The organism is Salmonella sp. 741265055_HSA (genome assembly GCF_046569525.1).
Taxonomy (GTDB): Bacteria; Pseudomonadota; Gammaproteobacteria; order Enterobacterales; family Enterobacteriaceae; genus Salmonella; species Salmonella enterica.
In genome coordinates this window covers 1-56,841 of record NZ_JBKFSQ010000012.1, presented here as the reverse complement: position 1 = coordinate 56,841, position 56,841 = coordinate 1, and the positions used below count along the sequence as shown (strand labels likewise).

Annotated in this window: 57 protein-coding genes, 2 pseudogenes and 1 CRISPR repeat array (1 of these 60 only partly in view); of the genes and pseudogenes, 14 read left to right on the top strand and 45 right to left on the bottom strand. The window is 50.7% G+C overall.

Annotated elements, in window-relative coordinates:
* Positions 1-338, top strand: partial view of an SPI-1 type III secretion system invasion protein IagB gene (gene iagB / locus ACLD4K_RS09075; RefSeq protein ID WP_411011729.1) — the 3' portion only. Its footprint begins 145 nt before the window's first position; 338 of the gene's 483 nt are visible here — the last part of the coding sequence; its start codon lies off the left edge, out of view; its stop codon occupies positions 336-338.
* Between the two features lie 53 nt (positions 339-391).
* On the opposite strand, the gene sptP is transcribed toward iagB, so the two are convergent.
* The 22 genes from sptP to invF form a co-directional block, all read right to left on the bottom strand.
* The gene (gene sptP / locus ACLD4K_RS09070) at positions 392-2,023 is read right to left on the bottom strand and encodes an SPI-1 type III secretion system effector GTPase-activating protein SptP (protein WP_411011728.1); all 1,632 of its coding nucleotides are present in this window, start codon (positions 2,021-2,023) and stop codon (positions 392-394) included.
* Entirely contained in the window at positions 2,010-2,402 is a 393-nt protein-coding gene (sicP, locus tag ACLD4K_RS09065) for a chaperone SicP (protein ID WP_183058843.1), read from the bottom strand. The genes sptP and sicP overlap by 14 nt, the downstream gene beginning before the upstream one ends.
* Positions 2,403-2,428: 26 nt before the next feature.
* On the bottom strand, positions 2,429-2,689 hold the full coding sequence (locus ACLD4K_RS09060; RefSeq protein ID WP_183058842.1) for a hypothetical protein: 261 nt from the start codon (positions 2,687-2,689) through the stop codon (positions 2,429-2,431).
* Between the two features lie 43 nt (positions 2,690-2,732).
* Positions 2,733-2,981, bottom strand: a complete 249-nt coding sequence (locus ACLD4K_RS09055; protein ID WP_001055579.1) for an acyl carrier protein — start codon at positions 2,979-2,981, stop codon at positions 2,733-2,735.
* 18 nt (positions 2,982-2,999) lie between these two features.
* Positions 3,000-5,045, bottom strand: coding sequence for an SPI-1 type III secretion system effector SipA (gene sipA / locus ACLD4K_RS09050; protein ID WP_411011727.1), 2,046 nt, complete (start codon positions 5,043-5,045; stop codon positions 3,000-3,002).
* An 18-nt stretch (positions 5,046-5,063) separates the two neighbouring features.
* The gene (gene sipD / locus ACLD4K_RS09045) at positions 5,064-6,095 is read right to left on the bottom strand and encodes an SPI-1 type III secretion system needle tip complex protein SipD (protein ID WP_411011726.1); all 1,032 of its coding nucleotides are present in this window, start codon (positions 6,093-6,095) and stop codon (positions 5,064-5,066) included.
* A gap of 70 nt (positions 6,096-6,165) precedes the next feature.
* Entirely contained in the window at positions 6,166-7,395 is a 1,230-nt protein-coding gene (gene sipC, locus ACLD4K_RS09040; RefSeq protein WP_000909019.1) for an SPI-1 type III secretion system needle tip complex protein SipC, read from the bottom strand.
* Positions 7,396-7,422: 27 nt separating this feature from the next.
* The gene (gene sipB, locus ACLD4K_RS09035) at positions 7,423-9,204 is read right to left on the bottom strand and encodes an SPI-1 type III secretion system needle tip complex protein SipB (RefSeq protein WP_411011725.1); all 1,782 of its coding nucleotides are present in this window, start codon (positions 9,202-9,204) and stop codon (positions 7,423-7,425) included.
* 2 nt (positions 9,205-9,206) lie between these two features.
* Positions 9,207-9,704, bottom strand: coding sequence for a SycD/LcrH family type III secretion system chaperone SicA (sicA, locus tag ACLD4K_RS09030; protein WP_000386309.1), 498 nt, complete (start codon positions 9,702-9,704; stop codon positions 9,207-9,209).
* Positions 9,705-9,841: 137 nt separating this feature from the next.
* On the bottom strand, positions 9,842-10,912 hold the full coding sequence (gene spaS / locus ACLD4K_RS09025) for an SPI-1 type III secretion system export apparatus protein SpaS (RefSeq protein WP_080087148.1): 1,071 nt from the start codon (positions 10,910-10,912) through the stop codon (positions 9,842-9,844).
* Positions 10,899-11,690, bottom strand: a complete 792-nt coding sequence (gene spaR, locus ACLD4K_RS09020) for an SPI-1 type III secretion system export apparatus protein SpaR (protein WP_183058836.1) — start codon at positions 11,688-11,690, stop codon at positions 10,899-10,901. Before spaR ends, spaS begins: the two co-directional genes overlap by 14 nt.
* A 3-nt stretch (positions 11,691-11,693) precedes the next feature.
* Positions 11,694-11,954, bottom strand: a complete 261-nt coding sequence (gene spaQ, locus ACLD4K_RS09015) for an SPI-1 type III secretion system export apparatus protein SpaQ (protein WP_000342503.1) — start codon at positions 11,952-11,954, stop codon at positions 11,694-11,696.
* 25 nt (positions 11,955-11,979) lie between these two features.
* On the bottom strand, positions 11,980-12,654 hold the full coding sequence (gene spaP, locus ACLD4K_RS09010) for an SPI-1 type III secretion system export apparatus protein SpaP (protein WP_000526016.1): 675 nt from the start codon (positions 12,652-12,654) through the stop codon (positions 11,980-11,982).
* The gene (gene spaO / locus ACLD4K_RS09005; RefSeq protein WP_411011724.1) at positions 12,644-13,555 is read right to left on the bottom strand and encodes an SPI-1 type III secretion system protein SpaO; all 912 of its coding nucleotides are present in this window, start codon (positions 13,553-13,555) and stop codon (positions 12,644-12,646) included. The genes spaP and spaO overlap by 11 nt, the downstream gene beginning before the upstream one ends.
* Positions 13,555-14,565: an SPI-1 type III secretion system protein SpaN gene (spaN, locus tag ACLD4K_RS09000; RefSeq protein ID WP_411011723.1), complete on the bottom strand. Its 1,011-nt coding sequence runs from the start codon at positions 14,563-14,565 to the stop codon at positions 13,555-13,557. The genes spaO and spaN overlap by 1 nt, the downstream gene beginning before the upstream one ends.
* The gene (gene spaM / locus ACLD4K_RS08995; RefSeq protein WP_411011722.1) at positions 14,565-15,008 is read right to left on the bottom strand and encodes an SPI-1 type III secretion system protein SpaM; all 444 of its coding nucleotides are present in this window, start codon (positions 15,006-15,008) and stop codon (positions 14,565-14,567) included. The genes spaN and spaM overlap by 1 nt, the downstream gene beginning before the upstream one ends.
* Complete coding sequence (gene invC, locus ACLD4K_RS08990) at positions 14,986-16,281, bottom strand: SctN family type III secretion system ATPase InvC (protein ID WP_000856766.1); 1,296 nt, start codon at positions 16,279-16,281, stop codon at positions 14,986-14,988. Before invC ends, spaM begins: the two co-directional genes overlap by 23 nt.
* Positions 16,278-16,685, bottom strand: a complete 408-nt coding sequence (spaK, locus tag ACLD4K_RS08985) for an SPI-1 type III secretion system chaperone SpaK (RefSeq protein WP_001164070.1) — start codon at positions 16,683-16,685, stop codon at positions 16,278-16,280. The genes invC and spaK overlap by 4 nt, the downstream gene beginning before the upstream one ends.
* A gap of 23 nt (positions 16,686-16,708) precedes the next feature.
* The gene (invA, locus tag ACLD4K_RS08980) at positions 16,709-18,766 is read right to left on the bottom strand and encodes a type III secretion system export apparatus protein InvA (protein ID WP_000927219.1); all 2,058 of its coding nucleotides are present in this window, start codon (positions 18,764-18,766) and stop codon (positions 16,709-16,711) included.
* A gap of 24 nt (positions 18,767-18,790) precedes the next feature.
* Positions 18,791-19,909 (bottom strand): type III secretion system gatekeeper InvE, encoded by a 1,119-nt coding sequence (gene invE, locus ACLD4K_RS08975; protein WP_000612171.1) that lies wholly within the window; start codon positions 19,907-19,909, stop codon positions 18,791-18,793.
* Positions 19,906-21,594, bottom strand: a complete 1,689-nt coding sequence (invG, locus tag ACLD4K_RS08970) for a type III secretion system outer membrane ring protein InvG (protein ID WP_411011721.1) — start codon at positions 21,592-21,594, stop codon at positions 19,906-19,908. Before invG ends, invE begins: the two co-directional genes overlap by 4 nt.
* A complete protein-coding gene (gene invF / locus ACLD4K_RS08965; RefSeq protein ID WP_001747511.1) occupies positions 21,591-22,241 on the bottom strand; it encodes a type III secretion system transcriptional activator InvF in 651 nt (216 codons plus the stop codon). Before invF ends, invG begins: the two co-directional genes overlap by 4 nt.
* A 456-nt stretch (positions 22,242-22,697) precedes the next feature.
* Here invF and invH point away from each other — a divergent pair, with 456 nt between their 5' ends.
* The 4 genes and pseudogenes from invH to ACLD4K_RS08945 all read left to right on the top strand — a co-directional run.
* Complete coding sequence (gene invH / locus ACLD4K_RS08960; RefSeq protein ID WP_411011720.1) at positions 22,698-23,141, top strand: SPI-1 type III secretion system invasion lipoprotein InvH; 444 nt, start codon at positions 22,698-22,700, stop codon at positions 23,139-23,141.
* A 431-nt stretch (positions 23,142-23,572) separates the two neighbouring features.
* The gene (locus ACLD4K_RS08955; protein WP_000381612.1) at positions 23,573-24,022 is read left to right on the top strand and encodes an STM2901 family protein; all 450 of its coding nucleotides are present in this window, start codon (positions 23,573-23,575) and stop codon (positions 24,020-24,022) included.
* Positions 24,007-24,354, top strand: coding sequence for a DUF1493 family protein (locus tag ACLD4K_RS08950; protein ID WP_411011719.1), 348 nt, complete (start codon positions 24,007-24,009; stop codon positions 24,352-24,354). The genes ACLD4K_RS08955 and ACLD4K_RS08950 overlap by 16 nt, the downstream gene beginning before the upstream one ends.
* Positions 24,355-24,403: 49 nt before the next feature.
* Positions 24,404-24,496, top strand: a pseudogene (locus ACLD4K_RS08945) (GNAT family N-acetyltransferase); the annotation flags it as partial.
* A 72-nt stretch (positions 24,497-24,568) separates the two neighbouring features.
* Here ACLD4K_RS08945 and ACLD4K_RS08940 read toward each other — a convergent pair.
* Positions 24,569-24,993: pseudogene (locus ACLD4K_RS08940) on the bottom strand (transposase); the annotation flags it as partial.
* Between the two features lie 226 nt (positions 24,994-25,219).
* Here ACLD4K_RS08940 and pphB point away from each other — a divergent pair.
* Positions 25,220-25,876, top strand: a complete 657-nt coding sequence (pphB, locus tag ACLD4K_RS08935) for a protein-serine/threonine phosphatase (RefSeq protein ID WP_411011718.1) — start codon at positions 25,220-25,222, stop codon at positions 25,874-25,876.
* A gap of 171 nt (positions 25,877-26,047) precedes the next feature.
* Here pphB and ACLD4K_RS08930 read toward each other — a convergent pair whose 3' ends face one another.
* A complete protein-coding gene (locus ACLD4K_RS08930; RefSeq protein ID WP_411011717.1) occupies positions 26,048-26,569 on the bottom strand; it encodes a cytoplasmic protein in 522 nt (173 codons plus the stop codon).
* 158 nt (positions 26,570-26,727) lie between these two features.
* On the opposite strand from ACLD4K_RS08930, the gene mutS reads away from it, so the two are divergent.
* Complete coding sequence (mutS, locus tag ACLD4K_RS08925; RefSeq protein WP_023195210.1) at positions 26,728-29,295, top strand: DNA mismatch repair protein MutS; 2,568 nt, start codon at positions 26,728-26,730, stop codon at positions 29,293-29,295.
* Positions 29,296-29,350: 55 nt separating this feature from the next.
* On the opposite strand, the gene ACLD4K_RS08920 is transcribed toward mutS, so the two are convergent.
* Both ACLD4K_RS08920 and ACLD4K_RS08915 read right to left on the bottom strand, forming a co-directional pair.
* On the bottom strand, positions 29,351-29,731 hold the full coding sequence (locus ACLD4K_RS08920) for a DUF4440 domain-containing protein (protein WP_411011716.1): 381 nt from the start codon (positions 29,729-29,731) through the stop codon (positions 29,351-29,353).
* Positions 29,728-30,936 (bottom strand): MFS transporter, encoded by a 1,209-nt coding sequence (locus ACLD4K_RS08915; protein ID WP_000222391.1) that lies wholly within the window; start codon positions 30,934-30,936, stop codon positions 29,728-29,730. Before ACLD4K_RS08915 ends, ACLD4K_RS08920 begins: the two co-directional genes overlap by 4 nt.
* An 87-nt stretch (positions 30,937-31,023) precedes the next feature.
* On the opposite strand from ACLD4K_RS08915, the gene ACLD4K_RS08910 reads away from it, so the two are divergent.
* Positions 31,024-31,956: a LysR substrate-binding domain-containing protein gene (locus ACLD4K_RS08910; protein WP_411011715.1), complete on the top strand. Its 933-nt coding sequence runs from the start codon at positions 31,024-31,026 to the stop codon at positions 31,954-31,956.
* A 41-nt stretch (positions 31,957-31,997) separates the two neighbouring features.
* Here the strand turns inward: ACLD4K_RS08910 and ACLD4K_RS08905 are convergent, their stop codons facing one another.
* Genes ACLD4K_RS08905 through ltnD form a run of 6 tightly spaced genes read right to left on the bottom strand, consistent with a single transcriptional unit; the run spans position 31,998 to position 38,076 of the window.
* On the bottom strand, positions 31,998-33,494 hold the full coding sequence (locus ACLD4K_RS08905) for a GntP family permease (protein WP_000202725.1): 1,497 nt from the start codon (positions 33,492-33,494) through the stop codon (positions 31,998-32,000).
* Entirely contained in the window at positions 33,491-34,441 is a 951-nt protein-coding gene (denD, locus tag ACLD4K_RS08900) for a D-erythronate dehydrogenase (protein ID WP_001165727.1), read from the bottom strand. The genes ACLD4K_RS08905 and denD overlap by 4 nt, the downstream gene beginning before the upstream one ends.
* 39 nt (positions 34,442-34,480) lie before the next feature.
* Positions 34,481-35,257: an HPr family phosphocarrier protein gene (locus tag ACLD4K_RS08895; RefSeq protein WP_079944910.1), complete on the bottom strand. Its 777-nt coding sequence runs from the start codon at positions 35,255-35,257 to the stop codon at positions 34,481-34,483.
* Positions 35,258-35,261: 4 nt separating this feature from the next.
* Positions 35,262-35,900 carry an aldolase gene (locus ACLD4K_RS08890; RefSeq protein ID WP_392480676.1) on the bottom strand — a complete coding sequence of 213 codons (639 nt, stop codon included), beginning with the start codon at positions 35,898-35,900 and terminating at the stop codon, positions 35,262-35,264.
* Positions 35,897-37,159, bottom strand: a complete 1,263-nt coding sequence (otnK, locus tag ACLD4K_RS08885) for a 3-oxo-tetronate kinase (protein ID WP_411011714.1) — start codon at positions 37,157-37,159, stop codon at positions 35,897-35,899. The genes ACLD4K_RS08890 and otnK overlap by 4 nt, the downstream gene beginning before the upstream one ends.
* Positions 37,153-38,076 (bottom strand): L-threonate dehydrogenase, encoded by a 924-nt coding sequence (gene ltnD / locus ACLD4K_RS08880; RefSeq protein ID WP_094897829.1) that lies wholly within the window; start codon positions 38,074-38,076, stop codon positions 37,153-37,155. The genes otnK and ltnD overlap by 7 nt, the downstream gene beginning before the upstream one ends.
* A gap of 196 nt (positions 38,077-38,272) precedes the next feature.
* Here ltnD and ygbI point away from each other — a divergent pair, with 196 nt between their 5' ends.
* A complete protein-coding gene (ygbI, locus tag ACLD4K_RS08875) occupies positions 38,273-39,037 on the top strand; it encodes a DNA-binding transcriptional repressor YgbI (protein ID WP_411011713.1) in 765 nt (254 codons plus the stop codon).
* An 18-nt stretch (positions 39,038-39,055) separates the two neighbouring features.
* Here the strand turns inward: ygbI and ACLD4K_RS08870 are convergent, their stop codons facing one another.
* A complete protein-coding gene (locus tag ACLD4K_RS08870) occupies positions 39,056-39,460 on the bottom strand; it encodes a MarR family winged helix-turn-helix transcriptional regulator (RefSeq protein WP_000423338.1) in 405 nt (134 codons plus the stop codon).
* A 170-nt stretch (positions 39,461-39,630) separates the two neighbouring features.
* On the opposite strand from ACLD4K_RS08870, the gene ACLD4K_RS08865 reads away from it, so the two are divergent.
* The 3 genes from ACLD4K_RS08865 to ACLD4K_RS08855 are packed head-to-tail and all read left to right on the top strand — an operon-like array spanning position 39,631 to position 41,898.
* Positions 39,631-40,224: a non-oxidative hydroxyarylic acid decarboxylases subunit B gene (locus ACLD4K_RS08865; protein ID WP_001237180.1), complete on the top strand. Its 594-nt coding sequence runs from the start codon at positions 39,631-39,633 to the stop codon at positions 40,222-40,224.
* Positions 40,224-41,651 (top strand): non-oxidative hydroxyarylic acid decarboxylases subunit C, encoded by a 1,428-nt coding sequence (locus ACLD4K_RS08860; RefSeq protein ID WP_000863168.1) that lies wholly within the window; start codon positions 40,224-40,226, stop codon positions 41,649-41,651. Before ACLD4K_RS08865 ends, ACLD4K_RS08860 begins: the two co-directional genes overlap by 1 nt.
* A gap of 10 nt (positions 41,652-41,661) precedes the next feature.
* Positions 41,662-41,898: a non-oxidative hydroxyarylic acid decarboxylases subunit D gene (locus ACLD4K_RS08855; RefSeq protein WP_000562964.1), complete on the top strand. Its 237-nt coding sequence runs from the start codon at positions 41,662-41,664 to the stop codon at positions 41,896-41,898.
* Positions 41,899-41,942: 44 nt separating this feature from the next.
* Here ACLD4K_RS08855 and rpoS read toward each other — a convergent pair whose 3' ends face one another.
* Together rpoS and nlpD are read right to left on the bottom strand one after the other, a co-directional pair.
* Positions 41,943-42,935, bottom strand: a complete 993-nt coding sequence (gene rpoS, locus ACLD4K_RS08850) for an RNA polymerase sigma factor RpoS (RefSeq protein WP_000081498.1) — start codon at positions 42,933-42,935, stop codon at positions 41,943-41,945.
* A 62-nt stretch (positions 42,936-42,997) separates the two neighbouring features.
* Positions 42,998-44,080 (bottom strand): murein hydrolase activator NlpD, encoded by a 1,083-nt coding sequence (gene nlpD, locus ACLD4K_RS08845; protein WP_411011745.1) that lies wholly within the window; start codon positions 44,078-44,080, stop codon positions 42,998-43,000.
* Here nlpD and ACLD4K_RS08840 point away from each other — a divergent pair.
* A complete protein-coding gene (locus ACLD4K_RS08840; RefSeq protein WP_223148970.1) occupies positions 44,010-44,168 on the top strand; it encodes a peptidase in 159 nt (52 codons plus the stop codon). The two genes, nlpD and ACLD4K_RS08840, sit on opposite strands and share 71 nt — an antisense overlap.
* Positions 44,169-44,306: 138 nt before the next feature.
* Here ACLD4K_RS08840 and ACLD4K_RS08835 read toward each other — a convergent pair whose 3' ends face one another.
* From ACLD4K_RS08835 to cysD, 10 genes are all read right to left on the bottom strand, one after another.
* A complete protein-coding gene (locus ACLD4K_RS08835) occupies positions 44,307-44,933 on the bottom strand; it encodes a protein-L-isoaspartate(D-aspartate) O-methyltransferase (RefSeq protein ID WP_000253545.1) in 627 nt (208 codons plus the stop codon).
* Positions 44,927-45,688 carry a 5'/3'-nucleotidase SurE gene (gene surE, locus ACLD4K_RS08830; RefSeq protein ID WP_001221538.1) on the bottom strand — a complete coding sequence of 254 codons (762 nt, stop codon included), beginning with the start codon at positions 45,686-45,688 and terminating at the stop codon, positions 44,927-44,929. Before surE ends, ACLD4K_RS08835 begins: the two co-directional genes overlap by 7 nt.
* The gene (gene truD / locus ACLD4K_RS08825; protein ID WP_000134246.1) at positions 45,669-46,718 is read right to left on the bottom strand and encodes a tRNA pseudouridine(13) synthase TruD; all 1,050 of its coding nucleotides are present in this window, start codon (positions 46,716-46,718) and stop codon (positions 45,669-45,671) included. Before truD ends, surE begins: the two co-directional genes overlap by 20 nt.
* A complete protein-coding gene (ispF, locus tag ACLD4K_RS08820; RefSeq protein ID WP_001219244.1) occupies positions 46,715-47,194 on the bottom strand; it encodes a 2-C-methyl-D-erythritol 2,4-cyclodiphosphate synthase in 480 nt (159 codons plus the stop codon). Before ispF ends, truD begins: the two co-directional genes overlap by 4 nt.
* Positions 47,194-47,904: a 2-C-methyl-D-erythritol 4-phosphate cytidylyltransferase gene (gene ispD / locus ACLD4K_RS08815; protein WP_000741653.1), complete on the bottom strand. Its 711-nt coding sequence runs from the start codon at positions 47,902-47,904 to the stop codon at positions 47,194-47,196. Before ispD ends, ispF begins: the two co-directional genes overlap by 1 nt.
* An 18-nt stretch (positions 47,905-47,922) precedes the next feature.
* Positions 47,923-48,234, bottom strand: a complete 312-nt coding sequence (ftsB, locus tag ACLD4K_RS08810; protein WP_000517480.1) for a cell division protein FtsB — start codon at positions 48,232-48,234, stop codon at positions 47,923-47,925.
* Positions 48,235-48,424: 190 nt separating this feature from the next.
* Positions 48,425-48,748 (bottom strand): DUF3561 family protein, encoded by a 324-nt coding sequence (locus ACLD4K_RS08805; protein ID WP_183058656.1) that lies wholly within the window; start codon positions 48,746-48,748, stop codon positions 48,425-48,427.
* A gap of 50 nt (positions 48,749-48,798) precedes the next feature.
* Positions 48,799-49,404, bottom strand: coding sequence for an adenylyl-sulfate kinase (gene cysC, locus ACLD4K_RS08800; protein ID WP_183058658.1), 606 nt, complete (start codon positions 49,402-49,404; stop codon positions 48,799-48,801).
* Positions 49,391-50,830, bottom strand: a complete 1,440-nt coding sequence (gene cysN / locus ACLD4K_RS08795; protein ID WP_001092269.1) for a sulfate adenylyltransferase subunit CysN — start codon at positions 50,828-50,830, stop codon at positions 49,391-49,393. The genes cysC and cysN overlap by 14 nt, the downstream gene beginning before the upstream one ends.
* A 9-nt stretch (positions 50,831-50,839) precedes the next feature.
* Positions 50,840-51,748 carry a sulfate adenylyltransferase subunit CysD gene (gene cysD, locus ACLD4K_RS08790; protein ID WP_000372384.1) on the bottom strand — a complete coding sequence of 303 codons (909 nt, stop codon included), beginning with the start codon at positions 51,746-51,748 and terminating at the stop codon, positions 50,840-50,842.
* Between the two features lie 250 nt (positions 51,749-51,998).
* Between cysD and ACLD4K_RS08785 the strand changes: the two genes are divergently transcribed.
* Entirely contained in the window at positions 51,999-53,045 is a 1,047-nt protein-coding gene (locus tag ACLD4K_RS08785) for an aminopeptidase (RefSeq protein WP_000490473.1), read from the top strand.
* A 14-nt stretch (positions 53,046-53,059) separates the two neighbouring features.
* Positions 53,060-56,810: direct repeats of the CRISPR family, unit length 29 nt; unit sequence CGGTTTATCCCCGCTGGCGCGGGGAACAC.
* Positions 56,811-56,841: the final 31 nt, after the last annotated feature.

Sequence of the window (56,841 nt, the reverse complement as noted above, 5' to 3'; positions counted from 1 at the left end):
GCGCCATTGGTCATAACCGAGATGGTTCAACCGATCTTGGCCTGATGCAAATTAACAGCTTCCATATGAAAAGGCTGAAAAAAATGGGGATTAGTGAAAAACAGTTGTTACAGGACCCCTGCATTTCTGTCATTGTTGGCGCATCCATTTTATCAGATATGATGAAAATCTACGGTTATAGCTGGGAGGCCGTTGGCGCTTATAATGCCGGGACGTCGCCGAAACGATCGGATATAAGGAAACGTTATGCTAAAAAAATTTGGGAGAATTACAGAAAATTAAAAGGGATGTCAGCAGAAGAGAAAAACAAAAGACTTTCTATCGCGGTAAACAAATAATGAGACAGGAATAGCTTACTTTCAGATAGTTCTAAAAGTAAGCTATATTTTTATCAGCTTGCCGTCGTCATAAGCAACTGGGCTTGCATTGCTTTTAATTGTACAAACTGTGAGGCGTCTTCCAGCATTCTATTGTTCCGTGAATTCCGGAAATCTGCACGTACCTGCTCCAGATTACTATGAGGATTATCCTTAAGTACAAGGGCCGCCGCCATCGTTCCGGTTCTTCCCACTCCGCCCAGACAATGAATCATCGGTAAATGCTTATCTGATGAACTACGCCCCGGCGCGCCATTTTGGTTGCTATTTTTCACCTTATCCGCAAGGTATTTTAACTGAGCAATAGACGGTAACGGCTGGTGATCTGGCCAATTTTTCACATGCAATACCGGGATTGTATACTGCTTTTCACCACAGGACAGTTGCATATTGTATTGGTCTATCGCTTCTCCCTGACTGGCTGAGCTCACTTTTTGGCTGTTGGTATGCACCTCGCCAAAGGTGTAGCTCCCTCTGAAATAGGCTGGTAATTGTTTTGCCTGCATCTGATCTTCCGGCGTTAACACCACCAGGCATGAGCATTCTTTTTCAAGAAGCATTTTCATATGCGCTTCCAGCGCATCCGGCGTATTTTTAGGGTACGAACCGGCTAATGCCACAGGCTTACCATCAAAAGTTAACGCATTCACTGGCACAGGCATTCCATCGCTCAGTTTCACCTGGGTTTGCTGATTAATTGGAATGCTGCTGACCGCAAACCGTGCCAGGCCCAGTGTCGGTCCGCTCATCGTCTGTGGCATTGACGCGCCGGCTTCTATTTTCTCAAGTTCAGCTGTAACGTTTTTCAGTTCTTTAGCAATAACGTGCATTTTTTTTACAGCCTGGGTTAATTCATGAGTAGAGGCTTTATCAATCCACCTCTCAACCTCTCCCCCACAGGTTCCCCATTGTGAGAACCGGGCTACACCTACCTGAATATTTGTTAACGTTACAGCATAATCATTAAGTTGTTTAGCCTCTGGAATTTTATTTAAATTCTGTAAATTCGTCATTAATGAACGCAGCGGGCCGTTACCTGAAGCCATCTCCTGGAAGTTTTCTCGCAGGCTATTTCCATCCATTTGTTCCAGCTGCGGTAATGTTCTTTTAAGTCCCTTTAGCGCGATATCGAGTAAAGGTTGCTTCCTTTCTGCACCAACATCGTTATTTTGTTCTGTCGCTTTTGTATCGCCGCCTTTTATGACTAAAGCGGCATTCATGACTCCAACATTATCCTTGCTCTTAATAAGGTTTATAAATCCTTCGTCAGCAGCTTTTACACACTCCGTGATCTGCACTGCTAAACGTTGGGTAAGGGGTTTGTTCATATTTATACGGGTCATTAACAGTGCGTCATTAACTGCTGTTTCCCCATATTTTTCCGTTAGTGCCTGGAGAAATGTCTGTAAAATCTTTTGATCCTGTACTCTGATATTTTCCGTATGTTTTTGCACCACTTCAGTGTTTTTAAATAACGGCATTTTTCCAAGCCAGGTTAATACTTTTGACGAAAATTTTTCAGGCGCAACATATGCCTTATCAGTATTTTCCTTAGCAATATAAAGTCGGGCATCATTCGACACACCAACTTTTGAAAACGAAGACAACGTTAAATTATTCAATTTTCTCTCCTCATACTTTAGCATATTCCTGCAGTATGTTTTTGAGCGCTTCCTGCTGATTCACAAATGACTCAAGCTGCGATATAATATGGTAAGTATTTGTCAGATCGGTAATTGCATGTATAAACAACAACGTCTCTGCGGCATCAATATACGCTAACGTACCTTCATTATTCGCAGCCAGTTCACCATTAATCACCATAATCTGCCGCCAGATAGAATCGCCACAAAAAGGCGATAACGGTATAATCATACCGTTCAATAACCAGATATCATCTTTAGCTTCAATAGACGTAAAAATATCGCTATCGAGTAGTAATAAGCACTGATTGTTGTCGTCAAAAGTGAGTGGTAAACCTAATTTTTCACCAATATTAGCGATAATATCCTGGTGTGTTTGCAATTTACTTTCCTCTTGAATAATATCTTTTATAATATTATTTCTTCAACTTTAATCTGGTTACATGATGTTTTGATGCTTTTTTGCGCCCATCGCCGGGCGCAATATTTCTCTCCTTTAATCCAGTAGAATAGCCATTCACTACGCGTCGGAACACATATCAGCAGCTCCTTCGGATCATTTTCAACATGACGTAACTTGCCTTTAATAACAAAACGCGAACTGTCAGCAATATCATCATATATTGCAGCCATATCTGAACCTGGTACTACATGTGTGATGATTTTCATAACAATTAATCTTGTTCAATTGTTGTCGAGCGAGAGAAAAATACTACACCCTGGACTCAAGACTTTTTTTAACAACACGGCATATATCCGCAAAGGTCGTCATATCCGGAAGATCGTTTTCATTACAACTAATGTCAAACTCCTCACTAAGACCAAATACAATATCAATTAAATCCAATGAGTCAGCGTAAAGATCCTCAACCAGATGGGTCTGACCATTGATACTATCAACATCAACGGCAATACAGGAGGTGATCACTTTTTTGACTCTTGCTTCAATATCCATATTCATCGTATCTTTTCCAATTAATTAACGCTGCATGTGCAAGCCATCAACGGTAGTAATAACCGGGTTATACGAGTATGACTCTGAAACCTGGTTCTCACGCCAGCTGGTATTGCCGAGAATACTATCCAGTACGCTACTTAGTAAATAGTCGGTATCCTCTTTTAGTTTTGTCAAACCCGCTTCTCTGACAAACCGTTGCGCAACCTCAGCCAATTTCCCTTTTTGTGGATGCTGATTAATGACCCCTTTAAGCTTATCAATGTCCTTTTTCAATTCCTGGTTATTGTTAATCTCGCTGCATTGCGCTTTCAATGTAGCACTCTTTATAGAGTCATTGGGTAATATTTTCGCACGCAACTCGTCAAACTTCACGCGTGATGAAAACGGTGTGGAGGTATCCGGCTCCAGAGCTTTACGTACTACCCCCAAAAATGTGTCACGAGCGTTAAAACTCACTGAACGCATACTCATATTACTCGGAATTGCTGAGAGGAAACTATTTTGCTTAAACTTAAGACCGGGATATTCGTCAGCGCTATCTATCTGGCTATTATCATTATCAATCGTATCCGCTTTATTACCTGTAATTACCGAGTTTTCTGCCTGCAACGTATTAATTTTATTCTGCTCGCCGCCAACGAATTGGCTGGTAAGCGGCTTATCACCCACAATTTCTGTCGTCTGCTTGTGCTCTTTACTACCATTAACGCTATGCACCGTATTCTGTATCGGTTTATCGATAATGACCTTGCTGGTTACGCCATCGACTTTATCAAAAGAGCTCCTTTCTCCCGTAGTGCCCTTTTCAGACGTGACCACCTTTCCATCTTTACTTTCGGATGAAGCGTTAGTCACAGCCTCTGCCGTCGCATGAGCCGCGACGTCAATTTTACCTGCGATGCCATGGTCAATTGCCCCTGTGCTGGCGCTGTGTGCCGTCTCCGTTTGATGCGTAGTCGAATCCACACGCGAATGACTATGACTTACGTTGCTGCTGTTAGTCGAATGGTTTGACTCGTCATGGCGTTGGCTGTTATCAATAAATGTTCGGCTATTATCAATCGACTTCCGGCTATTATCATGGTTGCTATTATCGATATGGCGCTGGCTATTATCGACATGGCTTCGGCTATTGTTAATATGCTTACTGTTATCCACGCTACGGTTACTGCTATCAATATTAATATTGATATTAATACCCGCAGGTTCTGCTTTTTTCCCACCATCTGGTACCGGTCCAGCCGCAGGTTCCGGGATTTTAGGGTCGGGCAGCCTTTCTGCCGGAATTTGCGTAAAGACATTACGTAGCAACAGGGGTATCAACGCTTTCAGCTCAAGGTGCCTTGCTTCCTTTCCTAAGCTGACACCCTGTTCTTGCGTTAATTTTTGATGGCACATCTCCAGCGCATCAACGGCTTTCGCCGCCGCTCTGTCAATAAGCTGTGTAAGATTGCTGCGGGTTAACGGATCTAACGTACAGCCAAATTGATGTTCAATACAGCTGGCAACATACGGTATCACTTCCTGCATAACAAAATTCGTCGATAATTTACCTAAATCGCCGCCAGTATTATCTGTGATAATGCTTAACAATTTCTGGTTCAGGGTCTTAAGCTTTGCTTCCGCTTTCTCTGTTGCTGGTATCCACGGTCCAAAAGCCGATTTTTCTTTCAGACCATCTTTCACTATCTGTGCAGTATATTCTTCCCCCACCTTGATCAGTAGGTCTGTCGCCGCCGGCGAGTCACTGGTGGCACTCAGCGCTGTACGAAAAAGCCCCGCAAACTCCGTTACCGCCCTCCTGGCAGCAACGTTATCTGAATTGGTGAAAATCGCCTTTAACGCTTCAGCGTCCTCCCCACATTTGAATAACGTCTCCAGACTCGCATTTTTGACCAGCGCCGGAAAATCTTCCGCTTTAGGGCCTTTAATGTCCCCTAAAGGAGAAGTAAGAGCGCTTTCTCTGATTCCTGAGATATTCGCCGCAAGCTTCGTCGCTTGCATTTTCACCTCATTTTGCATACCCGCCATCGTGACCGGAGACTGAGGTCTTACACTTGTTAACATTATTAATATCCTCTTCTGTTATCCTTGCAGGAAGCTTTTGGCGGTTTCCAGGCTGCTACTTATCGTACTGCTCAGCACTTTTACCAGGTTGTCGTACAATGAATTGGCATTGCTATATTTTTGCGTCAGCGTCTGTAATGTGGTTTTCAGATTTTCTTCCTGCGCTTTAAAACCCGACTGCCAGGCTTGATATTTGGCGTTATCCATTTCGAGTTTTGAATCTTTTCCCGGCGCGCCTAAGCCACCAATATCCTGAACCATTTTTTGTAATGGCGTCAGATCAACGGTGACGACATAACCGGATCCATAAGATTTCAGGCAGCTATTCGGTAAATTCAATTCACTGAGCCACTGTCTCGCTTCCGCTTCAGTGGCTACTTTAACGCCGCTGCCTGACTGCGTTGGAAATAAAACAGTATTACTGTTTATTTGATTATATTTACTGACTAAACTGTTTAAATCATTTTTGAGTGAGGTAACATCTAGCTTAACGGTATTACCGTCCTTACCTGGTAATAACCAGCCTCCCATTTTGGAAAGAATATCACTGAAGGCCTGATAAAAATCGGTATAGACTGCGACAACGTTTTCATAAACGCCCAGATAGCTGTCACCTATCGCCGATATATTTTGGGAAACCATATCCCAAATCTCAGCATCAGAAATGGTTGTTCTCGGCTGCGCCATAGGCGAAGCGCTAAATAAGGCCGACGTCGGCGCAGAAAACGCGCTCCGCAGGTTCTCATTTTGTTCTGCGGATAATGACACGCCAGACTTCGCCAGCGCATTCAGGCTGCTGGTCAACTGTTGGCGCGCCAGCGTGCGCTCGTCATTATTCTCTTCAGAGATCGGTGGCGTTGACTGCAGCGTCTGCTGTGCCTGCTGGATTTTAGTAGCCGCCTGCGATAATGAAATGATCTCTGTACCGCGATGTTCTGTGGTAGACGGTACCACGGCAGTCTCGACGTGCTCGCTCGCCGAGGGAGTCTGCGGCCGTTCGGCAACAATCCCCGGATGAGGAGAAGCGGAATAATTTTGAATATTAAGCATAATATCCCCAGTTCGCCATCAGGAGCGCGATTAAATCACACCCCTGATGGCGTATAGATGACCTTTCAGATTAAGCGCGAATATTGCCTGCGATAGCAGCGAGTGCGGATGCTTTCGACTGGTTAATGCTCTCCATTGTTTTCAGCATTTCCTGAATCAGGCTGGTCGATTTACGTGAACTTTCACGGGCTTCGTCCGATGCGGTGCTGGCAACCCGGTTGTTCACCTGGCTAATTTGCTGCTCGGAACGTTCCTGAGTAGCGGCGTACTGCCCGGACGCCCCTGCAATACCACCGACCGTGACTGAGTTCTTCATAATCAGATCGCCCGTCATCTGCATCTTGCGCGCATCGATTCGAGTCATATCCATGGTATTCTGCTCAAGACGAATATCGGATTCGACAGACTCAAGACGTTTCGACAGAATAGCCTGATGTTCAGGGGAGATTTGTTTATTACTGTCTTTAATACCCAGACTTTCCGTGGCGCTGGTTCCGGCATTAGATTTAAGCGTCGCATCATTAAGATTTTTCGTCGCATCGGTACCGGTTTTCTTCATATTTAACGATTTCAGAGAATCGACGCCTTCAGCACCGAGTTTGACGCTATTCTGCCCGTTCAGCACGTTTTTAATACTGTGGCTTTCGGTGGTCAGTTTATCGATCTTCGCGGCATTATGTTTAAGCGCGCCTCTTTCATTCTGCAGCCCCTTATATTCCAGTTTTGCGCCCACGCCAGTGATCCCCAACTGAAGCGCGCTCTGGGAAATACTACCGGACAACGCATTCATCCCTTCGCGCATCATGGAGCTTGCCGTCGTTTTAGCTGCATCAAAACTGACTAATGACAACTTACCAGACAGTTTGCTATCAGCCTGGTTCAACGTCAGCATTAACGTATTCGCGGCAGCCAACAGCGCAACGGCACTGGAAGACATCCCGCTAATATCAAAAAACTTTCCGACTTCTGCCTGCTGCTCGCGTAACTGGGTTTGCACAACCTCATTCGCTTTAGTCGTGACATTATTTGCCAGGGCATTCAAATCCTGATTCATGTCGGTATTTTGAATACTGGCTTTTAAAAAGGACGTGATCGTTCCGGGGGTTTGCGTTAATACCCCTGGCGCAGGCGCGCTCAGTGTAGGACTCAACCCCAGGTCACTGACTTTACTGCTGCTAATACCAATACTATTCAGAATATCTTTAGCGCTAACGGATTGCGAAGCTGTCTGTGAACTATTCTCAACAGAATGATTATTTAAATAAGCGGCGGGATTTATTCCCACATTACTAATTAACATATTTTTCTCCCTTTATTTTGGCAGTTTTTATGCGCGACTCTGGCGCAGAATAAAACGCGAAGCATCCGCATTTTGCTGTACCGCAGAAGACATGACTTTTTGTAGTTCCGCCGTTACCTTCTGGTTTTCACCAAATATTTCTACGGATTGTTTAAGCCACTGCTGAATCTGATCCATGGCAAAACGGGCGAGCATAAAATCAGCAAGCGCCTCGCTGGCATTTTTAATAAATACGCCCTCGGCAACACCACCGGCTGACTGGGCTGCGGTATTCGTGACTTCCATGCCCAACGCCACTTTATTTAGGGTATTACCTACCAGCTCTTTACTTAAGGTATTCGTTTGCAGGCCCATCTTGCTACCCACATTACCCAGACCGCTAGTAATACGTTGCATCCCCTGGGTAAAGAGTTTGCTGCCGTTTTGCGCCATCTGTTTCAGCACGTTAGGCACCAACTTCTTAATCGTTTCGCCCATCATTTTGCTCAACGCGTTACCCAGTTTCGCCGCTGCGCCTTTCCCGACAACTGCGACCACCACAATGACCGCCACCATCGCAATGGCTGCAACAATCGCGCCAACAATGCTACCGGCCATCTCCGCCGTTTTCTTATCGACGCCTAATCCTTCCAGCGCTTTGGTAATCGCCTTGCCAATCAGCTCCATTAACGGCTTCAGCACATGCTCCATAATGGGATTCAGCGCTTGCTGGATAAACGACACCCCCGTCGTCGCCTTCACAATCTCGTCGGCGACCATAACCGCAAGCCCTACTGCAGCCAGCGCCAGACTCGCCCCGCCGGTAAAAATAGCGCCAACCACGCTGACAATGGTCAACAACGCGCCGAGGACTTTCCCAACACATCCCATAATGCGGTTCGTTTCCTCGGCTTTGCGCGTCTCTTCCTGGAATTCAGCCGATTTCTTTTCCATCTCCGCCTGACGGCCTTCCTGCAAGGAGCTGAAAAGCGCAAGATCGTTTTGCAGGCTTTCTTCCGTATTTTTGCCCACAATCTCAATAAACATGGCCATGAGCATAGTGAGGCGGGCGACATTTGACAGATTATCCTGCTCACCCTGGGAAACCTGATTCTGAGGGGCGGCATTAGCCATTCCCTGGAATTTGGTCAGAATGTTATCCGCTTTCTCGGCTTTCGCTTTGGCGTCTGTGCCTGCTTTAACCGTCGCATCCGTGGCCTTATCTAATGCCTCTTTCGCCTCTGTCGCTTCTTTTCCGGCCTGTTCTACCGCGGCTTCAGCTTGTGCATAGCCGGGGTCAGCCGGGTCCAGCGATTGCAATTTATTTTGCGCCTGCGTCAGTTTTTTGGCCGCAGCGTCATAAACACTCTTGGCGGTATCCGTTTTTTTGATACTGGCTTCATAGAGATCCGTCGCCTCCTGAGCCTCTCCCAGAGCCGTCTGAAACTCCTTCGATACCTGAACCCCCATCTCTTTTTGTGACTCAATCATCGCCTGCCATACCGCCAGACGAGACTCCAGTTGAGACAGCGAAACATCGCCCAGTAGCGTCATTAACTTGCCAAGCAGTAACGTCAATTGCCCTTCGCTGGAGAGTTTTTCACGGGCGGCGTCCGTAGGCGGCTTCAGACCCACCGTATTAATAGTACTCTCGCCGGACTTTGTTCCGGCTTTAAGGTCGCCCGCTTTCGTTGCCACCACATCTTTAAAAGCTTTATCCGCCGCTTTTAAAAAGTCCGTGTTCTTACGAACGCCTTCAAAAGCCGCCTCAGCGAGACGCGGATTTTGGGTATATCCGCTACGGCTAATGCTACTTGCGTCATTTACCATAATTATTCCTTTTCTTGTTCACTGTGCTGCTCTGTCTCCGCCGTTTTTAGCGCCTCCAGATAGACCAACGCTTTTGCCCGCAGAGACTCATCTTCAGTACGTTCATTGACAAGTTCAAAACACTGCCTGGCTTTTGCCGCCTTACGCATTAATAATTGACACTGCCCGGTAAAAAAAACGGGGCGATAATCATTTTTAAGTAACGTAAACGCTACTGCATAAAGGTCACATGCTTTCTGAAATTGTTTTTTCAGTTGGCATACCGCCGCCAGTCCCATGGTGTAATCGGGATTGTAAAAATCATAAATGCATAAGAAACGAAAGAATGTCTCAGCTTCATCCAGTCGTCCCTGGTTATAAAACTCATAAGCATGAGCATATAAACCGTCCATCATATCTTGAGGGATCCCGTGAACGTCTTTTAGCGTGGCGCCTTCACTAACGGCATCCCAAATCATTTCCGCAACACGTTCTTCGCTGACATTATTTTGATAATCCATTACTTACTCCTGTTATCTGTCACCGACTTTGTAGAACTTAACGACTGCGTTTATCTGATGCAGTTATTAAACCCCGACGGTGGTTAGTGAACATTCAAAAAACGCCCAATGAATACATCGCTACTGCTTTACGCGGCTCAATGTCGTACTTCATTTTCTTGTGGCTGAATAACGTCTTTGCCCGCGTTTTCTACCTCTTCCAGCCAAACCAGAAGACGTAAAACCTCATCAATTTCTTCCAGACTCACCAGATCATAACGGCGATGGGTTTTGAAAAGACTGCGCGCCAGTTTGATATCGACGATCACAGGTACGCCAACCTTCTCCGCATAGGCGCGGACGGCCAGTGCGCGCTGATTCGTTTCATACACCGAGATCATCGGAATCGGCATCAGTTCAGGTTTAAAATAAATCCCGATCGTAATATGCGTGGGGTTGGCAACAATCAGGCGTGAGTTTTCAATATCGGATTTCACCTGTTCAGACAGAATTTCCATATGAACTTCACGTCTTTTAGATTTAACCTCTGGGTTCCCTTCCTGCTCCTTCATTTCACGCTTCACTTCTTCCTTATCCATTTTCATATCTTTCATGGTCAGGAAATATTCCGCAATAGCATCCAATAATAAGACAATCAATGCACAAGCAAGGCAAGTTAATACCAGCGCGAGGAGAAGTTCACGCCAAATGACGGCAATACCCACAACATTGCCATTTAATTGAGAAAAGATTTCAACCTTATATTTCTTCCAACAAATGATGGCGGCCACCACAAAGGATGAGAGATACAGTAAGGTTTTGACCGTATCTTTAACCGTTCTCATACTAAAAAGTTTTTTTGCACCTTCTACCGGGTTTAACGCCGATAAATTAGGTTTTAATGCTTCTGTCGCCAGCACGAAACCGGCCTGTAATAACGCCGGTAATGCGGAACACACTAAGCAGAGCAGCATAAATGGAATCAGATATTTTAACCCTATCCCAAAAACGGCCAAACTGTAGTCAGCCATGCTCTGATCAAAATTATCCGCAATAATGATCTTAATTATCCCCATAAACTCATTAAATGAGCCATACGACACCAGATAGGCAATTCCTCCCAGCGTCAGGCAGGCGATAATGAGATCTTTACTTTTAAATGACTGGCCTTTTTTAGCGGAGTCTTCCAGCCGTTTTTTAGTCGGTTTTTCTGTTTTATTCGAGGACATGCGTCGCCCCTCGCTCGTAAAACCAACTGCTTAATCCTGTGGCCTGGAAAGAGAGTCGCAGTACATTGTCCGGTAGTACCGGAGAGAAATAAAGCAGCATAATTAAAACAGCAATACCGCTTTTTACCGTCAGTGAAATCGCAAAGGCGTTCATTTGCGGAGCAAAGCGCGACAATAAACCCAGGAATACTTCTGACAGCAACAGCACTAATACCACCGGACTGGCCAGAACCAACGCGTTTTGAGCCACCTGATTAATAAACGTTAATAGCGGCGGTAATGAAGGCGTGCACTCGTTCATCGGATCGCATAGCTGATAGCTTTTATTTAACACGTCAACCATCGTGACCAGACCGCCGTTTTGTAAATAAATGACAGCGGCAAACATATTCAGGAAATTAGCCATTTCCGAGGTATCAATGCCATTTGCCGGATCGATACTGCTACTTAGCGTTGCCCCTCGCTGGTTATCGATAATACAACCCAGCGCATGCATAACCCAAAAAGGCCATGACAGCAGACAGCCCAGCATGACGCCAACCGCCGCTTCTTGCAGAACTAACGGAATCATCGCCACCGATAAAAACGGCGGCGCCTCGTTCAATGCATGCGGCCATACTCCCAATGCCACCAGGATGATAATGGCGTTTCTCGGCGCGCCGCTTAATACCCCGCTATTCAAAAACGGCAGAAAGAAAAAAATCGGCGCCACGCGAGCAAACCCTAGTGCTGCAGACGCAACCAGGTGATGAATTTCAAAGTACAACGCGTAAAGCATTTTTTACCCCTTAGCCAACGCCAGGAATATCACCTGACGCCCGTAAGAGAGTAAAACTTCGCCATACCAGCCAGACAGTAAAAACAAGCACAAACACACGCCAAGTAATTTAATGCCAAAAGGCAGCGTCTGTTCCTGTAATTGCGTTACCGTCTGGAATAACCCTACCAGGAGGCCGATAATCGTTGCGACAATCGTCGGCCACCCTGACAGGATTAAAACAAGATAGAGCGCCTTATTACCTGCAAACACTAAATCATCCATTTAACTATCCCGTCTCGTAATGATGTCATGTTGCAATGTCCATATACTGTAATATCAATCCCTTAGACAGTAAGGTCCAGCCATCAAGCGCGACAAAAAGCACCAGCTTAATAGGCGTAGATATCGTCACCGGACTCATCATCATCATCCCCAGCGCCAGTAGCACGCTGGATACCACCAGGTCGACGACGACAAAGGGCAAATAGAGATAAAAACCAATTTTAAACGCGCTTTTTATTTCACTCAGCGCATAAGCAGGTAATAACGCAAATATTGAAGGTTTTTCAATTTCATCTTTGTCACGCTTTACCGTCTCGGTCTCTTCTCCATACTGACGCTTCAGTTGCGCGTTTTCAAAAAACTGAACTAACTCGCGATCTGAATATTTGATCAGATAATCGCGATAGCCATCCAGACCTTCATCAACGTGTTTACTTAATGACGAAATATCATTAAAGGTGACATCTTCGTCCTCAAAATAGACGTAGGCATCATGCATTATTGGCCACATAACAAACATAGAAAGCAGCAATGCGACGCCGTTAAGCGTCATATTTGAAGGTATCTGCTGCAATCCCAGGGCGTTACGCACCATGACAAATACAATAGAAAATTTAACGAAACAGGTTCCTGACGCAATAATAAATGGCAACAGGGTGGAAAATGCCAGTAAGGCAATTAATGAGATATCATTCCCCATTACCAGACTCGCTCAGCCATTCATGGATCTCAACGCCTAAGGTGTCATTCATCTGTACCAGTTCGCCATTACCCAGCAAAACACCATTCGCCATAATTTCAACGTTAAGTTCAGCATTGGTCGGCAGTGATAATAGCTGCTGCTGCCCCATGGCTTCGAGTTCGGCGAGGGTAGCGTTCTTACGATACAAAACAAATTCCAGTTTGACGGGCAATTGGTTCAAGCCAGGCAGAGTTTCTGCAGTTTCAGTTGTATTATTTTCTTCTTCGATATGTTGAATATCTAACGTTTCCACAATAATTCCCCCTTCAACACGGTTGAAATGACCTAACTTTTTCGCGTAGCAATAAACTTCCGCACGGGAAGTACGAATCAGAAGTACATCTCCGATCCCGATTCGGCCCAGCAACGAACGCTGCGTATCACTGCTACCGATTACAAAGCGCAACGGCCAACGCAGCATTTTCGGCCTGCCGCCCCCGACTGCAGGCAGTTCAGGAAGATATTCAAACCACAGGCCGCCCCGATCGCTCATAATGTGCAACAATTTCCCTTCCGGCAGCGCGCTTCCCGGCACGGGGTTCTCTACGCATAAACGCCGACAGGACAAATGCGGCACGGGCAACTCAAACGGTCGCTCTGTTGCAGCAAGCCAGGGAACGACCAGGTGCTCAGCACCGGCAGAAACCGCCGCCCCCGCCAGAGCGGGAGAGACATGCTCAAGCCAGTCCCCAGGTTTAATCCAGGCCGACCACCGTTTTTCTGCATCGCTCAACCTAACCCACATTCCCTGTCGCGTCGGATATTCCAGCGTAGCTTCCTGGCCATGGCGCTGGCATTCTGTCGCGGTTTGCGCCAATAGCCATTCGCGACGATCAATCTGTCTCACACGCAATGACATCAGGCGTCATCCTCCTCGCCAGATTGCTGTCTGTGCTGTTGCTGCTGCGGATTTTGTTGATCGTCTCGCGTCAGGTGCCAGCGCTGGGGATTACCGTTTTGCCATTGATCATGCAAACGATGTTCAACCTGCGTATTTGACGGTATTAACGAAAACTCCCCTGCTTGCCGCGCCTGAATATTGACGGAATAGTCATTTCCCCAGCGCTGAAAACGGTAAGTCAGCGAGCTATCCTCCCCTTTCACGCCATCGGCAGTGGGAAAAATAGTCATCAGCGGCTTTGATTGCGCCGCTAAAGGCATTTTTTCATCGCCGCCGGTTAATTGGCTAAGATCGGCGATAGTGGTTGGTTGCAGCGGAAGCTGAGAAACATCTTTAACCTTTTTATGATCTTTATCGTCAGGCTTACCGGTATTGGCTGCGGCCATTCGGGCAGGTGCGACATCCCGCGCCAGCGGCGCGCCCTCTTTACGAACGCCTTCGCCCGCGATGGCTTTATTATCCCCAGGCAATGCCTTGATATTATCGTCAGAGATTCCCGTGGCGTTATCGGCTACTTCACTAACGGATTCCACGGCTTTTAAATCAGCAGATAATTTTTTACCGCTTACGCTTTCTAACGGCCTATTTTTAGACGATAGCAACGCTGCGGATTTATCTACTTTGGCCTCCGCAGAGATCAAACCGACAGATTTTTCAGCAGTGACTTTCAACAGTTTTTCAGCAATCCTGAGTTCGCCTTTTCCGTTATGATGCAGACCAGAAACGTTGCCATTGTGATTTTCTGATTTCGCTGGCGCGCCATGTCGCCATGCCGCCAGCAATACCGGTAAAGCCGTTTCTTTATGCATTACGAAAGCATCGCCATAGTCGCGATCTTTTTTATGATCGGAATATTCTGTCTTATGTTTTTCCACCGCTTTTTTTAATGCTTCTGATAAACCGCCAACCTCATCCTGCTGCGGCAGTAAAATGTTCCCGGATGAACTGACAGCTGACACATCGCCCATTAAATTATCTCCTCTGACTCGGCCTCTTCCTGCTGTATCTCTCGCTGGATATAGTGTCTTTTCTGACGGATTATCCAGCGTTGATAGTTCCCTTCTTTGCGCAACCAATATTTACTTTTTTTCTGAAACTCTTCCCTTTTCTTTTCCAGCTCGCTCCGTTTTTCCTGAATTTGTATAATCTGGAGTTCTAAATCTTTTATCTGCCGGCGAACAATAGACTGCTTACGTAATAACGTATAAATTTCCTCACGACTGAGCTGTCTGTTTTCTGCACGCAGCGTATCTAATAACAATTTCAGACCCGCTATTTGTTCAAGGATCGCCACCTCCTCGGCCTGCAGCCCGCGGTCCTCATCCTGATAGCGAAGTAATATCGACTCACACTGTGAATGAAATACCGTACAGCGCCGCTGCAATACTTTAATTCTGGTCAGCGAATGCATTCATACCGCTCAACGTGTCATCAAAGGATGAATATTGCGCTACCGGCTGGCATAACCAGGCTTTCAGGCTATCCCGCATCTGCATCGCCCGATCGTTATCGATATTTTCGCCAGGACGATATTCTCCCAAGTCAATGAAAAGCTGGAGCTCTTCCAGACGCGTCATTAATTTACGCACGGCAGATGCCTGTTCAGCATGTGTCGGCGTCGTGACTTGCCCAAAAACGCGGCTTACGCTTTTCAGTACATCGATTGCCGGGTAATGTCCCTGCCCGGCCAGCTTTCTGCTCAGATACAGGTGACCGTCAAGGATAGAGCGAATTTCATCCGCCATCGGGTCCGCCTCTTCCTCGCTTTCCAGCAGTACCGTATAAAAGGCAGTAATGCTTCCCTCGCTGGTCGCCCCGGGGCGTTCCAGCAAGCGGGGCAAATTATCGAAGACGGAGGCGGGATAACCTCGACGGGCCGGACGCTCTCCCGACGCCAGTGCCACATCTCGCAAAGCACGCGCATAACGGGTCATGGAATCGATAAAAAGCACGACCCGTTTTCCCTGGTCGCGAAAATATTCCGCTACGGTTGTCGCCAGTTGCGCCGCATTGCAGCGATCGACCGAGGGGAAATCGGAAGTGGCAAAAACCAGCACGCATTTTTCTTTCTTATGCGAAGCGCGCAACATATCCACGAATTCAGTGACCTCGCGGCCTCGTTCACCGATAAGACCGATAACAAAGACATCCGCCTCCGTTTGCTCGATCAGCATATGCATCAGCATGGTCTTACCGCATCCTGCGGAGGCAAAAATGCCCATTCGCTGGCCTACGCCACAGGTCAATAACCCGTCAATCGCGCGCACACCGGTAATCAGCGGTTCACGGACGCCAACGCGCGAAGCGTAAGAAGGCGGTGCGACATCAATAACGCGTTCTTCGCTAATCGGCGCCACTTCAGGGGTAAAACGCTCAACGATTTTCCCCGTCGGATCCAACACCGCGCCTAATACCGAGTATCCCACCCACGCCGATAACGCACGTCCAGTAGGATAAAGCACGACATCGCGGCTCAGCCCCTGGGCATTGCCGATAAGGCTCAGCACGGTGCGTTCCCGCTGTAAGCCAACCACCTGCGCACGTGCAACAACCTGTTTTTGGTGCCAGCCACGGCGTATTTCACACAGTTCGCCAATGGCTACATCGCGCAATTCCGCCTCAATAATTGGGCCGGTTATTTTTTGTGGGTAGGCCAGATATTGCAGTAAACGAGGTGTTTTCATCTCATTAGCGACCGACTAAAAACTTCCAGATAGTTGTAAAACCCATTCAAGGCATTAGAGAACTTTTCACCGTCAGATAAAAAATCCGGATGCACTAAGGCTTTAAGCGTTAGCTCCCCATTCTGTTCCCCCAGTAGTAATTGCCCACCGCGGACAAACTGGCATCCTTCCATTATGGTCATTACGATTTCATAAGCCCGCTGTTGTAATACCACCATGCTGTCAGCACCCAATTGCGCCCAGATCCATACATCATCGTCCTTGACGCTGATACAGATACTTGGCAATGCAAATAAATCCAGAACAATTGTTGAATGGCTATCTATTCCTCCGATGAGTGAAGGATCGCAACCACTTACTTCCAGTGCGGAACGAACTAATTCAGCGATATCCAAATGTTGCATAGATCTTTTCCTTAATTAAGCCCTTATATTGTTTTTATAACATTCACTGACTTGCTATCTGCTATCTCACCGAAAGATAAAACCTCCAGATCCGGAAAACGACCTTCAATCATTTTCTTAATAAATCGACGGACATCGACAGACGTAAGGAGGACAAGATCTTTATGTGCAATCAATAAATCATCCAACTTAAGTGTAATGAGATCCATCAAATTAGCGGAGGCTTCTGGGTCAAGGCTGAGGAAGGTACTGCCAGAGGTCTGACGGATCCCTTTGCGAATAACATCCTCAACTTCAGCAGATACCATTACTGCTCGTAATTCGCCGCCATTGGCGAATTTATGGCAAATATAACGCGCCATTGCTCCACGAATATGCTCCACAAGGTTAATGACATCTTTTTCTCTTGGCGCCCACAATGCGAGCGCTTCCATAATTAATTTCATATTACGCACGGAAACACGTTCGCTTAACAAACGCTGCAAAACTTCAGATATACGTTGTACCGTGGCATGTCTGAGCACTTCTTTAAGTAAATCAGGAAATTTCGCTTCCAGTTGGTCCAGCATATGTTTTGTTTCCTGAATACCGAAATATTCATTGACGTTGCGCGCCAGCGTCACCGCCAGACAGTGGTAAAGCTCATCAAGCGCGTTCCGCAACACATAGCCAAGCTCCCGGAGTTTCTCCCCCTCTTCATGCGTTACCCAGAAATACTGACTGCTACCTTGCTGATGGATTGTTGGATTAATACCAAAGGACACGACTTCATCGGAATAATTTACCACTCGCATCAAATCAAAATAGACCGTAAATTGTTCAACACGGATCTCATTAATCAACAATACGATGCTGTTATCGTCCAGGCCCTCACCATCGCGTAACAATACTTCCGGCAGGCGCACGCCATAATCAATAAAGAACTGACTACGTAGACGCTCCGCAAGTTGAGCTTTTTCCAGATCTTCACGTCGGCTCTTCGGCACAAGTAATATCAACGGTACGGTCTCTGTAGAGACTTTATCGAGATCGCCAATCAGTCCCAACGACGACCCTTCTTTTTCCTCAATACTGAGCGGCTGCTCGCCTTTGCTGGTTTTAGGTTTGGCGGCGCTACGTTTTGCTTCACGGAATTTAAAATAGAAGAGTACGCTTAAAACCACCGATAAAATAACAAATACCGGCAGCGGGAATCCCGGCAGAGTTCCCATTGAAATGGTCAAAATAGCCGTAACAACCAATACAAATGGGTTGTTCAACAGCTGCGTCATGATATTCCGCCCCATATTATCGCTATCGCCATTTACGCGAGTCACGATAAAACCGGCACTAATCGCAATCAACAATGCGGGGATCTGGGCGACAAGACCATCACCAATGGTCAGCATGGTATAAGTAGACAGAGCGGAGGACAAATCCATACCATGGCGGGTCATCCCCACCGAAATACCGCCAATAAAGTTCACAAAGATGATAATGATGCCGGCAATAGCGTCACCTTTGATAAACTTCATCGCACCGTCAAAGGAACCGTAAAGCTGGCTTTCCCTTTCCAGTACGCTTCGCCGTTCGCGCGCGGCATCCGCATCAATAATACCGGCCTTCAAATCGGCATCAATACTCATCTGTTTACCGGGCATACCATCCAGAGAAAATCGGGCCGCGACTTCCGCGACGCGTTCTGAACCTTTGGTAATAACGATAAACTGAACCACGGTGACAATAGAGAAGACAACAAAACCCACCGCCAGGCTATCGCCAATAACGAATTGCCCGAACGTGGCGATAATTTCACCGGCATCGGCTTCAATCAAGATAAGACGGCTGGTACTGATCGATAATGCCAGACGAAAAAGCGTGGTAATTAACAGTACCGCAGGAAACGTTGAAAAACTGAGGATTCTGTCAATGTAGAACGACCCCATAAACACCAATATCGCCAGTACGATATTCAGTGCGATCAGGAAATCAACCAGATAGGTAGGTAATGGAATGACGAACATAGAAATGATCATCACCATTAGTACCAGAATCAGTAATTCAGGTCGTAAACGAGCACTGTTAAGTAGAGAAAGCAGCACTATAGGTATCCTGTTAATATTAAATTAAGACAGCTTTTCAATAGTACGACGCTGTTCTGCCATTTCATGCTTGTAGGCAATATCGGTCATACTACGTAACGCCATTAACAATTCTTCCTGCCAATATTCTTCATAAAAGAGTGAAGAGGGTATGGCTTTACATACTTGATAAAATATCTGCAAAAAGGATGCATGTTCTTTATGACTAAGCAATAACGCATTCAAACCTATAATATCGGCTAACAGCGAATCCACTTCATGTGGCTGTTGCAATAGCGAAAGCATCAGTAGTAGCCACGACGACTCCTCCGCATTAAACGCTTTGGTAAACGAATACGACAACAGTGTACTCACAAACAGTAGGTCGGCGGAGCGCAACATTTTAAGTTGCGTCAGACGTCGTAAAAGCTGGCCAAACTCCAGGCGCGAACAGCTGGCGTCATTCGCGTCAATATCGGTTAATAGCGAACCCTCAATAAAATCCAGTACCACCAGTCGACGTTGATAGCCATAACTGGCTATCCAGTCAGAGTAAATCTCCACTTCATGTGATTCACTCTGGATAAATTGCCGATAGCTGGCGCGCAATAAGCCAGGTTTTAACGATAATGTTTTCCCAAAAAGCCGGGCCTTCAACGCACAATTAATCCCTGCCTTGAGGGTCTTCGGATCGGTTTGCTCTTCAACGTGCTTAAGTAACGACTCCAGCTTTTTCCGCACGATCTCTTCCAGATCTTTACGACGAAGTAATTCGCGTAACACAAGGACTAAATCACTGGGGTCAGGAAATAAGCTACGCGCCTGACGTAAAAAATCTTCTAACGCGCCGCCATGTACGCTAATTAGCTTTAATATTTGCTTCGCCTTCGGTAAAGCCTCATCCTCCAGCACGCGTTCAAAACTGTTAGATAAATTACTGGATTTTTTTTCATAATCGCGACGGTTACGAAATTGCGCCAGCGCCGCTGACATTTCATCCGTCGACTGGACAAATTTTTGTACTTCCGCCCCTGGAGACGAATCCTCTGCGGCCTGTTGTATTTCCGCCTGTTGCGCATCAGTATGCTGGGTCGCATCCTGATGAGATGTCTGCCGGGACAATATTCTGGAAAATGAAATACCGGAGGTTGAGCCAGGAATCATTTAATTGCCTCCTGACCTCTATCCAGATAAACACGAACCCATTTCTGTAACTTATCGTCCCCACTCCAGGCACCGCTTTGCTTCAGAATATTATTTATCGATTCGCTGGCATCCGGCGTTAACGGGTCGACAATTTCTTTTGGTTCAATCATGAATACACGAACAACATTACTTTTATTCTTACTGGAATAACGGAACAGGCTACCAATAAGCGGTATTTTGCCTAAAAACGGAATACTTTGGACAGTATCGGTATTTGCATCCCGTGTATAACCCCCGACCAGCAAACTTTTTCCATGCGGAACTCTCGCAATAGTGCTAATTAACGTTCGCCCGACTTCGGGTAACGCATCTACGGAGGTGGTAGTATCGGTTTGCGGCGTCTTATCGTTACCATCTTCAATGTCCAGCGACATTTCTATCTGACCATCTGCGGAAAAACGGGGCAGCACTCGGATCATTGTTCCGTATGTTACATGCTCAAGCGCCACATTACGTTCCCCAATCAGCTTGGTGTAAAACGTTCTGTTGTTATCAAAAATAGCGGGAACATTTTCCTGAGTCAGTAATACCGGGCGCGAAACCACCGTCGCCTGTTTCTTCTCTTCTAACGCATTGACCGCGGCGATGAATCGACTGCCATCGAGGGTACTTATTGAAGACTGGTTTAATGACACACCAAGTTTGTCCCCAATAGTTATGCTGCCGCTCCATGAAGTGCCCAAACGCTCCAGATCGCTTTTATTAAGATCGACAATCCACAGGGATAATTCTACGTGACGTTTGGCGACATCCAGCGCTTTAACCAGCATTTCGATAAAATGTACCTGCTCAGCCGTTCCCTTTACTAACAAGCTGTTGGTATCCGGATAGGCCACGATTTTAATATTGCCCGCCGCGGCATTTTGCTTTAAAGCTTCCTGTAGACTCATGCCACCGGCATAATTTGCTGCTTTACCTTTTTCTCCATTCGCTGAAAACGCTGGCATCGCCGGAGGTTCGCTACTGACAATATTACCTAAGGGTTGCTCTTCTCCCTGCAATAACCTTTCAATGGCCGTGGCAATACCGGGGATAACCATTTTCTGATCGCGCAAATTGTAGGTACGATCGCCCACGAAGGTATTGTTCAGACGCATCACCCCTATTTTCTGGCGTCCCAGCTCAATACCATCGTTTTGCTTGTCCATCATGGTGGCGGCGTTGACCACCATATCAACATAGACGGGCGGCCCTGAAACATAGAATGTTCCTTTACGGTTATCGCCACGTAGCGGGTAATTTTTGTTATATAAACCTGAGCGTTTTAGAAAATTGTTGAACTCATTGAGTGAGACGCTGCGTAAAGAAACGACGGCATTACGCATTTCACTGGCATCATAAATATAAATAGCCTGCCCATCGAAATACCAAATCAGCCCCAGTTGTAGGGAAAGCTTCTCCAGTAATACGTTAGGATCGTTAAACTCAAAGTTGCCCGTAATTTTTTTTCGTGCCGCCATTTTGCTAACAATGACAGGCTCCTTTAGCTGTAGCGCCATGGCATCGAAAAATGTCCGCAAGCTATCGTCTTTCGCAACAAACCCACTTCCCGTTACAGGTATTTTTTCACTAGAATAACCAGGTGCAACCAGAACAAGCGCGGCACATGCCAGCACTCTGGCCAAAAGAATATGTGTCTTCATTTGTCTGCCAATTGAATAATATTTGATAATTTCCGCGGCGAAACACCGATCAGCTCTTTGATCTCACTAGAAAAATGTGAAGGCGATGAGTAACCATGATTAACGGCTAATTGGGTAATATTCTCATGGCCTTCTACACTATTCAGCAGCGATTGCGCCATACGCCAGTTTCGTAATTCACTCTTCGCTTTTCCGCCCAGCGCTCTGCTGCACAAACGACGAAAATGGGTATAAGAAACACCATAGTCTTCTCCCAGCATTCTCATCGTGTTGCCGCTGGTTGACTGAGCGAGTAAATAGCCAACCAACCAGTAACTCTCGCTTTTTCGTAACAGCGCCAGTACCTTATTGAAGGCCGGAGAAGGCGTAATAATTTGCTGCAAAAACCAGTACTCGCAGCGTTTACGATCTTGCCAAATAGCGCGAAACTCAGGACTCAGCAAAACCCATTTATCGGATTCAGCATATGTCGTGTCCACTAATCCTGCGCCATCGATAAATGCCAGTAATTTGCTGAGTACTTCAATTTTTAACGGTCGAAAAACCACGTCTCCTGATACTGGTGCGACAACAGCCTGCTCGCAAAAAAGCAGCGCGCCTTCCTGAATCAGGCAGTTTTCATTGTGTCGGCCTTCAGAAAATGACATATGCAGCTTTTGCGCGGAACACGTCTGTATAAACCATGCTTCCGGGCTGCGGATTTTCCGCTTCTCTCCTTCTTTAAGTACTTCCTGCGTATTTAGCATAGTTGTCAGCACCAGTTAAAAATCATTTTAATATGTAAACAATACCGGGAGCGGGTGGCAAAATCCTGATGCAATCATTATGAAACTGATGCCATCCGCTAATTAAATTGGCCCACTTGCACAGCACTCGCTGATTTAAAATAGAAAATCAGCTCATAGTGTATAAATTCTGGCTTATTATTCTGCAGCAGCAAAAATTCAAATATTGTCATCGGGATGGAGAATTAATTATTTATATCAGGAGTTTTTTTTGCTAGCATTCCTGAAATGCATTCGCCCCCTTATAACTATTGTCAGATAACATTCTGACGGTTGTGTAAAAACATTGTGCCTCATTCTTCTGTAGTTGGAGTTAATATGAAAAAATTTTATAGCTGCCTTCCTGTCTTTTTACTGATTGGCTGTGCCCAGGTGCCCCTCCCTTCCTCCGTGAGCAAACCGGTGCAGCAACCTGGCGCTCAGAAAGAGCAACTGGCCAACGCAAATAGTTTTGATGAATGTCAGTCTCTTCCGTATGTGCCGTCAGACCTTGCGAAGAATAAATCATTATCAAACCAGAACGCTGATAATTCCGCATCAAAAAATAGCGCAATCAGCTCAAGCATTTTCTGTGAAAAATATAAACAAACCAAAGAACAGGCGCTCACCTTCTTCCAGGAACATCCACAATACATGCGTTCGAAAGAAGATGAAGAGCAACTCATGACCGAATTTAAAAAAGTTTTACTTGAATCCGGAAGTAAGAATTTAAGCATATATCAGACGTTACTTGCTGCCCATGAAAGACTGCAAGCCTTATAAGGCCATATCACCATTGGCTGAACTCATCATGATATAATTAAGACCATATTTTGCATTGCCACTTAATATCAATATAATTATTATAGCTATGGTCACTTTTACGGTTGGCCATTTGTCTCTTACGTTGCATTTATCAATCTGCTTTTTGATACAGCAGCACCTCGCTGCTGCTTTTTTTATTTGCGATAAAGAACGGCCTCCCAGACTCGGGAAAATAGCCGAAACTTATACTGACAATCTATCGTCTCGTATATCGCGATAAACTGACATCCCCCTCTTTCCCCACCTGTTCGCATTCTTGCGATACCCCATCCACTTTTCGCGGATAACGTTCTTTTTACCCGTGACAACGTATTGACGACCAGGCTAGTATAGCGGCAGAAATGTCCCGATGTCTGGAATGAATGGCAGACAGTCTATAAGGTGATTGAATGGATACGACAGAAGAACTAAACGGAACCTACTTCTACCACGGACAATCGAACCTGTCAGCAGGTGAACTATTTGATGTAATTTTCCTTGAGCAATTTTGTGATGAACTTGGGATTGGCATTGAGTCAGGTGCTGCTATCCTCGCCGGGCAACCGTGGTTAAAAACCAGAACGAAACCGGGAGAGGCAATCAAAGGGACAAGTGTTATCTCCAGGTATGGGAGAATGCTTTTACGAAATGCACGAACTCCTTTTGGTATTAGAGTTCCTACACCCGTTGGTATAAGAATGCGAAAAACAAATAATCTTGCCGCAGTCATAGCACGATATGTTCCATGGTTAGGTTGGGTTGGTCTTGTGAATTCAATTTACCAGGTATCAAGGAGAACTCAGGCAAAATACAACCTAATAGCACGCCCTAAAGATCGTATACAATGGACATCCTTTTGATGGACACAATTCAGCAAGAGGTGTTAGCACTCTTCCGTGAAGAGATTCCCGGATATTTAGACAGCAATTTGAAAGAAATCCCTTTAGAACTTGATTCTGATTTATTTGAAGCTCCAGGCGATGACCTGCATGAAGCTTTGGATAAATTTGAAAAAAAATTTAATGTAGATTTATCACAAGTTAAATGGTCGTGTTATTTTCCTTGGGAGAATACTCCACTGCTTACACGATGGTTTAAATTAAAACGGGAAGATGTAGAACGAACTCGTACACCTTTAACAATCAGAATGTTTTCTGAGTCAGCGAAAGCTGGGAAATGGCTTTATGATTAATGAAAAATATGTCGAATTAATCAGGAGTTAATTACTATGAATTTTGTTATTTGGCGCAGTATCATTAAACGATCAACCCCTTTCCTTGTTGCTGTCGTTTAAAACGCTTTATGCTACTTTATCTGCATCTGGTAGGTTATGACAACATGAGGCTTTGTTGAATAATTCAGAATCGGCCAACGATAAGGATACAGGACTCCCACCGGAGCACTCGTTATACGAGCCTGACGCTGGTCGGCATTGCCAACAACGTCATCCAGTTCAGCGCCTTGAGCATCGCCATCGCTTCACCCACCTGCGCGTCATAGTTCCGCAGACTCAGATAGCCGCCCAGCAAGGTTTTAATACGGAACATCGCTGTTTCCACTACTGAACGACGGTGATAGCCCACTTTCTTTTCCAGACCTCATTGCTGCCGCTCCGATGTTGATTCGCCACCGCGTGGTTACGCTCATGGTACTTGCCCGGCCAGTATCGCGCACCGCTTCGTGGTGGGATTAGCGGCCTGATTTTTTTCCTCAATAACACATCATGGCAATAGCGCGTGTCATAAGCGCCGTCAGCCGAGGCTTCCCTGATTTTACGGTGAGTCTGGCTAATCAGCCCCGGCAGTGCCTGCGTATCCGTCGTGCCGCTGAGTGGGAAAGTATGCCTTTGCAATTAATCAGGAAAGTGTTGCGCGAGAAATCGTGCATCTTTCAAGCACATCGTCTACTTTAATTAACCGATTCATAAAATATATATTCTCTGTTCATTTCTAGCTTGTAGGCTATTTTAATAACTGTGTATTTTAAACAATAAAATTTAATATTGCCCTATTTCTTTGTTATAATACCAGCCTCCAAAATTGTGCTATAGGAACATCATGGAATTAATCCGTTATGCTGACATCAACAGCGATCTCTATCGCCACATTTGGGCCGTTGGTGATATTCATGGATGTTACTCCTTATTGTTAACCAGACTGGCTCAATTAAATTTCTCTCCTGATACCGATCTCTTGATCTCCACTGGAGATAACATTGATCGAGGAAAAGAAAACCTTGAAACACTGAGACTGTTAAATACCTCATGGTTTATTTCTGTAGTGGGTAATCATGAAGCTATGGCGCTTGACGCTTTTGAAACACAGGATGGCAATTTCTGGTATGTAAACGGTGGTTACTGGTACGACTCGGTCACCGAAAAAGACAGGCAAGAAGCCACTGAACTATTACTAACTTTTAAGCAGCGTCCTCACATCATAGAGGTTGAAACGTCCTCAAAGAAGTACGTGATTGCCCATGCCGATTATCCAGATGACAGCTACGATTATGGGAAGCAAGTTGATATTGATAGCGTTCTATGGTCACGCGATCGTCTGCTTGGTTCGTTACAGGGGAATATCCATCCAATACGCGGTGCGGATACTTTTATCTTCGGCCATATGATTGTTGACTACACAACAACATTCGCCAATCAAATCTACATTGACACCGGTTCTTTCTGTTCAGGCAATCTGTCTTTTTTTAAAATAAAGTAATCTGGAAATAGAATTATATAATATTAACCCTCCCTGCATTATGGGCAATGACATAGCCTTCAATAAGTACCATTGCCCATTCGTAATAGCGTCTAAATTTCGCGTTTTTCTGCCCATTTCAGCATTAAGATCGCAGGCCAAAAAAACGAAGCCGTAATCAGACGCAGGTAGTTACCCGATCGCCTGAGACGAGTAAAGATCGCACATCTCAAGATACCTATCGGAAGAAAGCGCAATAACCGTGGTGGCGAAATGGATCGGCTTGCCTTCATGCAACACAATCTTGATTACAGTCTCGAGTTTGGAAGCATCCGTTTCCCTCTTAATTTTGTTGGGATTTCTCTTTGTTGCGAGCATGGTCTGAACTAATTGCCTGGCTACTTGCCTTGTTTCGTCAATATTTGGAAAATCGAACACATTTCCAACTTTTACTTTCAAGACAGAACTTGGCTTCCTACCCTCACTGACATTACGATCTGACGAGGCTACTCTTCGCTGGATTACGTAGATTTTTTTCGTCAAACTGGCTTTTACCCCGAAACCAGCAGGAGCTTCTCTGTGGTCATCGAAAACAATGTAGAGTTTTTGAGCTGGGTTAGCTTCGAAAACGATTTTTCCAGAGCGACTGAGTGCAGGCTTAACATTGATACTTAACTTGTTGATAATGAAAGGCTGGCTGAGAGTTGTTTTCAAAGTATCACCCCTGTTGTAGTCCAGGAATGATGAGAATGTAACCTGTCACATTTTAGGCTACAGGTGAGCTACAAATTTATGGGTTTATGTGAGTTTATAAGGGTTTTACCCGTGGCCACATGAGCACTTGAAAGAATAAAAAAACGAGTAAAATCAATATGAATGAGTCATTTGATAAGGACTTCTCCAACCACACCCCGATGATGCAGCAGTATCTCAAGCTGAAAGCCCAGCATCCGGAGATCCTGCTCTTTTATCGTATGGGAGACTTTTACGAGCTGTTTTATGACGACGCAAAGCGTGCGTCGCAGTTGCTCGATATTTCGCTGACCAAACGCGGCGCATCGGCTGGCGAACCTATCCCTATGGCGGGTATCCCGCACCACGCCGTAGAAAACTACCTCGCGAAACTGGTCAATCAGGGCGAATCCGTCGCTATTTGCGAACAGATTGGCGATCCGGCCACCAGCAAAGGTCCCGTTGAACGTAAGGTCGTGCGTATCGTTACGCCTGGCACTATCAGTGATGAAGCCCTGCTACAGGAGCGTCAGGATAACCTGCTGGCGGCTATCTGGCAGGATGGTAAAGGCTACGGTTACGCCACGCTGGATATCAGCTCCGGGCGCTTTCGTCTGAGCGAACCCGCCGACCGTGAAACGATGGCCGCAGAGCTGCAGCGCACCAATCCCGCCGAACTATTGTATGCCGAAGATTTTGCTGAAATGGCGTTAATAGAAGGACGTCGGGGTCTACGCCGTCGCCCGTTGTGGGAGTTTGAGATTGATACCGCCCGCCAGCAGTTAAATCTGCAATTCGGTACGCGGGATCTGGTTGGTTTCGGCGTCGAAAATGCCTCGCGTGGATTATGTGCGGCAGGCTGCCTGTTACAGTACGTAAAAGATACCCAGCGCACCTCCCTGCCGCATATTCGTTCCATTACGATGGAACGCCAGCAGGACAGCATCATTATGGATGCCGCGACCCGCCGCAATCTGGAAATTACCCAGAACCTGGCCGGCGGTGTCGAAAATACCCTCGCCGCGGTGCTTGACTGTACCGTGACGCCAATGGGTAGCCGAATGCTTAAACGCTGGCTGCATATGCCGGTACGAAATACCGACATATTGCGTGAACGCCAGCAGACCATCGGCGCCTTGCAGGACACCGTCAGCGAACTGCAACCGGTGCTGCGTCAGGTCGGCGATCTGGAGCGCATCCTTGCGCGTCTGGCGCTGCGCACCGCGCGTCCGCGCGATCTCGCCCGAATGCGTCACGCCTTCCAGCAACTGCCGGAATTGCACGCTCAGCTTGAAACCGTTGACAGCGCGCCGGTACAGGCGTTGCGTAAAAAAATGGGCGATTTCGCCGAGCTGCGCGACCTCCTGGAACGCGCCATTATTGACGCGCCGCCGGTACTGGTCCGCGACGGCGGCGTTATTGCACCCGGCTACCATGAAGAGCTGGACGAATGGCGCGCGCTGGCGGACGGCGCCACCGATTATCTCGATCGTCTGGAAATTCGCGAACGCGAGCGTACCGGGCTGGATACGCTGAAAGTCGGCTATAACGCGGTACATGGTTATTACATTCAGATTAGCCGTGGTCAAAGCCATCTGGCGCCCATCAATTATGTGCGTCGCCAGACGCTGAAAAATGCCGAACGCTACATTATTCCTGAGCTTAAAGAGTACGAAGATAAAGTTCTGACCTCGAAAGGCAAAGCGCTGGCGCTGGAAAAACAGCTATATGACGAATTGTTTGATCTGCTGTTGCCACATCTGGCCGATTTACAGCAGAGCGCCAACGCGCTGGCGGAACTGGATGTGCTGATTAACCTGGCCGAACGCGCCTGGACGCTGAATTACACCTGCCCAACATTTACCGATAAACCCGGTATCCGTATTACCGAAGGTCGCCACCCGGTGGTTGAACAGGTACTGAATGAGCCGTTTATCGCTAACCCGCTCAATCTGTCGCCGCAGCGCCGGATGTTGATCATTACCGGCCCCAATATGGGCGGTAAAAGTACCTATATGCGGCAAACGGCATTGATCGCCCTGCTGGCCTATATCGGCAGTTACGTTCCGGCGCAAAACGTGGAAATCGGCCCCATCGACCGTATTTTTACCCGCGTCGGCGCAGCGGACGACCTGGCCTCCGGGCGTTCGACCTTTATGGTGGAGATGACCGAAACCGCGAACATTCTGCATAATGCCACGGAAAACAGTCTGGTATTGATGGATGAAATCGGGCGCGGTACCTCCACGTATGACGGGCTGTCGTTGGCCTGGGCCTGCGCGGAGAATCTCGCGAATAAGATTAAAGCGTTAACGCTGTTCGCTACCCACTACTTCGAGCTGACCCAATTACCGGAGAAAATGGAAGGCGTGGCAAACGTCCACCTGGATGCGCTGGAACACGGCGATACTATCGCGTTTATGCACAGCGTGCAGGACGGCGCGGCAAGTAAGAGCTATGGCCTGGCGGTCGCGGCGCTTGCGGGCGTCCCTAAAGAAGTCATCAAACGCGCGCGCCAAAAACTCCGCGAGCTGGAAAGCATCTCGCCCAATGCGGCGGCAACGCAGGTGGACGGCACGCAAATGTCGTTGCTTGCCGCCCCGGAGGAGACATCGCCTGCCGTTGAAGCGCTGGAGAATCTCGATCCGGACTCCCTGACGCCACGCCAGGCGCTGGAGTGGATCTATCGGCTGAAAAGTCTGGTGTAAACGTGTCAGACCCGATAGCGCCGCGCTATCGGGTCTGCGCGCAGGAACAGGCTTTTCAGGCTGTGACTGTTGTTTCGTGTAAATGACGCCAGACTATCCGTCCTCTTTCGCTTTTTAAAATGACCGTCGACCAGCGTACCGTCTCAGCCTGGCCCGGCAGTTGCTGGCGCTCACGATAACGCAGCGCGGCGCCTTCCGGCCACTCCGCCACAAGGTCAATGTGCTCAACCACGATAACCAGCCCCGGGCGACACCCGCGCTGCGCCTGGAAAAAAGCGCCGAGCGCCGGATAATCCAGACAAACACCGCCTGGCGTTATCATCGTAAAATCAACAGCAAAACGCGCTATCAACGCCTCCAGGCTACCCACCCCCTTACTAAGCCAGTTCTCAATCGCCGCATGGGCGTGAATAATTTCTTCTTTATATGGATTCATGATCTTTCCTTTTTCAGGCACAGAAGCGCCTGTCTATTGTTTAGACAGACAGCGTAAATAAGGGGCAGCAGGGTGATACCGGCGGCGGCAATAAAGGTCCAGCGATAAGCAACCTCAAGCGACATAACGCGCTGGAGCGCATTTAATAGCAGCGTCAACAGCGTCGCGCCAAGGAAAAAGCTGATCTGACGATTAAGATTCCATAGCGCGCTGGCGTCAGGCATGTCCCGGCGAGCAATAGTCAGGAAAGCGCCACTCTGCGCGGTACTGCTGCACAAACTGCCGCCAGCGCCCATTAAGGCGAATATCATCATCAGTACACGGTGCGATGTCGCAGGCGTAACGTTAGTTAAAAGCAGTATCCCTGCGGCCTGAAGAAGACAGCCGACGATAATCAGCGGACGCGGCCCAAGCCGATTGAAGTAACGTCCGGTAAGCATAATGGCGACAAATGAAGCGATCGACCAGGGGATCATCAGCGACCCCGCCGCCGCAGGCGATAGCTGCGCGACGTTCTGTAGATAAAACATCCCGACCACGCTGATACCAATGAACATACCCGGCACACACAGATAGACGATCATGGCAAAACGCAGCAGCCTGTCCGTCAACAACGGCAGATGGAGCAATCTTGCTGACGCCATTGTCGTCGACGCGGCGTTCAGCCAACAATAAGCGAGCAATAAAGTGAGAACGGCCACCGGCAGCGTGGCAAAGAATATCCAGCGCCAGCCGCACGTTTCCACCAGCAACCCGCCAATCGCAGGCGAACATGCCGGCGCCAGTAGCGCCACCATCATGACAACCGATGACACGCCAGCGCGTTCATGCGGTTCAAACTGTTGCCAGGTTAACGCCTGACCAACCGGGATCAATAAGCCACCGCCCGCCCCCTGCACAATACGCCAGAAAACAAGGCTGTGTAAGGAATCGGCAAAACCTGCGGCAGCGGCGGCAACGCTAAACAGAATGAGCGAAAATATGATCAGCCGTCGTGCGCCGAGATAACGCGAAAGAAACGCGCTAAACGGAACGATCAGCGTTAATCCTGCGATATAACCGTTACTCACCCATGCCAGCGCCGATATGGACGTATGCAGATCCACGGACATCGCAGGAAAAGCCACGCTGGCAATAAACAGATTAATCAGATCAAGAAAGAAGCCGAGCAGGTAAACCACTGCCACTTTACTGCGGTACGTCATTATGCATCCTCCGTCAGAGGCGCTAATGTAGCCGTCCGGAGAAAGCCAGATAAGTCCGCGCTTCAACGATATACTGTCAAAATAATTTTGACAGTAAAGGAGCTCGCCATGCTCAATTTGCAGCGTATGTCGCTGTTTATCGCCGTGGTAGATAGCGGCAGCTTCACGGCGGCGGCGGCCGCATCGGGCCAAACAAAAGCGGTAGTGAGCTTTAATATTCGGCAGCTTGAAAAAGAGCTTGGCGTAACGTTACTGCTACGTTCCACCCGACGATTGACGCTCACAGACGCCGGCGTCCTCTTTTACCAAAAAGGCGTGAATTTACTCAACGCAGCGAAAAATTTGCAGGATGAAGTGCGTGCCAGCCATAGTGGGCTGGGCGGCGAGTTACGTATTACCACTACGCCCGAGTTTGGCGAACAGGTGATCATTCCGGTACTGGCGCAGTTTAGTCAGCGCCATCCCGATCTCCGTATTCGGCATATGTCCTCATCACATCATGCCGATTTAATTGCCGAGCGCTTTGATGTGGCGATTCGGCTTGGCTCGCTGGCCGACTCCCACTATCGCGCCGCGCTGATATCCCGCTTTACCATTCTGCCGGTCGCCGCGCCGCAGTGGCTCGCCCGCCACCCCGTGTCGTCACTGGAGTCGTTGGCCCAGGCGGAATGGATTATTCATGAGCGATTACCTACGCCGCTACGGTGGACAGTAACGAATAATCATGGCCAACACTCACGCCTGGAGATAAGCAAAGCCGGCAAAATTTCTGTCGACAGCGCGCGCTCGCTGATGGCCTTCGCTCTCGCGGGAAGCGGCGTCGCATTACTGCCGCAATGGTTAGTCAACACCGCACTGGAGGATGGAACGTTAATTCACCTGTTACCCGACTATCATTTTCCCCGTCAGGGCATTTATGCCGTTTATCCGGACGCCCGCCATGTATCGACAAAAGTACGCGCATTTATTGATTTTTTACGTTCGCAATGGGATTGCGGGGAGCACGCCCCATCATTGTAGCCAGCCCGGGAGCATTGCGCTCCCGGACGGATAATACCGTCTTAATCCTTAACTACCAGCTTGTCTTTGATCCCCTGCGCCTGCCAACGCACCCACAGCATAATTGCCGCCAGAACGACAATCGGCAGTAACGGATCGAGCCAACTGCCGCCGGAACCAAACAGCAGGTTAATCAGCGCCACGCCGGTGCCGCCAATCGCCCAGGCAATGGTCGTCGGTACAGACCAAACCACCATCTGCTGTTTGACATCAGAGACGCCCATCATGCGGTTAACCACCCAGAACAGGCTATCGTTGAAGTAGCCGAAGAACAGCGACCCCATCGTTGCGGCCTGAGCGGCAAGCAACATATTGATGCCGGGGATCTGCGCCAGGATCGGCGCGGAAATCGAGGCGGCAGTGATCATCGCCACCGTCCCCGATCCCTGAATCAGGCGAACCAGCGTCGCCACGATAAACGGGATCAGGATCGGCGAGATCGGCAGGTTGGCAACCTGCTCCGCCAGCTGTTGCCCCGCGCCGCTGTCGCGCAGGATCGCGCCCAACGCGCCGCCAGCGCCCGTGACCAGTAAGATAATCCCGGCGCTTTGCAAGCCCTCTTCCAGACGCTCTGCGGTGGTATGTTTATCCATGCGCGGCACCAGCGTATACACCGCCAGCAGAACGCTGATGGCCAACGCGATCACTGGGCTTCCCACAAAGTTGATTGCCTGTACCACCGGATGCGTCGCCAGGCCGGACCATCCTTCTACAGTGGCGAGGGTGGAACAGATAGCCTTCAGGAAGATCAGCACGATCGGCACCACAATAGGCAGCAGAGAGAGCGTCAGGCTCGGCAGATCCTTTTGCTCTTTCTCTTTATTGTACTGCTCCAGCGCGGCATTGACTTCATCGGCGTTCAGCGTGCGCGGCACGAAATCAGGGTAGCGTTTATCCAGCCACTGCGCATAGAACACAATGCCGATCACACAGGGCACCGCCAGCGCCATCCCGGTTAATAACATTGCACCGATGTCGACGTTAAAAATTCCGGCTACCCCCAGCGGACCGGGCGTCGGAGGTACCGTATGGTGCGTGACCACCAGCCCGCCCGCCAGCGCGACGCCCAGCGTCAGTAGCGAACGTTTACCGCTTTTCGCCAACGCTTTCGCCACCGGATAAAGAATGACAAAAGCGGAATCGACGAAAATGGGGATGCTGACAATATAACCCGTGATCGCCAGCGCCCACTCTTCACGGCGTTTCCCCAGCCATTTGATAAAGCTCCAGGCGATACGCTCCGCCGCGCCGGAAACCTCCAGCAAGCGCCCCATCATTACGCCGAGACCAATCACCAGGCCAATGCTGCCCAGCGTCGTACCGAATCCGCTGGTGATGACAGAGAGCGTTTTATCAATGCCCATTCCCCCCAACAGACCGGCGATACAGGCCGCCGCCAGCATCGCGATCAGCGCATGAACACGGGTGCGTAACACCAGCCATACCAGAACGAAAACGGCAACGATCAGGCCGATAATTGGGGTCGGTAAACTTGTCATGACCTCCCCTCCATATCATCTTGTCGAAAGCGTTCAATAATGTCATCGAAGCGTTTATCGGCGACAAAACCTAACGCCAGCGCACGCTGGTTATCGATACGTCCCGGCCAGGAGGCGACAATTTTCTCGACGCCTTCGTCGCGCTGATGCGTAACCCGATCGCGCGCCGCCTGGCCGCCCGCCTGACGCAACGTTTCCAGCATCTCGCCCACGGTTACGCTGATCCCGGGTAAGTTGATGCTGCTCGCCTCGCCAGGCGCGGGTAACGTTGCGGCCAGCGACAAGTTATGGATCACCGTCGCCGGGCTGGAAATCCACAGCCGCAAACTTTCCGACACCGGGCAGATGGTCGTCTCGCCCTGCAACGGTTCACGAATAATCGCGCTGACAAAAGAAGAAGCGGCGCGGTTTGGTTTACCCGGGCGAACACAGATCGTCGGCAAACGCAGCGCCAGCCCATCCACATAGCCTTTGCGGGTATAGTCGTTGACCAACAGTTCACAGGCGGCCTTCTGCGCGCCATAAGACGAGCGCGGCGTGAGCGCGGTGGTATCGGTGACGCATTCCGGCAGCGTACCGCCATAAACGGCAAGCGAGCTGGAGAAGACAAAACGAATTTTCTGCGGTTGCCGACGACACGCCTCAAGTAACTGGCGGGTAAGATCCAGGTTAACTTTCCATCCCAGATCGAAATCGTCTTCCGCATGGCTGCTGACAATCGCAGCGAGATGATAAACAACAGAGGTATTAGCGGTAATCACATTCTCCAGCACGCCCGGCTGGGTTAAGTCAGCCTCCAGACAGCGTAAACGAGGGGAGTCTGATAACCGCGCAGGCATTTTTAAATCAACAAGAAGCAGTTCGTTAAACGCCAGCGATGAGTTTAATAAGGCGCTTGCGAGTTTCTGGCCTAAAAAGCCGCCCCCGCCGGTAATGATAATCTGCATCCGGATGTCCTCTTTATTGTTGTGTAGGGTAGTTCAGGGTTAGCGCCAGGCGTTAAACCAGCCAAGCCCGTCCTGAGTGGTATTCCGTGGTTGGTATTCGCAGCCTATCCAGCCGCGATAACCTACGTCATCGAACAGCCGGAACAGCCACGGGTAGTTGATCTCGCCATCATCCGGTTCATGTCTGTCCGGTAGCGAGGCGATTTGTACATGGGCATAGCGGCCCGCGTACTCGCGAATCAGGTGACTCAAATTGCCATCCACTTTTTGCGCATGGAAAGTGTCGAGCTGGATGAACACATTCGGGCGGTCAACCTCTTCTGCGATGCCCAGCGCCTGATATTGGCTGGAAAAGAGGTAGCCGGGTTTAACGCCAGGACTCAGCGCTTCGATCAAAATACGTTTATCGTGGGCGGCAAACCGGTCGGCGGCATAACGCAAATTATCGATAAACGTGGCGCGATAACGTGCGCCATCAGCGCCATCCGGCACTACGCCCGCCATGATGTGAACCTGCTCACATTCCAGCGCCAGAGCGTATTCCAGAGCCAGATCGATATCGGCGCGCGCGTCGTGTTCGCGCCCCGGTAGCGCGGCACGTCCCCACTCGCCCGCCGCGGCATCGCCCGCCGAAGTATTAAACAGCGCCAGCGTCAGATCATGACGCGATAGCTGGGCTTTAATCTCGCTGGCGGCAAAGCCGTAGGGGAACAGAAACTCAACGGCCTGAAAACCGGCTTCGGCAGCGGCGGCAAAACGCTCGATAAACGGCACTTCGGTAAACATCATCGACAAATTGGCGGCAAAACGCGGCATCGGGTTATCTCCTTAACTGCGCAATTTCTTCGGTGGTTAAATAACGAATCGGGCGTTCGCCAAGGATAAAAATCAGCTTTGCCGTCTCTTCCAGCTCCTCGGTATTATTAGCGGCTTCCTGCAAATTCTCCCCGCACACGACCGGCCCATGATTAGCCAGTAAAAAGGCCTGATGCCGGGCCGCCAGCGCAGCCAAATCGCGGGCAATTCGGTCATCCCCCGGGCGATAGTAGGGAACCAGCGGAATATCCCCCATCCGCATCACCACATAGGGGGTAAACGGGCGAATCACATTTTGCGGGTCCAGTCCTTCGAGACAGGAAAGCGCCGTTGACCAGGTGCTGTGCAGATGAACCACGGCCTTGCAGCAAGGGTTATTGCGATACAACGCCAGATGAAAACGCACCTCTTTAGACGGTTTATCGCCGCTGATCCATTCGCCCTGCGGGTCCACTTTGGATAGCCGCTGCGGGTCGAGATTACCCAGACACGAACCGGTGGGCGTCGCCAGAATATTGCCGTCCGGCAGTAACAGCGAGAGGTTGCCTGCCGAGCCGGTAGCATAGCCGCGCTGGAAAAACGAGGCGGCTATCCTGACCATCTCTTCTCGCAAAGCGTGCTCTTCTTTTGCCAGTATCGTCATACCTGAAACTCCCTTTGAGCGCGGATGAAAAAGGATTCATCGCCAAAATTGCCTGACTTTAGCGCCAGCGAGACTGGCGCATGGAGCGCGTTGACCCACGGCACGCCGGGTGAAATGCACGGTCCGATGTGAAAACCGGTAATACCGAGGCTTTGCGTCACCACGCCCGAGGTTTCGCCGCCCGCCACAATAAACCGGGTGATACCGCCTTCCGCTAAGCGAGCGGCCAGCAGGGAAAAGAGCGCCTCTACCGCATGGCTGGCTTCGGTAGCGCCATATTGCTGCTGGATGGCGGCCAGCGCCTGCGTGGAGGCGGTGGCGCTAATCATTGGCGCCAGTTCGCTGTCCTGACTGAGCACCCACTGCGCCAGCGCTTCAGCGTAGGCCCCGCGCGTCTCGGATGACAGGCAGCGCGCCACGTCAACGTCGCGTGTGGGAGCATGTTGTCGATAGAAGGCCACCTGCTGATTCGTCATTTGCGAACAGGAACCGGAAAGCACCACCGCGCGACCGCTCAGCGGGTAGCCTGCGGAACGGGCCTGAGACGCGCCGCGCTTCGCCCACTGACGCGCCAACCCCATTGCCAACCCGGAACCGCCGGTCACTAACGGGGCATCACGCAAAACCTCGCCCTGGATTTCCAGATGCCGCTCATTGAGCGCGTCAAGTACTGCGTAGCGATACCCTTCCTGCTGTAAACGCGACAGCGCCGCACGGGTCGCGGCAACGCCTTCATCAAGCGTCTGAGCCGGAATAACGCCGCAGCGTCCTTGCGCCTGCGCTTCCATCAGACGCGGCAGGTAGCTGTCGGTCATCGGATTGATAGGGTGGTGGCGCATACCGGACTCCGCCAGCAAGTGGTTCATGACAAACAGATAGCCCTGATAAACCGTGCGTCCGTTAACCGGCAGCGCGGGAGAAATCACGGTAAATGAGGTATCCAGCGCCACCATCAGCGCATCGGTGACCGGGCCGATATTGCCTTCGGCGGTACTATCGAAAGTCGAGCAATATTTGAAATAGACTTGCTGGCAGCCCTGTTTTTTCAGCCATACCAGCGCCGCCAGCGATTGTTTTATCGCCTCTTGCGCCGGGCATGAGCGGGTTTTCAGGCTGATAACCACCGCGTCGCACCCTTCCGGTTGCGTCCCGGTTGGGACATCATTGATCTGCACTGTCGGCATCCCGTTTTCGACCAGAAAACTGGCGATGTCGGTCGCGCCGGTAAAATCGTCGGCAATGACGCCAATTTTTAACATGACGGCTCCTCAGGCGTGACGCCAGGCAGAGTAATCCCTGAGAAAATTTTGATCACAGCGCTGTCATCCTCTTTGCCATAACCGGCGTTACTGGCGCTGGTGAACATATTTAACGCCGTAGAGGCCAGCGGTAAGGGGAAGCGCAGCGCTTTCGCCGTGTCGGCAACCAGCCCCAAATCTTTGACAAAAATGTCGACGGCCGAACGCGGGGTATAGTCGCCGTCAACGACATGCTGCATACGGTTTTCGAACATCCAGGAGTTTCCGGCGGCATGGGTCACGACGTCATACATCACGTCCAGAGGAATACCGGCCCGCGCGGCCAGCGCCATCGCTTCGGCCGCCGCCGCAATATGCACGCCAGCCAGCAGTTGATGAATGATTTTGACGGTTGAACCTGCGCCCGGCGTATCGCTGATGCGATAAACGTTGCTGGCAACGGCCTCCAGCACAGGCTTCAGACGGGTAAACGCCGCCTCGCTCCCGGAGGCCATCACCGTCATTTCGCCCTGCGCCGCTTTTACCGCGCCGCCGGAAACCGGCGCATCCAGCATGTTAAGATTCAATGCCGTCAACGCCGCGGCGATCTCTTGCGCGTCGGCGCTTGAGATCGTAGACGAGACCATCACCGCGCTTCCGGGTTTCATCAGATGGGCGACGCCATCCTCACCGAATAACACCTGTCTGACCTGGGCGGCATTGACGACCAGAATGACTAACGCATCCACGACGCCGGCGAACTCCCTGGCGCTGGCGGCAGCCCCACAAGCCCCTTCAGCGAGAAGATTCGCGCACGCTTGCGGGTTAAGATCGGCCCCCCATGTGGAAAGCCCGGCGCGCAGGCATGAACGCGCAGCGCCCATTCCCATTGAGCCAAGCCCCACAATGCCGACATGAAAATCGGTTCCTGTTGTCATTATCACTCCATGTTAATTTACGTGATATTATGTTTTGTTATGTGAATATAGGCGTTTTTGTAAACAATTGCGGTGAGTTGTTTCACAAAAAATAACAAAATATGTTATTTTTTGTGAAGGCAATCCTCATAGAACTTCACACGCTGTGACGAGAAATCGCGTAAAATCGCGACAGGACTAAAGAAAGGAGCAGACGTTGATACCTACTGAGCGTCGACAAATCATTCTTGATATGGTGGCGGAGAAAGGCATCGTCAGTATCGCTGAACTGACCGAGCGCATGCATGTATCCCACATGACTATCCGCCGTGATTTACAAAAACTGGAGCAGCAAGGCGCGGTAATCCAGGTCTCTGGCGGCGTGCAATCATCGACTCGCGTGGCGCACGAACCCTCGCATCAGATCAAAACCGAACTGGCGACGCCGCAGAAAGCGGCGATTGGCAAACTGGCCGCCAGCCTGGTACAGCCAGAAAGCTGTATCTACCTTGATGCAGGTACTACCACGCTGGCGATTGCCAGGCAGCTGGTTACGATGAATAAACTTACGGTGGTGACCAATGATTTCGTTATCGCCGATTACCTGATGGACAATAGCGATTGCACAATTATTCACACTGGCGGGGCGGTATGCCGGGAAAACCGGTCGTGCGTCGGTGAAGCCGCGGCGACGCTTTTGCGCGGGCTGATGATTGACCAGGCCTTTATTTCCGCCTCTTCCTGGAACGTGCGCGGTATTTCAACGCCGGCAGAAGATAAAGTCACGGTGAAACGGGCCGTCGCCAGCGCCAGCCGCCAAAAAATTCTGGTGTGCGACGCGACCAAATACGGCCAGGTCGCTACATGGCTGGCGTTACCGCTGGCGGAATTCAACCAAATCGTCACCGATGACGGCCTGCCGGAAAGCGCAATTCGGGCGCTGGCTAAAGTGGATATCTCACTGCTGATGGCCAAAAAATAGCGAGGCGGCGCAAGCCGCTTACGTCATCATCTTGCGTACCAGTTGCGTAAACTGTTCGCGTTCTTCAGCGCTCAGTCGCCCCAAAAACTCATCGTCAACGCGATCCCCCAGTGGTATCGCGGCGGCGAGCAACGTTTGGCCCTGAACGGTGAGATAGACAAAACGCCGACGTTTATCCAGCGGATCGTTTTCTCGCTTTACCAGCCCACGATTTTCCATCCGGCTTAACATCTCCGCCAGCGTCGCTTTAGTGCTAACCGCCGCTTCGGTCAGATCGACCTGTTCAATACCCGGATGTTCAGCAATAACGCGCATCACCGCATATTGAGGTTTGGTGAGCTCCGGTAGTTCATGCTGCCAGCGTGCGGTATGTTGCTGAAAAAGTTGGCGTAACAGATGAAACGCGGTGTTTCGTAACTCCATGAGCGCTCCGGATAAATTAACTTTTTCTATCATAACGACTTATGCACGGTTTTTTAATGACGAATGCTTTAGCTAAACGTGCGCAGGCGTCGGGAGCGATCTTGTCGCAAAGGCCGTGTGGGCGTATTTTGATCAAAATGTTCGTATACGAACGATATTTGAGGTAAGAAATGAGATTGATTGTGGGGATGACCGGTGCGACCGGCGCGCCGCTTGGCGTCGAGCTACTCCAGGCATTGCGGGCGATACCTGATGTTGAAACGCATCTGGTAATGTCAAAGTGGGCGAAAACCACTATTGAACTGGAGACGCCCTACACGCCCGCTGAGGTAGCCGCCCTGGCAGATTATTGTCATAGCCCGGCCGATCAGGCGGCGACCATTTCCTCCGGCTCATTTCGTACCGACGGCATGATTATTATCCCTTGCAGTATGAAAACACTGGCGGGGGTTCGCGCCGGCTATGCCGAGGGGCTGGTGGGACGCGCTGCCGATGTCGTGTTGAAAGAGGGTCGCAAGCTGGTGCTTGTGCCGCGGGAAATGCCGCTCAGCACGATTCATCTGGAAAACATGCTAGCGCTTTCTCGTATGGGGGTGGCGATAGTGCCGCCCATGCCCGCGTTCTACAACCTGCCGCAAACCGTTGACGATATTATCCAGCACATCGTAGCGCGCGTTCTCGATCAGTTTGGTCTGGAGCATACGCGCGCGCGTCGCTGGCAAGGACTGCGACAGGCAGCAAATTTTTCACAGGAGAATGGATAATGGCATTTGATGATTTGCGCAGTTTTTTACATGCGCTGGATCAGCAGGGACAACTGCTGAAAATCAGCGAGGAAGTGAATGCGGAGCCGGATCTCGCCGCCGCTGCCAACGCAACGGGACGCATCGGCGATGGCGCGCCCGCGCTGTGGTTTGACAATATTCGTGGTTTTACCGACGCCCGCGTGGCGATGAATACCATCGGTTCCTGGCAGAACCATGCCATCTCACTGGGTTTGCCGCCTAACACGCCGGTTAAAAAACAGATCGATGAATTTATTCGCCGCTGGGACAATTTTCCGGTAGCGCCGGAACGACGGGCGAATCCGGGCTGGGCGGAAAATACCGTCGACGGCGACGCAATCAACCTGTTTGATATCCTGCCGCTGTTTCGTCTGAACGACGGCGACGGCGGATTCTATCTGGATAAAGCCTGTGTGGTATCACGCGATCCGCTCGATCCCGATAACTTCGGCAAGCAGAATGTCGGCATCTACCGCATGGAAGTTAAAGGCAAGCGTAAGCTGGGTCTGCAACCAGTGCCGATGCATGATATCGCATTGCACCTGCACAAAGCCGAAGAGCGCGGGGAAGATCTGCCGATTGCGATCACGCTGGGTAACGATCCGATCATTACCCTGATGGGCGCAACGCCGCTGAAATACGATCAGTCAGAGTATGAAATGGCAGGCGCGCTGCGTGAAAGCCCCTATCCTATCGCCACCGCGCCGCTGACCGGTTTTGATGTACCGTGGGGATCTGAAGTCATTCTTGAAGGGGTCATCGAAAGCCGTAAACGTGAAATTGAAGGACCGTTCGGCGAATTTACCGGCCACTATTCCGGCGGTCGCAACATGACCGTGGTGCGTATCGATAAGGTCTCTTACCGCAGCAAACCCATTTTTGAATCGCTCTATTTAGGTATGCCGTGGACGGAAATCGACTACCTGATGGGGCCGGCGACCTGCGTACCACTGTATCAACAGTTGAAAGCCGAATTTCCGGAAGTGCAGGCGGTAAACGCCATGTACACCCACGGCCTGCTGGCCATCATCTCGACCAAAAAACGCTACGGCGGCTTTGCCCGTGCGGTGGGCCTGCGAGCGATGACGACGCCGCACGGTCTGGGATATGTGAAGATGGTGATCATGGTCGATGAAGATGTCGATCCATTCAATCTGCCACAGGTGATGTGGGCGTTGTCGTCGAAAGTGAATCCGGCAGGCGATCTGGTACAGCTACCGAATATGTCCGTCCTGGAGCTGGACCCAGGCTCAAGCCCGGCGGGGATTACCGACAAGCTGATCATTGACGCCACCACGCCGGTTGCGCCAGATAACCGTGGTCACTATAGCCAGCCGGTTGTTGATTTACCGGAAACTAAAGCCTGGGCTGAAAAGCTGACCGCCATGCTGGCCAACCGTAAATAAGGAGCAACCGATGATTTGTCCACGCTGTGCCGATGCACATATTGAACTCATGGCGACTTCGCCGGTAAAAGGAGTCTGGACGGTATATCAGTGTCAGCATTGTCTGTATACCTGGCGCGATACCGAACCGTTACGCCGTACCAGCCGCGAACACTATCCACAAGCGTTTCGCATGACGCAAAAAGATATTGATGACGCGCCAATGGTGCCGAGTATCCCGCCGCTGCTGGCAGAAGACAAACGGTAAAAAAAAGGCCAGTCTGTCGACTGGCTTTTTTTTGACAAGAGTACTTACTCGCGGAACAGCGCTTCGATATTCAGCCCCTGCGTCTGCAGAATTTCGCGCAGACGGCGCAGGCCTTCAACCTGAATCTGACGAACACGTTCACGCGTAAGACCGATTTCACGGCCTACATCTTCCAGTGTCGCAGCTTCATATCCCAGCAGACCGAAACGGCGCGCCAGCACTTCACGCTGTTTGGCGTTCAGTTCGAACAACCATTTGACGATGCTCTGTTTCATATCGTCATCTTGCGTGGTGTCTTCCGGACCGTTCTCTTTTTCATCGGCCAGGATGTCCAGCAACGCTTTTTCGGAATCACCGCCCAGCGGGGTGTCTACCGAGGTAATGCGCTCGTTGAGACGAAGCATACGGCTGACATCATCAACCGGTTTATCCAGTTGCTCTGCAATTTCTTCCGCACTCGGTTCGTGGTCCAGTTTATGCGACAACTCACGTGCGGTGCGCAGGTAGACGTTCAGCTCTTTAACAATGTGAATCGGCAAGCGAATCGTACGGGTTTGGTTCATAATCGCCCGTTCGATTGTCTGGCGAATCCACCAGGTTGCGTATGTTGAGAAGCGGAACCCGCGTTCCGGGTCAAACTTCTCGACTGCACGGATAAGCCCCAGGTTGCCCTCTTCAATCAGGTCCAGCAACGCCAGTCCACGATTGCCATAACGGCGGGCAATTTTTACCACCAGACGCAGGTTACTCTCAATCATGCGACGGCGAGAAGCGACATCCCCACGCAGTGCGCGACGCGCAAAATAGACTTCTTCTTCGGCTGTTAACAGTGGTGAATACCCAATCTCACCAAGGTAAAGCTGAGTCGCGTCCAACACACGCTGTGTGGCCCCTTGCGATAACAGCTCTTCTTCAGCCAGGTCGTTATCACTGGGTTCCTCTTCACTCAAGGCTTTTTCGTCAAAAGCCTCTACTCCGTTCTCATCAAATTCCGCGTCTTCATTTAAATCATGAACTTTCAGCGTATTCTGACTCATAAGGTGGCTCCTACCCGTGATCCCTTGACGGAACTAGCAAGTCAAAGCCTGGTTCCGCCGCTTTATCGCTGCGGTAAATAACGCAGCGGGTTTACGGATTTCCCCTTGTAACGAATTTCAAAATGCAAGCGTGTAGAGCTGGTGCCGGTGCTACCCATAGTAGCGATTTTTTGCCCCGCCTTAACTTCCTGTTGTTCCCGGACCAGCATCGTATCATTATGGGCGTAGGCACTCAGGTAATCATCGTTATGTTTGATGATAATAAGATTACCGTAACCACGCAGCGCGTTACCGGCATATACGACGCGCCCATTAGCGGTTGCGACGATAGCCTGTCCCTTACTGCCTGCAATGTCGATCCCTTTATTGCCCCCTTCAGAAGCGCCAAAGTTTTCGATCACTTTGCCATCCGTCGGCCAGCGCCATGCGGAAATCGGCGCGCTGGTTGACGTACTGCTTGCATTTGGTTCGGTCGTGCTTACCGTTGGTGCCGTTACAGGCGCTGTGACAACCGTCCCAGCAGGCTTGTTATTTGGCAACATTTTGTTAGCACTTTGTTCACCTGAGCCCTCAGAATACGTAATTGTTGGTTGAGACGCAACTGCAACGGTGGAATTTTGTGCAGGCCTGGTCACAACTCCTTGCTGTGCTGCATCCGCCTGGGTGATCGCATTTCCGCCAGTAATTGGCGTACCGGATGCGTTACCAACTTGCAAAGTTTGCCCTACATTCAGGCTATACGGGGCAGAAATACTGTTTCTCTGGGCCAGATCGCGGAAATCGTTCCCGGTAATCCAGGCGATGTAAAAAAGCGTATCACCCTTTTTCACGGTGTAAGTACTGCCACCCGCATAACTACCTTTCGGAATATTCCCATACTGGCGATTGTATACAATTCGCCCATTTTCCATCTGCACGGGCTGTTCCGCGACCGGTTGAGTTTGCATGGGCTGCGTTACAGGACGCTGAACGGGTTGAATTTGCGGCGCTTGTTGCGGCGTTTGTTGCGTCGTCGTGCCCATTTTTGGCGGCGGTGTGATCAACATCCCGGAATTGGTATTTGATGACGAACCACTGTCCACAGACGTGACCGGCGCCGGAGGGTTTGACGAACTGGTACAACCTGCCAGCCATAGTGAAACCAGTGATAGTGCCGCAATGCGACTAACGGTGAATTTTGGGCTTCCCGCGCTCATTTATCCCCCAGGAAAAAATTTGGTTAACAACCAGTGACGTAAGAACCGTGCAACGCATTAAGTGAACACGGGAAAATGTGTTCACGATACGCTTAACCCACCGGGAATAACCAGGAAAACTCCAGGTATTCGTTTCGGCTTCATCAGGCGTAATAGTGGTTGTTTGCAGGGCAAACTAGGCCAGCTCTCCCTTGACTAACGGGACGAAGCGAACGGCCTCCACGGTATCGATAATAAATTCGCCGCCCCGGCGACGCACGCGTTTCAAAAACTGCTGCTCATCGCCCACGGGCAGAACAAGAATGCCGCCTTCATCCAACTGTGCCATGAGCGCGGTAGGAATTTCCGGCGGCGCGGCCGTCACAATGATAGCGTCAAACGGCGCACGCGCCTGCCAGCCTTGCCAGCCATCGCCATGACGGGTAGAAACATTATGTAAATCGAGCTGCTTCAGGCGGCGGCGCGCCTGCCATTGCAGCCCCTTAATCCGCTCAACGGAGCAAACGTGATGCACCAGATGCGCCAGAATCGCCGTCTGATAGCCGGAACCGGTGCCAATTTCCAGCACCCTGGATTGCGGCGTCAGTTCGAGCAGTTCCGTCATTCGCGCCACCATATAGGGCTGCGAAATCGTCTGACCCTGGCCTATCGGCAAAGCGATATTTTCCCAGGCCTTATGTTCAAACGCTTCATCAATAAATTTCTCGCGCGGCACTGCAGCAAGCGCATTAAGCACCTGCTCATCTCTGATGCCCTGCGCGCGCAATTGTTCAAGAAGAGCCTGTACACGTCCACTTACCATTGCGTGCCAACTCCCACGCTGTCTAACCAGTCTGAAACCACATCATGCGCGCTGTGCGCGGTTAAATCCACATGCAACGGCGTGACGGAGACGTAGCCTTCATCCACCGCCGCGAAATCGGTATCCGGCCCGGCATCGTATTTATCGCCCGGCGGGCCAATCCAGTACAATGTATTACCGCGCGGATCTTCCTGCGGGATCACTTTATCCGCTGGATGGCGGCTACCGCAGCGAGTCACGCGGATGCCTTTAACCTGCGCTAACGGTAGATCCGGGACATTCACGTTGAGAATACGCCCGGTACGCAACGGCTCCCGGCTTAACCCTCGCAAAAGCGCGCAAGTCACGGCTGCAGCCGTATCATAATGTTGATAGCCGTTAAGGGAGACCGCTAATGCCGGAAAGCCGAGATGACGACCTTCCATCGCCGCGGCGACAGTACCGGAATAGATCACATCATCGCCCAGATTCGGACCCGCGTTAATACCGGAAACGACAATATCCGGACGCGGACGCATTAAGGCATTAACGCCCAGATAGACGCAATCGGTCGGCGTCCCCATCTGTACGGCGATATCGCCATTATCAAAGGTAAAAGTACGAAGCGAAGATTCCAGCGTGAGGGAATTAGACGCGCCGCTGCGGTTACGATCCGGGGCTACGACCTGTACATCAGCAAACTCACGCAGCGCTTTCGCCAGCGTTTGTATACCGGGCGCGTGAACCCCGTCATCGTTACTCAGCAATATGCGCATAATCACCCATTGTGTTGATCAGTTCCCTTACTACGCTGGTGGCAAAACTGCCTGCGGGCAGCCAGAAACGTAACTCGACGGTCACGTCATCCCACCAGTTCCAGCTTAATTGTTGCGGATAAAGCAGCATCGCTCTGCGCGACGCCTCTACTTTTTCGCGCAGCAACAGCGATTGCAACACCGTTTCCTGGGCAATGGCATCTTGCTCAAACGCCAGCGCCGCACGCTGTGTTCCCCACTCTCCGCTGCCCGGCAACGACGCTGTAATCATCAGCTCTTTTTCGTCTACCCGGCGCTGCAATTCAGGCAGTTCTTCAGATGTCGCGACGAACCAGCTTCCACGCCCCGCTAATTGTAGCGCATCGCCGTCAACAACTTGATTAAAGTCTGGTTTCTTCAGCCGCTGGTGAACAATTTGATTAAACAACGCGCTACGTGCCGCCGACAACCAAAAACTGCGTTTATTGCGATCGCGCACTGGCGCGTTACTTTGCGCCCAGCGCAGCGCGCCCTGCAAGTTGCTGCCGCCAATGCCGAATCGCTGTGCGCCAAAATAGTTCGGCACGCCGCCATCGCGAATCGCCTGCAATCGTGTTTCGACATCGCGGCGATCGCTTATTTCACGCAACACCAGCGTAAAGGCATTGCCTTTCAGCGCGCCTAAACGCAGCTTACGCTTGTGACGCGCGTATTCCAGCACTTTACAACCTTCCAGCTGAAAGGCGCTGAAATCGGGCATCTCTTTCCCCGGCACGCGCGCGCACAGCCACTGCTCGGTAACGGCGTGTTTATCTTTTTGCCCGGCAAAGCTCACTTCGCGAGCGTGAATTTTCAGGAATTTCGCCAGCGCGTCAGCGACAAAACGGGTATTGCAACCGTTTTTCAAAATACGCAGCAGAATGTGCTCGCCTTCACCATCCGGCGTAAAGCCTAAATCTTCAACCACCACAAAATCTTCCGGATTCGCTTTCAGCAATCCGCTACCTTGTGGTTTTCCGTGCAGCCAGGTGAGATTGTCAAACTCTGTCATTTCGCCGCCTTCATCAGCAGCGCGACCGCTTCGCAGGCAATGCCTTCTCCGCGTCCGGTAAATCCGAGCTTTTCCGTCGTCGTCGCCTTCACGTTAACGTCATCCATATGGCAGCCGAGATCTTCGGCGATAAAGACGCGCATTTGCGGAATATGCGGCAGCATTTTCGGCGCCTGCGCAATAATGGTGACATCCACGTTGCCGAGGGTGTACCCCTTCGCCTGAATACGACGCCAGGCTTCACGCAGCAGTTCGCGGCTATCCGCTCCCTTAAATGCCGGATCGGTATCCGGGAAGAGCTTGCCGATATCGCCAAGCGCCGCCGCGCCCAGCAGCGCATCGGTCAGCGCATGTAACGCCACATCGCCATCGGAATGCGCCAATAGCCCTTTTTCATAAGGGATACGCACGCCGCCAATAATAATCGGCCCTTCTCCGCCAAACGCGTGTACGTCAAAACCGTGTCCAATTCGCATTATGCTTTCTCCTGGTGGATGGTTCGGGTCAGATAAAATTCCGCCAGCGCCAGATCTTCCGGGCGGGTGACCTTGATGTTATCCGCGCGACCTTCTACCAGCGCCGGATGAAAACCACAATACTCCAGCGCTGACGCTTCGTCGGTGATGGTCGCGCCTTCATTCAGCGCACGCGTCAGACAATCGTGCAAGAGTTCGCGGGGGAAAAACTGCGGGGTGAGCGCGTGCCATAAATCGGCGCGCTCTACGGTATGGGCAATAGCGTTTTTCCCTGGTTCGCCGCGTTTCATGGTGTCGCGCACCGGACTGGCGAGGATACCGCCGACCCGGCTGTTTTCGCTGATGGTCAGCAACCGCGCAAGGTCATCCTGATGCAAACAGGGTCTTGCCGCGTCGTGCACCAGCACCCACTGCGCCTTTGCAACGGCCTGTAACCCGGCCAAAACGGAATCAGCGCGTTCGTTGCCGCCATCCACAACGGTGATTTGCGGATGATTCGCCAGCGGAAGTTGGGCAAAGCGATGATCGCCAGGGCTGATAGCAATAACAACGCGTGTCACCCGAGGATGCGCCAGCAGCGCATGAACTGAGTGCTCCAGAATGGTTTTATTACCGATTGAGAGATACTGCTTAGGACATTCTGTTTGCATTCGGCGGCCAAATCCGGCAGCCGGCACCACGGCGCAAACGTCCAATAAAGTGGCTGCCATGTTAAATCCCTGGATGGTTTATCGATGAGTTTGCCCCGCCGTTGCCGCGCGTTTTGAGGCGTCAGGCACCAGACGATAGAAGGTTTCGCCCGGTTTGGTCATGCTAAGTTCATTGCGCGCGCGCTCCTCAATCGCTTCCTGGCCGCCATTGAGATCGTCAATTTCGGCAAAAAGCTGATCGTTACGCGCTTTAAGTTTGGCGTTTGTCGCCTGCTGCGCGACCACATCATCGTTGACGCGGCTATAGTCATGTATGCCGTTCTTACCGAACCACAGCGAGTACTGTAGCCAGACCAGTAAAGCCAGCAACAGCAGCGTTAGTTTACCCATCCTGCCCCCTGAAAAACGGCATCATCATCCCATAACGTCCTCTGTGACGCCACATTCAGGACGGGATTGCCGCGACAACGCCGGCAAATGTACCACATTTGCCGGATGTTACGTATACCCGAGTAAGGAGAACATAATCTCATTGTTGGTTACGGTTTGAATTATGACCGGAGGCGCAGTGATAACCCACCTACCCTAGTAGCCATATAAATAACACGCCGAACAGCGCACCTACCGCCAGTAGAGTAAACATGATGCTAAAAAGTATTTTGCCCTTTACCAGCAGATGCAACGCAATACCGATAATCACCGATACCGGCATTAATGCGAGGAAAAAGGGCCAGGTATAGAGGAAAAAAAACAGTGTGTTAGGGCCATAAAGCAGAAAAGGGATCCCCAACGCCAGCAGCCATGACACAAAGCCGACCACCGCCCCCGGAAATGCACTGGTGGCGTCATCGTCGACCATGAAGGCGTCTGACCTTGTGAAAGTAATGTTATGGCTATTACGCATATTAAATCCTGTAACCTTGACCATACCGGGCATACAAGCCCGGTGGTGTCTCAGGATCTGATAATATCGCGCCGTCTCAGCAGGTCTAATAATTGGGAAACCAAATTTGTTACTAATTGTTCACCATTAAGATGAACCTGGGGCGAGTCAGGCGCTTCGTAAATGGCGTCGATACCGGTAAAGTTACGCAACTCGCCCACGCGCGCTTTTTTATACAACCCTTTAGGATCGCGCTGTTCACAGATAGCCAGCGGCGTATTGACATAAATCTCGATAAAACGATCGTGGCCGACGCGCTCTTTTACCCGTTGCCGCTCGGCGCGGTGTGGAGAAATAAATGCCGTCAAAACAATCAGACCGGCGTCCGCCATCAGACTGGCCACTTCGCCTACCCGCCGGATATTTTCCTGGCGATCGGCATCGCTAAAGCCTAAATCACGGCACAAACCGTGGCGCACATTATCGCCATCCAACAGGTAGGTACTGACGCCACGCTGATGTAACGCCTCTTCCAGCGCGCCGGCCACCGTTGATTTTCCCGAACCGGAGAGTCCGGTAAACCACAGCACCACGCCACGGTGGCCGTGGAGCTGTTCACGGGCGGCGACAGTAACGGGATGAGAGTGCCAGACCACGTTCTCATCATGCAGCGCCATGTTTATCTCCCAGCAAATCGCGGGCGTCCCAGTGCGGAAAATGACGGCGTACCAGCGCATTCAGCTCCAGCTCAAACGCACTGTATTCCACGGGCGGCGTCGCTCCGCGTTCATCCAGTTCCCGCACCATGCCAGCGCCGACGGTGACGTTAGAAAGTCGGTCGATAAAAATCAGCCCGCCCGTCACCGGATTTTGCTGATAAATATCCAGCGCGAGCGGCTCATCGAATGTCATCTCCACCAGACCAATACCGTTTAACGGCAGGCTCTCGACGTCTCGTTGGGTCAGATTGTTGATATCAATCTGATAGCGAATAGCCTCGATACGCGCGCGGGTTTTCTTACCCGCGAGTTTAACGTCGTAGCTTTGGCCCGGTGCCAGCGGCTGTTCCGCCATCCATACCACATCGATCGCGGCGTGCCGCGCAGGTGCCAGCGTCTCGTTTGCCGCCAGCAGCAGATCGCCGCGGCTAATATCAATGTCGTCGTTGAGTACCAGGGTAATGGCTTCGCCCGCACAGGCTTCTTCTTTATCGCCATCAAAAGTGACGATACGCGCCACGCTGGATTCCACGCCGGACGGCAGCACTTTAATGCGCTCTCCGACTTTGACGCTACCAGACGCCAGAGTGCCGGCATACCCCCGAAAATCAAGATTCGGGCGATTGACGTATTGTACCGGAAAGCGCATCGGCTGCCGGTCTACCGCACGCTGTATGTCTACCGTTTCCAGGACTTCCAGCAGCGTCGGACCGCTGTACCAGCGCATGTTCGCGCTCTGCGCGGCGACATTATCCCCTTCCAGCGCCGAAAGCGGGACAAAGCGAATGTCCAGATCGCCCGGCAACTGTTCAGCAAAGGTCAGGTAATCTTCGCGAATACGGGCGAAGGTCTCTTCGCGGTAGTCAACGAGATCCATTTTGTTGATTGCCACCACCAGGTGTTTGATCCCCAACAGAGTGGAGATAAAGCTATGGCGACGCGTCTGATCCAGCACGCCTTTACGCGCGTCGATCAGTAGGATCGCCAGATCGCAGGTGGACGCTCCGGTCGCCATATTACGGGTATATTGTTCATGGCCCGGCGTGTCGGCGATAATAAATTTTCGTTTTTCAGTGGAGAAATAGCGGTACGCGACGTCAATAGTAATGCCCTGCTCACGCTCGGCCTGCAGCCCATCTACCAGCAGCGCCAGATCGAGTTTTTCTCCCTGCGTGCCATGACGTTTACTGTCATTATGCAGAGAAGAGAGCTGATCTTCATAAATTTGCAGGGTATCGTGCAGCAAACGACCTATCAGCGTACTTTTACCGTCATCAACGCTGCCACAGGTTAAAAAACGCAGCAGGCTTTTGTGTTGTTGGGCCATCATCCAGGCTTCGACGCCGCCTTCATTGGCGATTTGTTGTGCAAGTATGGTGTTCATGGCGGCTCCTTAGAAATACCCCTGACGTTTTTTAAGCTCCATCGACCCCGCCTGATCGCGGTCAATCATCCTCCCCTGGCGCTCGCTAGTGGTAGAAACCAGCATCTCTTCGATAATTTCCGGCAGCGTTTGCGCGTGGGATTCCACCGCCCCGGTGAGCGGCCAACAGCCAAGTGTACGGAAGCGCACCATCCTTTTTTTGATGACTTCGCCAGGCTGGAGATCGATACGATCGTCATCCACCATCATCAACATGCCGTCACGTTCCAGAACCGGGCGTTCAGCAGCCAGGTACAGCGGCACGATGTCGATGTTTTCCAGCCAGATGTATTGCCAGATATCCTGCTCTGTCCAGTTGGAGAGTGGGAAGACGCGTATACTTTCGCCTTTATTAATCTGACCGTTATAGTTACGCCACAACTCTGGCCGCTGATTTTTCGGGTCCCAGCGATGGAAACGGTCACGAAAGGAGTAAATACGTTCTTTCGCGCGGGATTTTTCCTCATCGCGCCGTGCGCCGCCGAACGCGGCATCAAAACCGTACTTATTCAGCGCCTGCTTTAACCCTTCGGTTTTCATAATATCGGTGTGTTTAGCGCTACCGTGAACGAACGGATTGATGCCCATCGCCACGCCTTCCGGATTTTTATGTACCAGCAATTCGCAGCCGTATGCGTTGGCGGTACGATCGCGAAAGGCGTACATCTCACGGAATTTCCAACCGGTATCAACGTGCAATAGCGGGAACGGTAACGTACCCGGATAAAACGCCTTACGTGCCAGATGCAGCATGACGCTGGAGTCTTTACCAATGGAGTACAGCATGACCGGATTAGCGAATTCCGCTGCCACTTCACGGATAATGTGGATACTTTCCGCCTCCAGTTGCCGCAGGTGGGTGAGTCGTTTTTGATCCATAACCGTTCCTTTGCAATACCGTTTTTTGCTAAACATTTCGATTACACGACTATAGGGAGCGCAGGAGAGTGAATGAAATGACGAATTGGAATGAGTAGTTCCTCAAAGGAATAACGCGGCCCAAAAACCAATATCAAAAAATGCTTAACGTACCGGATTGCCAGCATTTAGGAGCAAATGAAATTGTATTAACACGATCGCGGTTTCATACTAACCACGTAAAATTTTGTTCTGTATTTAAGGACTCATTATGTTTTCCGCAACGCGCCGCTTTGCCGTCATTCTGGCGCTCGGCGTAGGCTTTATCCTTCCTGCACAAGCAGCATCACCAGAGCCTGGTGAAATAGCGAATACTCAGGCACGACATATCGCCACCTTTTTTCCCGGGAGAATGACTGGCTCTCCCGCCGAGATGTTATCTGCCGATTATTTACGCCAACAATTTACCCAGATGGGATACCAAAGCGATATTCGAACGTTTAATAGCCGATTTATTTATACCACGAAGGATAATCGCAAAAACTGGCATAACGTGACGGGCAGCACGGTCATCGCTGCCCATGAAGGGCGCGTGCCGCAACAGATCATCATTATGGCGCATCTGGATACCTACGCTCCGCAGAGCGACGCTGATGTCGATGCCAATCTGGGCGGTTTAACGTTACAGGGAATGGATGATAATGCCGCGGGATTAGGCGTTATGCTGGAACTGGCGGCGCGCCTGAAAGATATACCGACCCATTATGGGATTCGTTTTATCGCCACCAGTGGGGAAGAAGAGGGAAAGCTAGGCGCGGAAAATTTACTCAAACGAATGAGTGACGCTGAGAAGAAAAATACGCTACTGGTCATTAATCTCGATAACCTGATTGTTGGCGACAAGCTCTATTTTAATAGCGGGAAAAATACGCCGGAAGCGGTGCGTACACTGACCCGCGATCGGGCATTAGCGATTGCGCGCCGTTATGGTATCGCCGCCAACACCAATCCGGGACGCAATCCATCCTACCCCAAAGGAACGGGTTGCTGTAATGATGCGGAGGTTTTCGATAAAGCGGGAATATCGGTGCTTTCTGTTGAGGCGACGAACTGGAATCTGGGTAAAAAAGACGGATACCAGCAACGCGTGAAAAATGCATCCTTCCCGAACGGCAATAGCTGGCACGACGTACGGCTTGATAATCAACAGCATATTGACAAGGCACTGCCAGGGCGGATTGAGCGCCGTAGCCGCGATGTAGTGCGGATAATGCTGCCGTTGGTAAAAGAGCTGGCGAAGGCGGAAAAAACGTCCTGATATGCTGGTGAAACGTGTTTATCCCCGCTGGCGCGGGGAACATTTTTCAGCCCTTGCCGACTGCGGAACGCCCCCCGGTTTATCCCCGCTGGCGCGGGGAACACCCCGCTATAGCGATTATCTGGCTCTCGTTTCTCGGTTTATCCCTGCTGGCGCGGGGAACACCACAAAAAATAGCGTCGGCAACTGCGTGCCGTCGGTTTATCCCCGCTGACGCGGGGAACACCAGCCGCGCACCAGACATTCAACTCGCTGCGCCGGTTTATCCCCGCTGGCGCGGGGAACACGAGACGATGTACGAGTTAGCGCTGGAAATGGGCGGTTTATTCCCGCTGGCGCGGGGAACACAGCGCCGCAGCGCTTGATCAGTACGTTGCCCGCGGTTTATCCCCGCTGGCGCGGGGAACACGCATCCATCCCTGCCAGCATGATGGCGCGAGTCGGTTTATCCCCGCTGGCGCGGGGAACACTAAGTCCGTTCGCTGCTGCGTGCTTGTGGAGTCGGTTTATCCCCGCTGGCGCGGGGAACACGTGTTCCGGTTTAATAGCATCCGGCAGCATCTTCGGTTTATCCCCGCTGGCGCGGGGAACACAATACAGCCGAACCGATCACGCTGAAATTAATCGGTTTATCCCCGCTGGCGCGGGGAACACGATACGCAGACGATCACAAACTATATGGGGACCGGTTTATCCCCGCTGGCGCGGGGAACACACCAACTCAAAAACATTTCGAACGATACACCGCGGTTTATCCCCGCTGGCGCGGGGAACACGCGGGGACGGTCGCGGCAGGTGATGATTCGCGCGGTTTATCCCCGCTGGCGCGGGGAACACTTGCAAATTAATCAAATCTGCTGCACTCGTTGCGGTTTATCCCCGCTGGCGCGGGGAACACTCGTCAAATTGTTTTTCACGACTCCACCCGCGCGGTTTATCCCCGCTGGCGCGGGGAGCACATAGTCAACCCGTAAAACAGTGTCACAGCTCTCGGTTTATCCCCGCTGGCGCGGGGAACACTGGCGCGATGACGTTGCTAAAAAAACAAGACCCGGTTTATCCCCGCTGGCGCGGGGAACACAAATCCCCGACGTTCTCGCCGTTGAGTCCGGCCGGTTTATCCCCGCTGGCGCGGGGAACACAGTACCGGAGAGGTGCTGGCGGGGACCGATCACGGTTTATCCCCGCTGGCGCGGGGAACACTATCCGCGCTATTGCAGTAAACAGGGGGTAAACGGTTTATCCCCGCTGGCGCGGGGAACACACCGCTGTTTTGCGCTCTGTTTCTCGCGCAGCCGGTTTATCCCCGCTGGCGCGGGGAACACCACTAGCCACGCAACTGGTTTCTGTGCGTCAACGGTTTATCCCCGCTGGCGCGGGGAACACTCTAACATGGCATCAGAAAAAGGAGCGCTCAGCGGTTTATCCCCGCTGGCGCGGGGAACACCACCAAGCCGGTACTCACCGCTGAGATTAAAACGGTTTATCCCCGCTGGCGCGGGGAACACTTGCTGGCTCTTACATACGGCGGCGAGTTTACCGGTTTATCCCCGCTGGCGCGGGGAACACATATCGTCCGGGCTGTGCCGGTCTTTTCCCGGCGGTTTATCCCCGCTGGCGCGGGGAACACGTTAACAGCATTGTTAATGATTGTCCCTATTGCGGTTTATCCCCGCTGGCGCGGGGAACACAGATTCAGTGAGGAGCCCGCGATTTTCGCGGGCGGTTTATCCCCGCTGGCGCGGGGAACACATACGAACATTTAAAACACCTAAATACTGTTCCGGTTTATCCCCGCTGGCGCGGGGAACACGCAGTCACCACTCCCATCACGAATACCAATAACGGTTTATCCCCGCTGGCGCGGGGAACACAGCAAGCGCAGGAAATTTAATTTCTCTTGAGTCGGTTTATCCCCGCTGGCGCGGGGAACACTTTAGCTAATGGCAATGAAAATGCATCCGTCACGGTTTATCCCCGCTGGCGCGGGGAACACCAAGTTGTTGAAATTGTTGGATTAAAGTATGGCGGTTTATCCCCGCTGGCGCGGGGAACACATAAATTCCTCACCTAAATCACCGCCAACGGCCGGTTTATCCCCGCTGGCGCGGGGAACACTAATATATTATTAGCTAGTTTAACTAAAAATGCGGTTTATCCCCGCTGGCGCGGGGAACACATAATCTACATAATCACTAATACCGGAAGCGCCGGTTTATCCCCGCTGGCGCGGGGAACACTTTTAATGATAATACTATGTCATTTTCATTTACGGTTTATCCCCGCTGGCGCGGGGAACACCCACTACCAGTACGATCCGACTCGTTGAACTCCGGTTTATCCCCGCTGGCGCGGGGAACACCCGCCCACTGTATATCAGGTTCCCAATATAAACGGTTTATCCCCGCTGGCGCGGGGAACACTGTACAGGCTGTCCCTCTACGCGTTTTTCTGGCGGTTTATCCCCGCTGGCGCGGGGAACACTTCTACTGTAACCGTGTTAATTAATTTATTTACGGTTTATCCCCGCTGGCGCGGGGAACACCAACGTTAATATACAGTTTACCCGCCGCCAGACGGTTTATCCCCGCTGGCGCGGGGAACACGGTCAGAAACTGGATGCGGCGCTGGTGGGGCGCGGTTTATCCCCGCTGGCGCGGGGAACACTGATTTCCCTGTTTTGTTCGTTTTAGTTAACGCGGTTTATCCCCGCTGGCGCGGGGAACACGTCTTTTTTCATGTTGATGACGTCGCCCTCGCCGGTTTATCCCCGCTGGCGCGGGGAACACTGCCGCCGTCCAGATAGCCTGCGCGATGTCGTCGGTTTATCCCCGCTGGCGCGGGGAACACAGCTAAATTTCACGTTGAAACAACATATTTACCGGTTTATCCCCGCTGGCGCGGGGAACACAACAGTCAGAACTATTCTGATGTATATCAAAACGGTTTATCCCCGCTGGCGCGGGGAACACAAATTATCGCAAAAAGATAGTGATGTAATAACCGGTTTATCCCCGCTGGCGCGGGGAACACTTTAAATTCAGCAACATCAAAGGATGTTTTTACGGTTTATCCCCGCTGGCGCGGGGAACACTTTAGAATTATAAACAGCTCGTGAAATAGTGTCGGTTTATCCCCGCTGGCGCGGGGAACACTTTAAATTGTGTACGATATTTAATATAATCTTCGGTTTATCCCCGCTGGCGCGGGGAACACTTGTTCAAATGGCGAATACGAAATTAAATTATCGGTTTATCCCCGCTGGCGCGGGGAACACAGCACGCCGTCAATTCCAATGGTGTAAATATTCGGTTTATCCCCGCTGGCGCGGGGAACACTTTCAAAATCGATTTTATGTTTATATTTTCAACGGTTTATCCCCGCTGGCGCGGGGAACACCAATTCAGAATCAGCTAAATTATAATCTAAATCGGTTTATCCCCGCTGGCGCGGGGAACACACATCAATTAGCATACGCCGACGCCCCAGCTACGGTTTATCCCCGCTGGCGCGGGGAACACAGTATAATCAAAACTACTTTTTAAATATTTTTCGGTTTATCCCCGCTGGCGCGGGGAACACCATAGATTTTAAATTATATTCAATGTCTGACCCGGTTTATCCCCGCTGGCGCGGGGAACACTTTATATAAATTAAAAAATTTAAAACTTAAAACGGTTTATCCCCGCTGGCGCGGGGAACACCTCCCCATTGTCGCGTGATGTGTCCACTCCGACGGTTTATCCCCGCTGGCGCGGGGAACACCCCGTCCAGAAATGACTTATTGAGTCAATAA

Excerpts from the sequence above, each read along its gene's own strand:
- sptP (WP_411011728.1), bottom strand. The coding sequence starts at position 2,023 with ATGCTAAAGTATGAGGAGAGAAAATTGAATAATTTAACGTTGTCTTCG.
- ACLD4K_RS09060 (WP_183058842.1), bottom strand. The coding sequence starts at position 2,689 with ATGAAAATCATCACACATGTAGTACCAGGTTCAGATATGGCTGCAATA.
- ACLD4K_RS09055 (WP_001055579.1), bottom strand. The coding sequence starts at position 2,981 with ATGAATATGGATATTGAAGCAAGAGTCAAAAAAGTGATCACCTCCTGT.
- sipA (WP_411011727.1), bottom strand. The coding sequence starts at position 5,045 with ATGTTAACAAGTGTAAGACCTCAGTCTCCGGTCACGATGGCGGGTATG.
- sipD (WP_411011726.1), bottom strand. The coding sequence starts at position 6,095 with ATGCTTAATATTCAAAATTATTCCGCTTCTCCTCATCCGGGGATTGTT.
- sipC (WP_000909019.1), bottom strand. The coding sequence starts at position 7,395 with ATGTTAATTAGTAATGTGGGAATAAATCCCGCCGCTTATTTAAATAAT.
- sipB (WP_411011725.1), bottom strand. The coding sequence starts at position 9,204 with ATGGTAAATGACGCAAGTAGCATTAGCCGTAGCGGATATACCCAAAAT.
- sicA (WP_000386309.1), bottom strand. The coding sequence starts at position 9,704 with ATGGATTATCAAAATAATGTCAGCGAAGAACGTGTTGCGGAAATGATT.
- spaS (WP_080087148.1), bottom strand. The coding sequence starts at position 10,912 with ATGTCCTCGAATAAAACAGAAAAACCGACTAAAAAACGGCTGGAAGAC.
- spaR (WP_183058836.1), bottom strand. The coding sequence starts at position 11,690 with ATGCTTTACGCGTTGTACTTTGAAATTCATCACCTGGTTGCGTCTGCA.
- spaQ (WP_000342503.1), bottom strand. The coding sequence starts at position 11,954 with ATGGATGATTTAGTGTTTGCAGGTAATAAGGCGCTCTATCTTGTTTTA.
- spaP (WP_000526016.1), bottom strand. The coding sequence starts at position 12,654 with ATGGGGAATGATATCTCATTAATTGCCTTACTGGCATTTTCCACCCTG.
- spaO (WP_411011724.1), bottom strand. The coding sequence starts at position 13,555 with ATGTCATTGCGTGTGAGACAGATTGATCGTCGCGAATGGCTATTGGCG.
- spaN (WP_411011723.1), bottom strand. The coding sequence starts at position 14,565 with ATGGGCGATGTGTCAGCTGTCAGTTCATCCGGGAACATTTTACTGCCG.
- spaM (WP_411011722.1), bottom strand. The coding sequence starts at position 15,008 with ATGCATTCGCTGACCAGAATTAAAGTATTGCAGCGGCGCTGTACGGTA.
- invC (WP_000856766.1), bottom strand. The coding sequence starts at position 16,281 with ATGAAAACACCTCGTTTACTGCAATATCTGGCCTACCCACAAAAAATA.
- spaK (WP_001164070.1), bottom strand. The coding sequence starts at position 16,685 with ATGCAACATTTGGATATCGCTGAATTAGTTCGTTCCGCACTGGAAGTA.
- invE (WP_000612171.1), bottom strand. The coding sequence starts at position 19,909 with ATGATTCCTGGCTCAACCTCCGGTATTTCATTTTCCAGAATATTGTCC.
- invG (WP_411011721.1), bottom strand. The coding sequence starts at position 21,594 with ATGAAGACACATATTCTTTTGGCCAGAGTGCTGGCATGTGCCGCGCTT.
- invF (WP_001747511.1), bottom strand. The coding sequence starts at position 22,241 with ATGTCATTTTCTGAAGGCCGACACAATGAAAACTGCCTGATTCAGGAA.
- invH (WP_411011720.1), top strand. The coding sequence starts at position 22,698 with ATGAAAAAATTTTATAGCTGCCTTCCTGTCTTTTTACTGATTGGCTGT.
- ACLD4K_RS08955 (WP_000381612.1), top strand. The coding sequence starts at position 23,573 with ATGGATACGACAGAAGAACTAAACGGAACCTACTTCTACCACGGACAA.
- ACLD4K_RS08950 (WP_411011719.1), top strand. The coding sequence starts at position 24,007 with ATGGACATCCTTTTGATGGACACAATTCAGCAAGAGGTGTTAGCACTC.
- pphB (WP_411011718.1), top strand. The coding sequence starts at position 25,220 with ATGGAATTAATCCGTTATGCTGACATCAACAGCGATCTCTATCGCCAC.
- mutS (WP_023195210.1), top strand. The coding sequence starts at position 26,728 with ATGAATGAGTCATTTGATAAGGACTTCTCCAACCACACCCCGATGATG.
- ACLD4K_RS08920 (WP_411011716.1), bottom strand. The coding sequence starts at position 29,731 with ATGAATCCATATAAAGAAGAAATTATTCACGCCCATGCGGCGATTGAG.
- ACLD4K_RS08915 (WP_000222391.1), bottom strand. The coding sequence starts at position 30,936 with ATGACGTACCGCAGTAAAGTGGCAGTGGTTTACCTGCTCGGCTTCTTT.
- ACLD4K_RS08905 (WP_000202725.1), bottom strand. The coding sequence starts at position 33,494 with ATGACAAGTTTACCGACCCCAATTATCGGCCTGATCGTTGCCGTTTTC.
- denD (WP_001165727.1), bottom strand. The coding sequence starts at position 34,441 with ATGCAGATTATCATTACCGGCGGGGGCGGCTTTTTAGGCCAGAAACTC.
- ACLD4K_RS08895 (WP_079944910.1), bottom strand. The coding sequence starts at position 35,257 with ATGCCGCGTTTTGCCGCCAATTTGTCGATGATGTTTACCGAAGTGCCG.
- ACLD4K_RS08890 (WP_392480676.1), bottom strand. The coding sequence starts at position 35,900 with ATGACGATACTGGCAAAAGAAGAGCACGCTTTGCGAGAAGAGATGGTC.
- otnK (WP_411011714.1), bottom strand. The coding sequence starts at position 37,159 with ATGTTAAAAATTGGCGTCATTGCCGACGATTTTACCGGCGCGACCGAC.
- ltnD (WP_094897829.1), bottom strand. The coding sequence starts at position 38,076 with ATGACAACAGGAACCGATTTTCATGTCGGCATTGTGGGGCTTGGCTCA.
- ACLD4K_RS08870 (WP_000423338.1), bottom strand. The coding sequence starts at position 39,460 with ATGGAGTTACGAAACACCGCGTTTCATCTGTTACGCCAACTTTTTCAG.
- ACLD4K_RS08865 (WP_001237180.1), top strand. The coding sequence starts at position 39,631 with ATGAGATTGATTGTGGGGATGACCGGTGCGACCGGCGCGCCGCTTGGC.
- ACLD4K_RS08860 (WP_000863168.1), top strand. The coding sequence starts at position 40,224 with ATGGCATTTGATGATTTGCGCAGTTTTTTACATGCGCTGGATCAGCAG.
- ACLD4K_RS08855 (WP_000562964.1), top strand. The coding sequence starts at position 41,662 with ATGATTTGTCCACGCTGTGCCGATGCACATATTGAACTCATGGCGACT.
- rpoS (WP_000081498.1), bottom strand. The coding sequence starts at position 42,935 with ATGAGTCAGAATACGCTGAAAGTTCATGATTTAAATGAAGACGCGGAA.
- ACLD4K_RS08835 (WP_000253545.1), bottom strand. The coding sequence starts at position 44,933 with ATGGTAAGTGGACGTGTACAGGCTCTTCTTGAACAATTGCGCGCGCAG.
- surE (WP_001221538.1), bottom strand. The coding sequence starts at position 45,688 with ATGCGCATATTGCTGAGTAACGATGACGGGGTTCACGCGCCCGGTATA.
- truD (WP_000134246.1), bottom strand. The coding sequence starts at position 46,718 with ATGACAGAGTTTGACAATCTCACCTGGCTGCACGGAAAACCACAAGGT.
- ispF (WP_001219244.1), bottom strand. The coding sequence starts at position 47,194 with ATGCGAATTGGACACGGTTTTGACGTACACGCGTTTGGCGGAGAAGGG.
- ispD (WP_000741653.1), bottom strand. The coding sequence starts at position 47,904 with ATGGCAGCCACTTTATTGGACGTTTGCGCCGTGGTGCCGGCTGCCGGA.
- ftsB (WP_000517480.1), bottom strand. The coding sequence starts at position 48,234 with ATGGGTAAACTAACGCTGCTGTTGCTGGCTTTACTGGTCTGGCTACAG.
- ACLD4K_RS08805 (WP_183058656.1), bottom strand. The coding sequence starts at position 48,748 with ATGCGTAATAGCCATAACATTACTTTCACAAGGTCAGACGCCTTCATG.
- cysC (WP_183058658.1), bottom strand. The coding sequence starts at position 49,404 with ATGGCGCTGCATGATGAGAACGTGGTCTGGCACTCTCATCCCGTTACT.
- cysN (WP_001092269.1), bottom strand. The coding sequence starts at position 50,830 with ATGAACACCATACTTGCACAACAAATCGCCAATGAAGGCGGCGTCGAA.
- cysD (WP_000372384.1), bottom strand. The coding sequence starts at position 51,748 with ATGGATCAAAAACGACTCACCCACCTGCGGCAACTGGAGGCGGAAAGT.
- ACLD4K_RS08785 (WP_000490473.1), top strand. The coding sequence starts at position 51,999 with ATGTTTTCCGCAACGCGCCGCTTTGCCGTCATTCTGGCGCTCGGCGTA.